Source organism: Thiobacillus denitrificans DSM 12475 (genome assembly GCF_000376425.1).
Taxonomy (GTDB): Bacteria; Pseudomonadota; Gammaproteobacteria; order Burkholderiales; family Thiobacillaceae; genus Thiobacillus; species Thiobacillus denitrificans.
This window is the reverse complement of record NZ_AQWL01000008.1, coordinates 1-57,208: the sequence shown is the minus strand read 5'-3', so window position 1 is coordinate 57,208 and position 57,208 is coordinate 1. Positions and strand designations below refer to the sequence as shown.

Sequence of the window (57,208 nt, the reverse complement as noted above, 5' to 3'; positions counted from 1 at the left end):
TGTATTTGGCGGGGGTGACCCCGTTTCACGCAGTTAAGTCGAAAGGAGACGTATTATGGGTGGCTTCAGCATTTGGCATTGGCTAATCGTTCTGGTTGTGGTGCTGCTGATTTTCGGTACGAAGAAGCTGCGTAACATCGGCAGCGATCTCGGGGGGGCGGTCAAGGGCTTCAAGGAAGGCATGAAAGAAGAGGCGCCCAAGCTCAGTGACGGCGCCGAACAAAGCGGCACCACGATCGACGCGGAAGTCAAGGACAAGCACCACTCTTGAGGATGCGGAACCGGGTGGGGGCGGGTGCAAATTCGCCAGGCGGGATTCCCACTATCGCCTTATTCCTGGTTGGACCTAAATGTTCGATATCGGCTTTACTGAACTCATCGTCATCGGCGTGATTGCGCTGATCGTCATCGGCCCTGAGCGTCTGCCCAAGGTCGCGCGTACGGCGGGGCATCTGTATGGCCGCATGCAACGCTATGTGTCGTCCGTAAAATCGGACATCAGCCATGAGATGCAGCTGGATGAAATTCGCCGTGTCGGCGTGGAGATCAAGAATTCGGCCGAGTTGGCGGCGCTGGACGCCAAGCAGCAAGTCAGTGTGGTTGACGATTACCTGCGCGACGAGGCAAGCAGCATCAACAAGGCGTTGACGGCGACGGCAGCCGCTGCAACCGCGGGTGAGTCCCCTGTCAACGAACCCGCGCAAGAGACCCCGGAGCCGGTCGTGCAGCAAAGCCTGCCACTGGACGAGCCGGATCAGAACCTTGCCGCTGACGCGCCGCCTGCGGTGACTGAGCCGGCAGACGGCGAAACTACAGGAAAATCTGCATGAGCGACGGGCAGGAAACCTTTATCTCGCATTTGATCGAAATGCGCGATCGCCTGCTGCGCGCAGTAGCGATGGTGGTGGTGATTTTCATCTGCCTGTTCCCCTGGGCGCAGGATTTGTATGCGCTGCTGGCCAAGCCGTTGCTGGCGGCGTTGCCCAAGGGCGGGCAGATGATTGCCACCGAGGTCACGACACCGTTCTTCGTGCCGGTCAAGGTCACCATGATGGCCGCCTTCCTGCTGGCACTGCCATGGGTATTCTTCCAGGTCTGGGCGTTTGTCGCGCCGGGGCTGTACCAGCATGAAAAGCGTCTTGGCATACCGCTGGTGGTCGCCAGTGTCATCCTGTTCCTGCTGGGGATGGCGTTCGCCTATTTCCTGGTATTCCCGGTAGTGTTCGGCTTCATCGTCGGCGTTGCACCCGAAGGGGTGGCGGTGATGACCGACATTGGCAAATACCTCGACTTTGTGATGACCTTGTTCATGGCCTTCGGGATTACCTTCGAGGTTCCCGTCGCGGTGGTGCTGCTGGTCAAAATGGGCATGGTGTCGGTGGCCAAGCTGCGCGAAATCCGGCCGTATGTCATCGTCGGTGCCTTTATCATCGGCGCGGTATTCACCCCGCCCGACGTGATCTCGCAATTCATGCTGGCGGTGCCCCTGTGGGTACTGTACGAACTGGGTATCATCGTTGCCGCACTGATCACCAAACCCAGGCCTGAATCCGAGGCAAGCGAATCCGAAACGGATTACACGCCGATGTCCCCATCCGACATGGATGCCGAGCTGGACCGTATCGAAGCCAGTCTGATCGATCGCCCCCCAGCCTTGCCCGAGCAAGCCGAACCCGGCTCGCCCAAGAGTAGCTAGTGCACCGTGGCGGTGCGCAATGCACCGCTACGCACCAATACAGTGCCATTGCACCATCCCTTATAGACGCCTTTCGTTTTAAATCCGTGACTTAAGCAGCGGGAATGCCGTTTGCTTATACCCGCCAGCAATCAATAGGAACCGGGGCATGGAAGCGCTGAAATCGGGCAGTGACGTTTTGTTCGTATTGCTGGGCGGCATCATGGTGCTGGCCATGCATGCGGGGTTTGCCTTTCTTGAGCTGGGCACGGTGCGCAAGAAAAACCAGGTCAATGCCCTGGTCAAGATTCTCACCGATTTTTCAGTTTCCACGGTTGCCTATTTTTTTATCGGCTACAGCGTCGCCTATGGAATCGACTTCTTTTCCAGCGCCGAGATGCTATCGGCGAAAAATGGCTATGACCTGGTCAAGTTCTTTTTTCTGCTGACGTTTGCGGCGGCCATTCCGGCTATTGTGTCGGGAGGCATCGCCGAACGCGCACGCTTCAATCCGCAATTGGCGGCCACATTCGCATTGGTGGGGCTGGTTTACCCGTTTTTTGAAGGGATCGTCTGGAACGGCAATTATGGCCTTCAGGACTGGCTGGCCGCTGCCGTGGGAGCGCAATTCCATGACTTTGCCGGGTCGGTGGTGGTACATGCCATGGGCGGCTGGATTGCTTTGCCTGCCGTGCTGTTGCTCGGTGCGCGGCGCGGGCGCTATACCAGGGACGGCATGATCTCGGCACATCCGCCGTCCAATATCCCGTTTCTGGCACTCGGCGCATGGATTCTGACGGTGGGCTGGTTCGGTTTCAACGTGATGTCGGCCCAGCTGATCGAAGCCGTATCGGGGCTGGTGGCGGTGAATTCGCTGATGGCGATGGTGGGCGGTACGCTTGCGGCGCTGATGATCGGCCGCAACGACCCCGGCTTCATCCACAACGGTCCGCTCGCCGGCCTGGTGGCCGTGTGCGCAGGTTCCGACCTGATGCATCCGCTGGGTGCCTTGGCGACCGGCGCGATCGCCGGTGCGCTGTTCGTGTGGATGTTCATGGTGACGCAGAACAAATGGAAGATCGACGATGTGCTCGGAGTGTGGCCGTTACACGGCCTGTGCGGCGCATGGGGCGGGATTGCGGCGGGAGTTTTCGGTACCAGGGCACTGGGGGGAATGGGCGGTGTCAGTCTGGTGGCCCAGCTGATCGGCACACTGGGCGGCGTGGCCGTTGCTGTACTTGGTGGTCTGGTGGTGTATGGCATCCTGAAGCGGGCTGTGGGTTTGAGGCTGGACGCCGAGGCGGAGTTCAACGGCGCCGACCTCAGCATACACAAGGTGTCGGCGACAGCCGAACGCGAAACCAACTGGTAGCCCGGCTAGTCTTTTTTTAATTGCCGCAGGTGTCTGCGGCGCTCGATTTGCAACTGTTCGAGCTGCCGGTCCACTTGCACCACGTCGGGATGCTGCTCGGTGTATTCCAGCCGCAGTTCGGCGCGCTTGATGCGCAACTCGACCTGTTTCTTGTCAAGGCCGGCAAGGTAAGGGTCTGTCTGGACGGTGGCTGCCGGTGGACGCTCCGGCCGGGGCGGCCTAGATGCAGGCCGGTTGTCCGCCTCCATCCCCGCATCCGGGGCCGCAACGGGTTGCGATGTGGCATCCTGGGAGGAGCTGGCGTACGGTGGCGTGGGAGGAGGCAGGATCGGGCGGGCGGGGCCGATGAAATGCTCGATGACGATGATGCCCAGACCGATCAACAAGAACACGCCGAGGGGAGCGCCGAATGCCAGTACCCGCAGCAGACGTGGCACCTGCTTGGAAGGCGGCTGTGCTGACGCCGGTGCTGACGGTGCCAGCATCTGCAAGGCGCTGACCAGGCTGCGCGCGTCCGGCCGGGCTTCCGGGTTTTTGTGCAGCATGCGCGCCAGCAACCTGGCCAGATCAGGGGACAACTGGGGGCGCAGGGTCATTGCATGAACAGGCGTTTCATTGACCACACGGTAAACAATGGCCGGCAGGCTGTCGCCATCGAAGGCATACCGCCCGGTGAGCATTTCGTACAGCACGGCACCCAACGAAAAAATATCCGAGCGTCCATTGACCTCATGCCCCATCGCCTGTTCCGGCGACATGTAGCGTGGCGAGCCGAGCATTTGCCCGACCTGGATATGGTCGCTGTTGACGAAATGGGCGATCCCGAAATCGGTCAGCTTGATGCGTCCGCGCCGGCCGGTGACGACGACGTTGGCGGGCTTGACGTCGCGGTGGATGACGTCGTGCTCGTGCGCGAACGCCAGCGCCTCGGCCATCTGCGTGGCGGTATCGAGCACCAGATCCAGCGGCATCGGGCCTTTGTTCATGAGATCACGCAAGGTCGCGCCGGGAAGGTATTCCATGGCGATGTAGGCCAGTCCATCGGACTCGCCGACGTCATAGATCGTCACGATATTGGGATGCGACAGCCGACCGGCACTCTGCGCTTCGCGCAGAAAACGGGATTCCGCATCAGTGCCTTCTCGTCGCAATTGTGCGATGGGCACGGTCTTGATGGCGACGGTGCGTTCGATCAGTGGATCGCGCGCCCGATAAACCGTACCCATCGCACCCTGGCCGATTTCATCGAGAATTTCATAGCGGCCGATTTTCATGACGGGGTGAGCGTCAGGCCTGGCATTCCACGATCTGGCCGCGCACGCTGCGGCTGTCCATTCCCATCAGATACAGATACCAGGGCATCAGGTCGTCGACGCCGGGAATCGTCTCGGGCGCAAGCCCGGGATGGGTGCGCGAACGCAAGGTGGTCGCCACCTGGCCGGGAATCAGAGTGTTGATCCGCAGGTTTTCATCCGCGCTGAGCTCGTCGGCCCAGATCCGGGTGAGCGTTTCCAGGCCCGATTTTGCTACGGCATAGCCGCCCCAGTAGGCACTGGGTTGATGGCCGTGGGTTTCACCGGTAAACACGACTGACGCGTCCGGCGCCTGTCGCAGCAGCGGCAAACAGGCGCGGGTGAGCGCGAACGGTGCGATCAGATTGACCCGCATCAGGGTCTGCCACTGCTCGATCGTCTGCAGGTGGAGGGGTGTCAGGCTGTAAAACTGGTGTGCGCTGTGCAGCAATCCGTCGAGCCGTTTCAGATGATGCGCGAGGGTGCCGGCGAGGGTTTCCAGGCTGCGGTCGTCGGCGGCGGCCAGGTCATACGGAAACATGGCGGGTTCGGGACCGCCAGCGGCCAGGATGGCATCGTAGACCGCTTCGAGTTTGGCTTCGTCGCGTGCGAGCAGGGCGACAGTGGCACCGTGGCGCGCAAATGCCAGGCTGGCGGCACGCCCGAGGCCCGAACTGGCGCCGGTGACGAGAACGACACGGCCTGCGAGCAGGTCAGGACGGGGAAGATAATTTTTCATAGCTGTTCAAATAAAGCGCGGGCCGATTGTACTCCGCTCAGGGTTGCGCTTTCGAGTGTGGCGGGATAAGGCCCGCTAGTGTAATCACCCGCCAGGAACATGCGCCGGTGCGGGGTGCGGACGGCAGGACGTTTCAGGTTGGGGATGCAGGCGTAGCCCGCCTGTTTTTCGACGATGCTTTTGCGCCACTGTGCCGGGCCGGGTTGGGCGATTCGCAATAACTGGGCTTCGGCCTGATCCAGCCAGTTCGCGGGCAGATCCGTGGCGGTGCTGGCAACAAACGCCAGCAGCCCGGCCTGGCCGTGGCTCTGGCCGCGGTCGAACACAAACTGTGCGGGTCCCTCCGCCAGGGCAAACAGCGGCTTGGCCAGCCGAAAAGCCGGATCGTACTGAACGTAGCCGGTGGCAATCGGTTGATAGCGATAGGCCGACACGTCGCGCACGACCGATTCGAGCGCGGGAATCGCGCCAGCCAAACCCGCCAGATGTTGCGGCGCGACGGCGAGGATGACGTGGCTGTAGGCGGTCGCTCCGTCGCGCGTGTTCAAAGTGACGGCATCCGCTGTGGCATCGAGCGCGGTTACCCGGCAGGCCAGGCGCACCTGGCCGCCGCGTTCGACCAGGCGCGCAGCAGCGGGTGCAGGGAACAGGGCGGTCAGGTCGCGGCGCGGCAACAGCAGGTCGCTGGCATGATTGCGCCCGCCGAAAGCGGCGCGAATGACGTCGCGGAAAACCCTGGCGCTGGCCATTTCCGGCGGCGTGTTGAGAGCCGATACGCACAGCGGATGCCATAGCAGGCGGCGCAGTGTTTCGGGCTGGGAACGGGTGAGCTGGCTGACGCTTAGCTGGTCCGGCTCGGCCGTGTCGCGCAACAGCGCGTAGACCCAGCGTGCGGCGGCCAGCTTGTCGCGCCAGCCCAGCCCCTGTGCGCCGAGCAAGCCTGCCAGCAGATGCAGCGGCGCGGGCAGGCGCGGACAGGCGAGACCGAAATCCGGCGGCTGGCTAAGGGCCAGCGGCAGGCGCCATAAGCCGTCGTGCGTGGCGGCGGGGCGCAGGCGCTCGATCAGATGAAGGGTCTGCGCATACGCACCGAGCAGGATGTGTTGACCGTTGTCGAGCGGCCGGCCTGCGAGTTCGACCGCGCGCGCGCGGCCGCCCAGGGTGCGGCTGGCTTCGAACAGGGTGACGTCGACTCCTGCTTCGGCCAGCGTCAGTGCGGCGGCGCAGCCCGCCCAGCCGCCGCCGATCACCGCGACACGGACGGTCATGGAAATAGCCAGGTCTTGCTGGCCAGCCACAGCTTGCGCATTGGCGTGAGCGAGACCCGCGCGCGCAACACGGGGAATTCGGCGCGCCGGATTTCATTCAGTAAGGTGCGATAAATCGCCGCCATCACCAGCCCCGGGCGCTGCGCGTGGCGTGCACTGGCGGGGAGCGCGGCGAACGCGCGCTCGTAGCAGGCGGCGGCGCGTTCGAACTGGAACTGCATCAGCGCCTGAAATGCGGGGGTGACCACGCCATGCAGGATGTCGGCTTCGCGCGCGCCGAAACGTGCGAGTTCATCCTGCGGCAGATAAATCCGTCCGCGTCGCGCGTCCTCGCCGACGTCGCGAATGATGTTGGTGAGCTGGAACGCGAGCCCCAGTTCGTGCGCATAACGGCGAACCGCGCGATCGTCCGCGTTGCGCGCCCCGCCAAAAATCGCTGCCGCGACTTCACCCACCACACCGGCCACGCGATAGCAGTACAGGTTGAGGGATTTGAAATCGGGGTAGCGTAAATGCTCCAGATCCATCGCCATGCCGTCGACGATTTCCAGCAGCAGGGCAGCGGGCGCATTGCGGCCTTGCGCGGTATCGAGGAGGGCGCGGGTGGCCGGATGCTCTGGCGCGCCGGCTGCAAACCGCATGATTTCCTCGCGCCACCAGTCGAGCTTGGCCAGGGCGAGCTGGCTTTCGTGGCATTCATCCACCACGTCGTCGAGTTCGCGGCACAGGGCGTAAAACGCGGTGATCGCACGCCGCGTGTCCTGCGGCAGGAAGACGAAACTGTAATAGAAACTGGAGCCGCTGGCGGCAGCCCGTTCCTGGCAATACTGATGGACATCCATAGTCAGAAAAATCCGCGCCAGAGCATGATGCCCCAGTCTTTTTTGGTGAGCACCGGACGATCGTGGAATACGCAGCCGGGGTCGGCATGCAGTTTGCGCAGAATGGTTTCGCCGCCGAGAATGGTCACGCGCAGCTCCAGCCCGATGCGTCCCTTGAGCGACCGGCCGAGCGGCGCGCCAGCCTGCAGCAGCCTGCGCGCGCGTTCAATCTGCTTGTGCATCATCATGTGCCACAAACCGCGCGTGTCGCCCCGCGCGATCTGCATCTCGCTGATGCGGTGCGCGGCGAGCTCATCCTGCGGCAGATAAATGCGGTCTTTCCGGTAATCGACCGCAATGTCCTGCAAAAAATTGATCAGTTGCAGGCTGCTGCAGATGGCATCGGAATAAGCCAGATGGCGCGGGTCATGGTCGCCGTATAAATGCAGCATCAGGCGTCCTACCGGGTTGGCCGAGCGGCGGCAGTAGTCCATGACTTCGCCGAAGTTGGCGTAGCGTTTTTTTTCCACGTCCTGCGCAAACGCCGACAGCAGGTCGCGAAACGGTGCCATCGGAATGGCGTGATCGCGAATTGCGGCAGCCAGCGGCGCAAAAACCGGATGGATTGAGGTCTCGCCGCGTTCGATGTGATCCAGTTCGGCGTGGTATGCCGCCAGTTGCTCAAGGCGCGTTGCTGCGGAGGCGTCGCCTTCGTCGGCAATATCGTCCGCCGTACGGGCAAACCGATAGATGGCTTCGACCGGTTTGCGCAGCGGTTTGGGCAGCAACCAGGACGCAACAGGGAAGTTTTCGTAGTGATCGACCGGCACCGGTAACAAAAAAACGGAATGGGAATAATGACTTAGCAGGATGCCCGGTCGGCTTGGGTGACAGCATCGCTTTGATTATATTACACTTATTGGTCGATAGCTTTGCGGTCAGGCCGCGAGAGTGGCGGAATTGGTAGACGCACTGGATTTAGGTTCCAGCGCCGCAAGGCGTGGGGGTTCGAGTCCCCCCTTTCGCACCATGCTTTATGCTGTTCACCCTTACATTACATTTCAATTCAGCCAGGAAGTATTTTGATGCAAGCAAATCTTGAAGTCCTCGAAGGTCTGGCCCGGCGCCTGGATATAAGCGTGCCCATGGATCAGCTGGAAACCGAAGTACAGAGCCGTCTGAAGCGTTTGGCACGCAACGTCAAGATGGATGGTTTCCGTCCTGGCAAGGCGCCGCTGAGCGCAGTGACGCGCCAGCACGGCGTCGGCGTGCGCCAGGAAGTGCTGGGTGAAACCCTGCAATCCCGTTTTGGCGAGGCCGTGCAGGCCCACCAGTTGAAAATCGCGGGTTATCCGCGCTTCGAGCCGAAGGCGGGGCAGACGGCGGCGGCGGAAATGACTTTCAGCGCCAGTTTTGAGGTCTATCCTGAAGTGAAGATCGACGTGTTGAACACCGGCAAACTCAGCCGCCCCGTTGTGAGCCTGGGCGAGGCCGATATCGCAAAGACACTGGAAGTGCTGCAGAAGCAGCGCCGCAGCTTCGAGACGACCGAGCGGGGCGCAATGGAGGGCGACCTAGTCAAATTCGACTATCAGGGTACGGTCGACGGCGCAGCATTCGAAGGAGGCAAGGGTGAAGACTTCGCCGCGGTAATCGGCGAAGGCCGTTTGCTGAAGGATTTCGAACACAGCCTGGTCGGGCTCAAGGCGGGCGACAGCAAGGGATTTGATCTGACTTTCCCGGCTGAGTATGCCGCCAGGGAACTCGCCGGCAAAGCCGCGCATTTCGAGGTGCAGGTCAGGGATGTTCAGGCCCCTGTGCTGCCGCCGGTAAATGCGGAATTTGCCAAGGCGCTGGGAGTCGAGGACGGCGACGTCGAGAAACTCAAGGCCGAGGTCAAGACCAACCTGGAGCGCGAAGTGAAACGCCGCGTGCAGGCGAAACTTAAAGAACAGGCGATGGAGTTGCTGCTGCAGAAAAGCACGCTGGATCTGCCGCAGAGTCTGGTGGCGATGGAGACCGACCGTCTGCAGAAGATGACTGAGGCCGATATGCAGTCGCGCGGGGTTCAGACCATGAAACTGTCTGCCGATATGTTTACTGGACAGGCCGAGCGACGTGTCCGTTTGGGCTTGATCCTGGCCGAGATCGTGCAGGCGAACAAGTTGGTGGCACAGCCGGAGCAAATCCGCGCCTTGATTCAGGAGCAGGCGCAAAGCTACGAGGAGCCGGAACAGGTGGTGCAGTGGTACTACCAGAGCCCTGAGCGGATGCGGGAGATCGAGTCCCTGGCGCTGGAAGAGAATGTGGTAGCATGGGTTGCAGGTCAGGCCCAAGTGGAAGACGTGACAACCTCCTTTGAAGATTTGATGGGACGTGCCTGATGCGCATTGATTTCGAACACGGTATTTCCAATTCACAGCCCTTCGAGCCACAGGGGCTGGGGCTGGTCCCCATGGTCGTCGAACAGAGCGGCCGCGGCGAGCGTGCCTACGATATTTACTCGCGCCTCCTCAAGGAACGGGTGATTTTCCTGGTCGGTCCGGTGAACGACGCGACGGCCAACCTGGTGGTCGCGCAGATGCTATTCCTGGAGTCGGAAAATCCCGACAAGGATATCTATTTCTACATCAACTCGCCGGGTGGCTCGGTTTCGGCCGGACTGGCGATCTACGACACCATGCAGTTCATCAAGCCGGATGTGTCCACGCTCTGCATCGGTCAGGCGGCCAGCATGGGCGCGTTCCTGCTGACCGCAGGCGCCAAGGGCAAGCGCTACTGCCTGCCGAACTCGCGCGTGATGATCCATCAGCCACTGGGCGGTTTCCAGGGGCAGGCGTCGGACATCGAAATCCACGCCAAGGAAATCCTGTATCTGAAAGCGCGCCTCAACGATATGCTGGCCAAGCATACCGGACAGAGTCTGGAAGCAATCGATCGCGACACCGATCGCGACAACTTCATGAGTGCGGAAGATTCGGTGAAATATGGGCTGGTCGACAAGGTGCTGACCAGCCGCATTGAGGCATCAGGTAATTAAGCAAGGAACTGGCATGGCAGACAAAGGCTCGGGTGACAAACTTCTTTACTGCTCCTTCTGCGGCAAAAGCCAGCACGAAGTGCGCAAGCTGATTGCTGGGCCATCGGTGTTCATCTGCGATGAATGCGTCGAGCTATGCAACGACATCATCCGCGAGGAAATCCAGCAGGCCGACAGCCAGAAGGGGGCAGGCTCCGACCTGCCGACACCGCATGAAATCAGCAGCATTCTCGACCAGTATGTGATCGGCCAGGGACAGGCCAAGAAGGCGCTTGCCGTCGCGGTCTACAATCACTACAAACGCCTGCGCAGCAATTCCGGCAGCGGCGAAGTCGAGTTGGCCAAGAGCAATATCCTCCTGATCGGCCCTACCGGGTCGGGCAAGACCCTGCTGGCGCAGACGCTGGCGCGCCTGTTGAACGTGCCCTTCGTGATCGCCGATGCCACCACGCTGACCGAAGCCGGCTACGTCGGCGAGGACGTCGAGAACATCATCCAGAAGCTGCTGCAGAAGTGCGATTACGATGTCGACAAGGCCAAGCAGGGTATCGTTTATATCGACGAAATCGACAAGATTTCGCGCAAGGCCGACAACCCCTCGATTACCCGCGATGTGTCGGGCGAAGGCGTGCAGCAGGCACTGCTGAAACTGATCGAGGGCACCACTGCCTCGATTCCGCCACAGGGCGGGCGCAAGCATCCGAATCAGGAATTCGTTCAGGTCGACACCAGCAATATCCTGTTCATCTGCGGCGGCGCGTTCAGTGGGCTGGAAAAGGTCATCCGCGGCCGCACCGAGAAAGGCGGCATCGGCTTTGGCGCGCAGGTGAAGAATGTCGATGAAACCAAGCGTGACGCCGAGTTGCTGCACCAGGTTGAACCCGAAGATCTCATCAAATACGGCCTGATCCCGGAATTTGTCGGGCGTTTGCCGGTGGTGGCGACGCTGGATGAACTCGATGAAGCGGCGCTGGTACAGATTCTGACCGAGCCGAAGAATGCGCTGACCAAGCAGTTCGCCAAGCTCTTCAAGATGGAAGGCGTCGAGCTCGAATTCCGCGACGATGCACTCAACGCCATTGCCAAGCGTGCGCTGAATCGCCGTACCGGCGCACGTGGCCTGCGTTCGATCATCGAGCATGCCCTGCTCGATACCATGTACGACCTGCCCTCACTCAAAGGGGTCAGCAAGGTGGTGGTGGACAACAGTCTGATCAACGGCGAGGGCAAACCCTTGCTGATTTACTCCGAACAGGACGACCAGCCGCTGGCAGCCGGAGCCTGAATTGATGGCTGACGGGGAACCTGTCAGCCATCTTGAATTCCAACCTATGCCCCCCAATTATGGATGAGCGTGGTTGTTGCCGATTTATCGGCTTTACAAACACGGTCTGCCTTTTACGGGTAGAGCGTGGTTGAATGCCGCGCATCCTTTCCTCAACCCTTACCAGGAAATCATGATGAGCGACAACGTATCCAAGGAACAGGTCGATCTGCCGCTGTTGCCGCTTAGGGATGTGGTGGTCTTCCCACACATGGTCATCCCGCTGTTCGTCGGCCGCCCCAAGTCGATCAAGGCACTGGAAACCTCGATGGAATCCGGCAAGAGCATTCTTCTGGTTGCCCAAAAAACGGCAGCCCAGGACGACCCCACGCCGGAGGATCTCTACGATACCGGCAGCGTGGCCACCGTACTGCAAATGCTGAAGCTGCCCGATGGTACCGTCAAGGTACTGGTAGAGGGTAATCAGCGTGCCCGCGTCCTGGAGGTGACCGACAGCGGCACCCATCTCGCGGCGCGCGCCGAAATTCTGCCCGCCGAGGGTGAGGAACTGGTTGAAGTCGAGGCCATGCGCCGCGCCTTGCTGACGCAGTTCGACCAGTACGTCAAACTGAACAAGAAAATTCCGCCGGAAATCCTTACCTCGCTGGCGGGAATCGACGAAGGCGGCCGTCTGGCCGACACCATCGTCGCGCATCTGCCGCTAAAGCTGGAGCAGAAGCAGGAAGTGCTGGAAATGATCGGCGTCAACAAGCGCCTGGAGCATCTGCTCGGCCTGCTGGAAGGCGAACTCGACATCCTGCAGGTTGAAAAGCGCATCCGTGGCCGTGTCAAGCGGCAGATGGAGAAAAGCCAGCGCGAGTACTACCTGAATGAACAGGTCAAGGCGATCCAGAAGGAGCTGGGCGACATCGAAGAAGGCGCCGAGCTGGAAGAACTGGAAAAGCGCATCAAGGATGCCAGCATGTCCAGGGAGGCCGAAACCAAAGCCATGGGCGAACTGAAAAAGCTGCGCATGATGTCGCCGATGTCGGCCGAAGCCACCGTGATTCGCAGCTATATCGAAGCCATGGTCGGCCTGCCGTGGAAAAAGAAAACCAGGATCAGCAAGGATCTGCTCAAGGCCGAGAAAGTGCTCGACCAGGACCACTACGGACTCGACAAGGTCAAGGAGCGCATCCTGGAATACCTCGCGGTGCAGCAGCGCGTCGACAAGGTGAAGGCGCCGATTCTCTGTCTGGTGGGACCGCCTGGCGTAGGCAAGACCTCGCTCGGCCAGTCCATTGCTCGCGCGACCAATCGCAAGTTCGTTCGCATGGCGCTGGGCGGCGTGCGCGACGAATCCGAGATTCGCGGACACCGCCGCACCTACATCGGCTCGATGCCGGGCAAGATCCTGCAAAGCCTGACCAAGGTCGGGGTGAGGAATCCGTTGTTCCTGCTCGATGAAGTCGACAAGATGGGGCAGGATTTTCGCGGCGATCCGTCGTCGGCGTTGCTGGAAGTGCTTGATCCCGAGCAGAATCATACCTTTCAGGATCATTACATCGAGGTCGAGTACGATCTTTCCGACGTGATGTTCGTCGCCACGGCCAACTCACTCAATCTGCCGGCACCGTTACTCGACCGGATGGAAGTGATCCGCCTGTCGGGCTACACCGAGGACGAGAAAATCAACATTGCCGAGCGCTATCTGGTACCCAAACAACTCAAGGTCAATGGCATCAAGGAAGGCGAGCTCGCCATTGCCGAGTCGGCGTTGCGCGACATCGTGCGCTACTACACGCGTGAGGCCGGTGTGCGCAGTCTGGAACGCGAGGTTTCAAAAATCTGCCGCAAAGCAGTCAAGGCCCTGTTGTTGAAGAAACAGAGCACCAAGATCCAAGTCACGTCGCGCAATCTGGAGAAATACCTTGGCGTGCGGCGTTTCAGCTTCGGCATCGCGGAACAGAACAACCAGGTGGGGCAGGTGACGGGGCTGGCCTGGACCGAGGTCGGCGGCGAATTGCTGACCATCGAGGCGGTCTCCCTGCCCGGACGCGGCAAGATGACGACCACCGGCAAGCTCGGCGAGGTGATGCAGGAATCCATCCAGGCCGCGCTATCCGTGGTGCGCTCGCGTGCGCGCAAGTTGGGTATCCAGGAGGACTTTTACCAGAAACACGATATCCATATTCACCTGCCGGAAGGTGCGACGCCGAAAGACGGGCCATCTGCGGGTATCGCCATCTGCACGTCGATGGTGTCGATCCTCACCGGGATTCCGGTACGCGCGGACGTTGCGATGACCGGCGAGATTACGCTGCGGGGTGAGGTGCTGCCGATCGGCGGTCTGAAGGAAAAGCTGCTGGCCGCGCATCGTGGCGGAATCAAGACGGTGCTGATCCCGCAGGAAAACGTCAAGGATCTGACCGAGATTCCTGACAACATCAAGAACAAACTCGATATTCATCCGGTCAAGTGGATCGATCAGGTTCTTGAATTGGCGTTGGAGCACACGCCCGAGCCCCTGCAGGACGAACCGGAAGCAGAAACCCCGGCGATTGCCGTTCCGGAAGAGGGAGGGACCGCTGCCGCGGCGCTCAAACACTGAGTATTTTCCAACCGCTCGTCGGAATCCCGCGCCAGCCGCGGGATTTTTTGTCAATAGCCCGGAAAACCGCTTGACACAAGGTTTTGCGGGTTGCTATAAAAGCGCCCACAGGGTTTTCCTGTGCCACTTGAGTGAAGGGGACAACACGTGAACAAATCCGAATTGATCGATGCCATTGCCGACTCGGCCGACATTTCCAAGGCAGCTGCCGGTCGTGCACTGGATGCAACGGTTGAAGCTGTCAAGAAAGCGCTGAAGAAGGGTGACATGGTGACGCTGGTGGGTTTTGGCAGCTTCTATGTCGGCAAGCGCGCCGCGCGTACGGGCCGCAATCCGCGCACCGGCGTAACCATCAAGATCAAGGCTGCCAAAGTGCCGAAGTTCCGTGCCGGCAAAGGCCTGAAAGACGCCATCAATTAATAAAAATTACGATATGCATTTGGCAAGACTGGGAAATCTGTTGTAGAATTTTGGTCTTTGTCGGGTGCTTAGCTCAGCTGGTAGAGCGTCGCCCTTACAAGGCGAATGTCGGGGGTTCGAACCCCTCAGCACCCACCAGCAGGGTAAAAAATAAGCGGTCAAGTTTTAGGCAGTATAGTTTTTGTAGCATCAGGGAGTGGTAGTTCAGTTGGTTAGAATACCGGCCTGTCACGCCGGGGGTCGCGGGTTCGAGTCCCGTCCACTCCGCCAACACCAAAAAGGCGAACGCGAGTTCGCCTTTTTTATTTTCAGCGCCTTTTATCGCATCGATTGAAATTATCCGTGCGCAACTTTTAATATCGCGCCGGGCGAGACGCGAGACGCAAAGTGCGCGAGAATTCGCGCTGGCGTTTTTTCTGGAGTTAATGACCGTGCTCGAAGCAATCCGCAAGCATGCAAAGGGCTGGCTGGCCAAAGTCATACTGGCCTTGATCGCAATCACCTTCGCCTTGTTCGGTATGGATTCCTACATGAACGGCGACACCCGTGGCGGTGTGGTTGCCGAGGTCGGCGACGTGGGGATTTCGCGTGAAGAACTGACCCGGGAGATCCAGGCACAGAGTGATCGCATGCGCGAGGCGCTCGGCCCTGCATTTGATCCTGCCGTTACCGAAACGGCAAATTTCCGCAAACAGGTTCTCGACAGCCTGGTCGAGCGTAAGGCCTTGCTGCAGAATGCGCAAAAGCTCAAATTCCTGGCACCCGATGCCTATATTGCGTCGGTGCTGGCGCAGATCCCGGCTTTCCAGCAGGACGGCAAGTTTTCGCAGCAGCGGTACGAGGCGGTGCTACGCCAGAATGGCCGCACGCCCGCCCAGTTTGAAAATGAATTGCGTCAGGCGTTCATGCTGGAGGCCATTACCAGTCCGGTTTCGCTTGCGGCGTTCCCGTCCGGCACATCGCTGGCTCAAATTGCCCGCCTGGTGGCGCAACAGCGTGAGGTTGCCTGGGTCGATCTGCCGGTTTCAGCGGTGGCGTCGCAGATCCAGGTGACGCCTGCCGACGTTGAGCGTTACTACACGGCAAACAAAGATGAATTCACCGAACCCGAGCAGATCCGCGCCGAATATCTGGTACTGGATATGGCAAGCGTAGCGGCGGGTATTGCGGTGAGCGAGCAGGCCGTGACAGATTACTACGCTTCCCATGCCGCCCAGTTCGGGCAGCCGGAACAGCGCAGTGCGAGCCACATCCTGATTGCCGCAGATAAAAATGCGGATGCGGCTTCGCGTGCCAAAGCCAAGGCAAAAGCGGCCGAACTGGCGCAAACCCTGCAGAAAAACCCGCAGCGTTTTGCCGAGTTGGCGCGCACTCAGTCGCAGGATCCGGGGTCGGCCGCGCAGGATGGCAGCCTGGGCAGCTTTGGTCGCGGCATGATGGTCAAATCCTTCGAAGATGCCGTGTTCAGCATGAAACCCAATGAAATCCGTGGACCAGTGGAAAGCGATTTCGGTTATCACATCATCCGGCTGGATGGCATTCAGGCGGCCCAGACTGCACCGCTAGCCGAGGTGCGTGCAGCGGTTGTGAGCGAGTTGCGCAAGCAGCAGGCACAAAAAGCCTTTGCCGACCTGGCCGACAGTTTCAGCAATCTGGTGTACGAGAATGCTCAGTCGTTGCAGCCCGCCGCCGCCGCAGCCAAGCTGACGGTTCAGCAAAGCGGCTGGATGGCGGCCAAGACTGCGCCGCCGCCTTTCAATCATGCTGCCTTGTCGGCCGCGCTGTTCAGTCCGGAATCGGTCAAATCCAGGCAGAACACCGAAGCCATTGAAGTGCAGCCTGGCACCCTGGTTGCTGCGCGGGTGGCGGAATATCGCCCGGCCCGGTTGCGTCCGCTGACCGAGGTGTCGCAGGCGATCGAGACCAGGCTGCGCACCGAGCAGAGCATGCGTTTGCTGGAGCAAAAAGCTGAAGCCACCCTCAAGGCGCTGGCAAAGGGCGACGAAGCGGGACTGAACTGGTCGGCTTTCCAGATCGTGGGGCGTCAACCTTCCGCCGTGCTGGATGCGGCCGGTGCCAAAGCGGTCTTTCGCGTCAGCACGGAAAAACTGCCTGCCTACACCGGTTTCGCCCGTCCCGACGGCTCGTATCGCATCGTACGCGTGAGCCGTGTGCTGGATGCGCCGGCGCTGGATCCGATGTTGCTGTCGTCGATCGAAGCCGGCGTCACGCAGGCGCAGCAGCGTGCGGATATGAAAGCGATGGCTGCGCTGATTACCGCCGGCCAGAAAGTAAAAATCCAGCCTAACGCGATCGAGGGCAGATAAGCCATCGCAGCCGCAATAAAAAACGCGCCTTGAAGGCGCGTTTTTTATTGCGGGAAAGTTCAGATCAGCTCTCGGCGCCAGCGGTGGAATTGAAGCCGGCGTCGACATAGGTGATTTCGCCGGTAATGCCGGACGCCAGATCGGAAAGCAGGAAAGCGGCAGCGTTACCCACTTCATCGATGGTCACATTACGGCGTAGCGGCGCGTTCTTGGCCACGACATCAAGCTTCTCGCCGAAATTGGCGATGCCGCTGGCGGCCAGCGTCTTGATCGGCCCGGCCGATACCGCATTGACACGGATGCCCTTGGGACCGAGGCTCTGCGCCATGTAGTACACGCTGGATTCGAGGCTGGCCTTGGCCAGGCCCATGACGTTGTAATTGGGGACGGAGCGGACGGCGCCGAGATACGACAGCGTCAGCAGCGCCGCCTGGCGGCCTTCCATCATCGGCAACGCAGCCTTGGCCAGCGCGGCGAAGCTGTAGGCACTGATGTCGTGGGCGATGCGGAAGTTTTCCCGGGTGACTGCGGAGAGATAATCACCGGCCAGGGCTTCCTTCGGTGCAAAGGCGATCGAGTGAACCAGCCCGTCGAGTCCGTCCCAATGCTTGCCGAGTTCGTCAAACAGTGCGTCGATCTGCTCGTCGCTGCCGACATCACATGGGAACACCAGCTGGGAACCGAACTCCTGGGCGAACTCCGTGACCCGTTCCTTGATGCGCTCGCCCTGATAGGTGAAAGCCAGCTCGGCGCCTTCGCGCCTGCATGCAGCGGCGATACCGTAGGCGATCGAACGGCTGGATATCACGCCGGTGATCAGCAAGCGTTTTCCTGCAAGAAATCCCATGATGGTCTCGAAAAGTTGGGGTGCCCCGGATTATAACGGCTGACGTTGGCTGCGTGCTTGGGTACACTTGCGGCATGGGGCGCATCGGGACGATTTTATTGGGGACGGGCCTGCTGGGGCTAGGCTTGATGGCAGGATGCTCCGACAGCTGGAACGACCCCTATCCCGGCAGCGATACGAGCGCGAGTGTGCTTTACAGCGCATTTTCCGAGCGTCCCAAGCATCTCGATCCGGCCCGCTCCTATAGCTCGAACGAAGTGGAATTCACTGGCCAGATCTACGAACCGCCGCTGCAGTACCATTTCCTCAAACGTCCCTACACCCTGATCCCCCTGACCGCCGAGACGGTGCCTAAGCCGCGCTACGTCGATGCGTCGGGCAATGCCTTGCCTGACGACGCACCGTCTGCAGCCATTGCCGAAAGCGTGTACGAAATCCGCATCCGCCCCGGCATCCGCTATCAGCCGCATCCTGCATTCGCACGCGATGCGACGGGGCGCTATCGCTACCATGCGCTCACGGCCGCGGACGCCGCAAAAAAAACCCGGATCCAGGATTTTGAGCACAGCGGCACGCGCGAACTGGTGGCTGCCGATTATGTGTACCAGATCAAACGCCTGGCCAACCCGCGGCTCAGTTCACCGATTTTTGGCCTGATGGCCGAACACATCGTCGGGCTGAAGGCGCTGGGGGCGGCGCTGGAAAAAGCAGCTCAATCCCGCCCCGGTGCAGCGCTGAACCTCGACGACTTCGTCCTTGAAGGGGCACAGGTCGTCGACCGCTACACCTACCGCATCCGTGTCAAAGGCAAATACCCGCAGTTCATCTACTGGCTGGCAATGCCGTTTTTTGCGCCGATTCCCTGGGAGGCCGACGCCTTCTATGCCCAGCCCGGCCTGGCCGAGGGCAATCTCACAATCGACTGGCAGCCGGTCGGGACCGGGCCGTATTACCTGGCGGAAAACGATCCCAATCGCCGCATGGTACTGAAAAGGAACCCGTACTACCACGGCGAAACCTATCCGGTGGAAGGCAGCGATGAAGACAGACAGGCCGGGCTGCTGGCCGACGCCGGCAAACGCCTGCCGCTGGTGGACGAAGCCGTGTTCAGCCTGGAAAAGGAAACCATCCCCTACTGGAGCAAGTTTCTGCAGGGTTATTACGACAGCTCCGGCATCAGCTCCGACAGCTTCGATCAGGCCGTGAAGTTCTCCGCCGGCGGCGACCCGCAGCTCACCGATTCCATGCGCGCCAAGGGCATCGGCCTCGTTACCACCGTGGCGGCGTCCCTGTGGTATGTCGGTTTCAATATGCTCGATCCGGTGGTGGGCGGCCTCGGCGAGGACCGCCGCAAATTACGCCAGGCACTGTCCATTGCATTCGACTATGACGAGTTCATTTCCATTTTCCTCAATGGCCGCGGCATACCCGCGCAGGGGCCGATCCCGCCGGGATTGTTCGGCTATGTCGAAGGCGTGGCGGGACTGAATCCCTATGTCTACGAAGCGCGCGACGGCAAGATCGCACGCCGCCCGATCGAGGCCGCACGCCGTCTGCTGGCCGAGGCGGGCTATCCGAACGGCCGCAACGCGAAGACGGGTGAACCGCTGGTACTGTATTTCGATACCATGGCATCCGGTCCCGATGCCAAGTCGCGGCTCGACTGGATGAAGAAGCAGCTCGACAAGCTCAATGTGCAGCTGGTGGTGCGCGGCACCGACTACAACCGTTTTCAGGACAAGATCCGCAAGGGCAATGCCCAGCTGTTCGAATGGGGCTGGAACGCCGACTACCCCGATCCGGAAAATTTCTTCTTCCTGCTCTACGGCCCGCACAAGAAAGTTGGCAGCGGTGGCGAGAATGCCGCCAACTATGACAATCCCGAGTTCGACCGCCTGTTCGAACGGATGAAGGACATGGACAACGGTCCTGCGCGCCAGCAGGTGATCGATGCCATGCTCGACGTCGTGCGCCGCGATGCGCCGTGGATCTTCGCCTACCATCCCAAGGCCTTCGGCCTGCGTCACGGCTGGGTGCATAACGTCAAGCCCAACCTGATGGCGAACAACACCCTCAAATACCGCCGTATCGACGCTGCCGCGCGCGAAGCCCGGCGCGCCGAATGGAACCGCCCGGTGCTGTGGCCGCTCTTCCTGCTGGCCGCCGCGCTGGCGGCCGTGATTGCGCCGGCGCTGATCGCGTGGCGGCGGCATGAACGAAAGACCGCCTGATGTTCGCATATATCCTGCGCCGCCTGCTGTATGCGATCCCGATCCTCATCGGGGTCAACCTGCTGACCTTCGCGCTGTTTTTCGTCGTCAACACGCCGGACGACATGGCGCGGCTGCAACTCGGCGTCAAGCACGTGACGCCGGAGGCGATCGAACGCTGGAAGACCGAGCACGGCTACGACAAGCCGCTGCTGCTGAATGTGGAGGCAACGGGCAGCGCGCAGTTCACCGACACGATTTTTTTCCAGCACTCGGCGGCGATGTTCGTCTTCGAGTTCGGTAAAAGCGACGACGGCCGTGACATCGGCAACGAAATCCGCACCCGCATGGGACCGAGCCTGGCGATCGCGCTGCCGGTGTTCGCCATCGGCCTGCTGGCCAACATCACCTTCGCCCTGCTGATGGTGTTTTTCCGTGCCACCTACCTCGACCTGTGGGGCGTGGTGCTGTGCGTGGTGCTGATGTCGATATCGAGCCTGTTCTACATCATTGCCGGGCAGTATTTCATCGCCAAATTGTGGAACCTGCTGCCGATTTCGGGCTTTGCCGGAGGCATCGACGGACTCAGGTTCGTCCTGCTGCCGGTACTGGTCAGCGTGATGGCAGGAATCGGCAGCGGAGCGCGCTGGTACCGCACGATTTTCCTCGAGGAAATCGGCAAGGACTATGTGCGCACCGCGCGCGCCAAGGGCTTGTCCGAAATCCGGGTACTGTTTCGCCACGTGCTGAAGAATGGCATGATCCCGATCCTCACCGGTGCAGTGGTGGTGCTGCCGCTGCTGTTCATGGGAAGCCTGATCACCGAATCCTTCTTCGGCATCCCGGGGCTGGGCAGCTACACCATCGACGCGATCCAGGCACAGGATTTTGCGGTAGTGCGTGCGATGGTGTTTCTGGGCTCCTTCCTCTATATCGTCGGCCTCATCCTTACCGACATTTCCTATTCGTGGGCCGATCCGCGAGTGAGGCTGCAATGAGTTTCATGCCCGTGATCCTGTGGACCGACGCGCTGATTTTTGCACTGTTGGCGGGGGTGCTGGCGCTGATCTGGTTCATCCGTCGCCACGATCATCTGCGCGCTCCGTGGGTGGTCGTGGCGCAGCGCCCGATGGCGATGGGGGCGGCTCTGGTGCTGGGCGCATTCGCCGTCACCGGCCTGCTCGATTCGCTGCATTATCGGGAACGGCTGCCCGACAGCCAGGCCGGCAAGCCGCAGTATTCAGTCGAGGTGATGAGCGTGTTCGACGCGCTGGTGAGTGGCCTGCGCACCCGGCAGGAAAAAACCTATTCGGGGCCGCTGGCGATACAGTTGTATGCCATGGAATTCGTCGAGCGGAATGGCGTGGCCGTACGCGATTATCCGCGTCTGCAATATGGCGGCGCGCATCTGCAGCACGCCGAGGAGCGGAGGGCCGACATCGCGCGGCGTACCCTTGCCGGCGCCGCGCAGGGCGCCCTCGCCAGCCTGCTGCTGTTTGCCGGACTGGTTGCGTGGCAGGCGCGCCGGCTCAAGCTGCCCGTCGGTACCTGGCTTGCAAGGTGGCGACAGGGCAGTTTGAACTGGCCCGCCCGCACGCTCGTCGGCATGATGGCGCTGATGCTTATGCTGGGCGGCGCAATGGCGCAGCTGGCGTCTGGCTACCACGTGCTCGGCACCGACAAGGTGGGGCAGGATGTGCTCTACATCAGCCTCAAGAGCATCCGCACCGGCCTGGTGATCGGTACGCTGACCACGCTGGTCACACTGCCGCTGGCGATCGGTCTGGGCATCGTGGCGGGCTATTTCCGCGGCTGGGTGGACGACGTGATCCAGTACATCTACACCGTGCTCAATTCGATCCCGGGCGTGCTGCTGATTGCGGCTGCCGTGCTGATCGTGCAGGTCTATATCGAGTCCAACCCCGAACGGTTCGACACCGCCGCCGCGCGCGCCGACATTCGCTTGCTGGCGCTGTGCCTGATCATGGGCATGACCAGCTGGACCGGACTGGCACGGCTGCTGCGCGGCGAATCGCTCAAATTGCGCACCCTCGATTACGTCGAGGCAGCACGCGCTTTCGGCGTATCGAATGCACGCATCATCAGCCGTCACATTTTCCCCAATGTCTTCCATCTGGTGCTGATTGCGGTCGTTATGGATTTTTCCGGGCTGGTGCTGGCCGAAGCGGTGCTGTCCTACGTCGGTGTCGGCGTCGATCCTTCCATGTACAGCTGGGGCAACATGATCAACGGCGCGCGCCTCGAACTTGCGCGTGAGCCGGCGGTATGGTGGCAGCTCGGTGCGGCGTTCGCCTTCATGTTCGCGCTGGTGCTTGCTGCCAACCTGTTTGCCGACGGTGTGCGCGATGCCTTCGACCCACGTCTGGGAGGCCGTCGGTGAAGCCCTTGCTGCGGGTCGAGGGCCTTGTCACCGAAATCGGCCACGATGCAGCTGCCCTGCGCGTGGTCGATGGCGTGTCCTTTCATGTCGCCGCTGGCGAAACCTATGCGCTGCTCGGCGAGTCCGGCTGCGGCAAATCGATGACCGCACTGTCGCTGATGCGGCTGCTGCCGGATGGCGGCCGCATTGCTGCAGGTACGGTGCACCTGGACGGGCAGGATGTGCTGGCACTGCCCGAGCGCGACATGCGGCGCGTGCGTGGCGGCGGCATGGCGATGATTTTCCAGGAGCCGATGCTGGCGCTGAATCCGGTCGTCAAGGTGGGCCATCAGATTGTCGAAGCGTTGGTCCTGCATCAGGGCCTGAGCGGGCGGGTGGCGTCGGAGGCGGCATGCGGGCTGCTCGATTCGGTGGGGGTGCCGGACGCGCTGCGACGGCTCGACAGTTATCCGTTCGAGCTGTCCGGCGGCCTGCGCCAGAGGGCGATGATCGCGATGGCGCTGGCCGGCCAGCCCAGGCTTCTGATCGCCGACGAGCCGACCACCGCGCTCGACGTGACCATCCAGGCGCAGGTGCTCGACGTGCTGCGGCACCTGCGCACCGAACGACGGATGGGCATGCTGCTGATCACGCACGATCTCGGGGTGGTGGCCGAGAACGCCGACCGCGTGGGGGTGATGTATGCCGGCGAATTGCTGGAAGAGGGTGCGCGCGATGCGTTTTTCGCGGCCCCGCAGCACCCGTATAGCCGCATGCTGTTCGCGGCGCTGCCGCATGGGCTTCTACCCTCGCGGGCACAAGAGCCCGTGGCGGACGGGAGTCCTCTGGGGCGTCCCGGCGATGGCGCGCGGCTGACCACGATTCCCGGCCAGGTGCCGAAGCCCGGTGACCGGATACGTGGCTGCCGCTTTGCGCCGCGCTGTCCGTTTGCGATTGCGCGCTGCCGCGACCAATCGCCCGACTGGCAAGTGATCAACGATCAGCGGGTGCGCTGCCATCTGGCGGGCATGTTGCCGCCGCTCAATGCGCGCGGGGTGACGACACCGGCGCATTCAATCCAGGCGGCGCAAGCTCTGCTGCAGGTGGACGGCCTGAAAGTGCATTTTCCGATCAGGCGCGGCTTCATCCAGCGTAGCGTGGGCTACGTACGTGCAGTGGACGATGTGACGCTGTCGATCCAGCAGGGCCGCACGCTGGCACTGGTGGGCGAGTCCGGCTGCGGCAAGACCACCGTGGGCAAGGCGCTGCTGCGGCTGATCGAGCCGACGGCAGGCAGCATCGTGCTGGGCGGCGAGAGCATCACCGCGCGCAATGCGTCCACCCTGCGGCGACAGGCGCAGATGGTGTTCCAGGATCCGTTCAGTTCGCTCAATCCGCGCATGCGGGTGGCGGACATCCTGCTCGAAGGCATGGACGCCCTAGGAGTGGGGGCGGCAAATCAACGCCGTGATGCGGTTGCGCTGTTGCTGCGCCAGGTGGGGCTGCCCGACGATGCGGGCGGGCGCTATCCGCATGCGTTTTCCGGGGGCCAGCGGCAGCGCATTGCGATTGCGCGGGCGCTGGCGGTGTCGCCCCGGCTGGTGATTTGCGACGAACCGACCAGCGCGCTCGATGTCTCGGTGCAGGCGCAGATACTGAATCTGCTGAAAGACCTGCAGGACAGCCTGGGTCTGGCCTATCTGTTTATCACCCACAACCTCGCCGTGGTCGATTATCTGGCGCACGAGGTGGCGGTGATGTATCTCGGGCGCATCGTCGAACAGGGCCCGGCGACGGCAGTGCTGCGCGCTCCGCGCCATCCTTATACCCAGGCGCTGGTGAATGCCGTGCCGCGCATCGAACCGCCGGCCGGGCAGCGCATCGTTCGTCTGGCCGGCGACCAGCCGTCACCGCTCAATCCGCCCAATGGCTGTCATTTCCATCCGCGTTGCCCGCATGCAAACGAAACGTGCCGGCAAATCTATCCCGATCAAACCGTGGTGGGCAGCGGGCACTGGGCGCGTTGCCACTGGGTGGCCGCGCAGGGGCAAGCACTTCCCGTACGGAGTCCCAATTGAATACCGGCAAACGCAGTCGCAATTTCTGGATTGGCAACCTGGTTTTGGGCGTGGCCATGCTGACGCTGTTTTTCATGGGGCCGCTGTCGGATGCGCTGGGTATCTGGGCGGCGGTGCTGTGGATGGTGCTGGCCGCCGTCGGCATGGTACTGGTGATGTCGGACAAGTCGGACGAGCCGCCCGCACCCGACTAGGGTGGTTTAGGCTGAGGCGGCTGAGCCAACGGCGGGCTTCAGGGGTGTTTGACCACGATCCGCTGGCCCGCGCGGATGCCGCCATCATTCCCGAAAACCGGATTCCAGGTTTTGAGATCGGCCAGACTGACGTCGAAACGCTGCGCGATGGCGTGCAGGCTGTCGCCGCGCTTGACGGTGTAATGAACCGGCTGGGCAGGTTTTTCGGGAAGGGGGTTGTAGGCGACGTGCCGGAAGGCCTCGGGCTGCCGGGCAGCCTGTTCGTTCGGGGGGACGCGCAGGGTCTGCCCGGCTTTGAGACCGCCATCGAGGCCGGGGTTGGCCTGGGTCAGCTGGGCGACGGTCAGGCCGTAACGGCGTGCCACGCCGAACAGCGTATCGCCGCGCTCGACCTGGTGCTGGCCTGCGTTGTTCATCGTGGTTGCCGGGGCGGCGCTTTGCGCCGCGGCCACGCCACGGCCCCTGACGGGGACGAGTATGGTCTGCGCGCGCGCCAGTTTGCCGCGTTTCAATTGAAACTGGTTGTGTTCTTCGAGGCGGGCAAGGCTGACATCGAAACGCTTGGCGATGGCTTCGGGACGTTCGCCTTTCTGAGCCGCATAGGGCTGCCAGGAGTCCCAGCTGGCGCTCTCCAGGTTGCGCTGGAATTTGTCGGCTTTGTCGACCGGGATCAGCAGGTTGACCGGCGTGTCGGAACGGATGAGCTTGCGCGGAAAGGCGGCGTTGAGCGCGATGAACTCGTCGCTGCTCATGCCCGCCAGCCGTGCGGCGGAATGGATGTCCATGCTGGCATGGACGGTGACCTGGTCGAAATAGGGCTGGTTGGGCAGCGCGTCGATGGCGATGCCGTATTGTTCGGGATTGCGGATCAGGTTCTTGATGGCGAGAAGTTTGGGGACATAATGGCGGGTCTCGCTGGGCAGGGACAGACTGGCGTAATCGGTGGGCAGTCCCTGCTGGACGTTCTTCTGGATGGCGCGCGCGACGCAGCCTTCGCCGCAATTGTAGGCCGCCAGCGCCAGCTGCCAGTCGCCGAAATCGAGATACAGCTTGCCCAGGTAATCGAGTGCCGCCCGGGTGGCGGCGGTGAAGTCGCGCCGGCCGTCGTACCAGTTGTCCTGCTTGAGGCCATAGAGGCGGCCGGTGGAGGGAATGAACTGCCAGATGCCCGAGGCGGCGGCCGGCGACAGCGCGGTGGGGTTGAATGCGCTCTCGATCATCGGCAGCAATGCGATTTCCATCGGCATCGCACGGCGGTCGACTTCCTCGACGATATGGAACAGGTAACGGCGCGCGCGGTCGACCATGCGCCGCACGGATTCCGGCCGCGCCGCGTACCAGGATTCGTGCACGGCAACGAGCGGGTTGGATGCGACGTCTTCGATCCTGAAGCCGTTGCGGATGCGCTGCCAGACATCGTCCTGGCTGGCGCTGGCGGGGGAAACGTCGGCGGCTGCGCTGTCGGCGTCAGCGCCCCATTCCAGGGCCTGGATGGCGGCGAGGGATTCCGTTGCAGCAGCGGGGTAGCTGAAGAGCAGTGCAAGCACGGCCAGGCTGAATCGGTTTAATCTGATGCTGGCCGGTCGGGGACGGGCCAATTTGATTCCGGGCAAGTCGGTCTCCCGTACTCAACAAGCGCCCATCCTAAGGGGTCGGACGGGGGCGGTCAACCATCCCAGGCATCCTTGGCGGCGCGGATGGCGCCGAACACCTCGGCCGGATCGGGATGCGGCCGATTCAGATAACGGGCGGCAAAGGCCGTCATGTCGGGATCATGGAAGCGCAGAAATGGATTGGTGGCTTTTTCCAGGGCTAGGGTGGACGGCAGGGTGGGCTGATTGCGCGAACGCCGCGCGCGATCCTGCCGTTCGCGTTCCAGCAGGGCAGGATTGCCGCCGTCCAGGGTTTTGGCAAAGTCGATATTACTTAAGGTGTATTCATGCGCGCAGCAGACTCGGGTAGCATCGGGCAGGGCCAGAATGGCATCGAGACTGGCAGCCATCATTGCCGCGCTGCCCTCGAACAGCTTGCCGCAGCCGCAGCCGAATACGGTGTCGCCGCAAAACAGGAAACCGTGGCCGGCGTAGCTGAGGTGGTCGAGCGTGTGACCGGGAGTGGCAAGAACCTCGAAACGCACCTCCGGCTGGGCCAGTGCCACCGAATCGCCGCCATGAAGGGGATGGCTGACGGCGGGAATGGAGGGATTCTCCGGCGCGTAGATGGCACAGCCGTAGCGTTGATGCAGCAGGGTGTTGCCGCCGGTATGGTCGCGGTGATGGTGGGTGATCAGCAGCGCCGTCAGCGCGAGCCGATTCGCATCGAGAAAGGCAATCAGCGGCGCCGGATCGCCGGGATCCACGGCGATGGCGTGGCGGCCGTCGTGCAGCACCCAGATGTAGTTGTCGGTGAACGCGGGCAGGGGGATGAGGGTCAACATGGATAGGGTGCCGGACAGGAGGAATGACTATGTTATCCAAGCTGGATGAAGGATGGTTCGATACGCCGCTGGGAAAGCATCTGCTGTTCCGCGAGCGACGCTATTTCGACCGTGCAGTGTCGGATGTGTTCGGTTTCAACGCCGTGCAGCTGGGGCTGCCGCAGATCGATTTCCTGCGCAACAGCCGTATTCCGCTGCGGGTGACGTGCGCGGTGGAAGCGCCCGCCCAGGTCCTGGCCGACGCCATGTTCCTGCCGTTCGAGAGCCAGTCGCTCGATCTGCTGTTGCTGCCCCACGTGCTGGAGTTCAGCGCCAACCCGCATCAGGTGCTGCGCGAGGCCGAACGCGTGCTGCGTCCGGAAGGCCGCCTGGTGCTGGCCGGATTCAATCCACGCAGCCTGTGGGGGCTGGCACGCAGGCTGCAGGGCGGCGAATGCGGTTATCCGTGGAACGGCAGCTTCCTGAATATTTCGCGGGTGAAAGACTGGATGGCGTTGCTGGGCCTCGAGGTGGCGGCCGGCAGCATGTGCTGCTACCGTCCGCCGATCAACCGCGCAAACTGGCTGCGGCGGCTGCGTTTCATGGAACCTGCCGGCGATCGCTGGTGGGCGATGGGTGGCGGCGTGTATTTTCTGCAGGCGGTGAAGCGCGTGCAGGGCATGAACATCATCCTGCCGCAGTGGAAAACGCCGGTGACACAGCGTTTTCTGTCGCCTGCGGCCAAGGTGATCAATCTCAAACAGTATCGGGTCCATCGTGAACGCTGACACCATTTACATATACAGCGATGGTGCCTGCAAGGGCAATCCCGGCATCGGCGGCTGGGGTGCCCTGCTGGTGACGGACGGCCACCGCAAGGAAATCTACGGCGGAGAGGCCGCCACCACCAACAACCGCATGGAAATGACCGCGGTGATCCGTGCGCTGGAATTGCTGAAGCGTCCCTCCATGGTCGAAGTCCATACCGATTCGCAGTATGTGCAAAAAGGCATCAGCGAATGGCTGCCCGGCTGGAAGCGGCGCAACTGGCGCGCCGCCGACGGCAAGCCGGTGAAGAACCAGGATCTGTGGCAGCGGCTCGATGCCTTGAACCAGCAGCACCGCATCGAGTGGAAATGGGTGCGGGGTCATGCCGGCCACCCCGAAAACGAACGTGCCGATGCGCTGGCCAACCAGGGCGTCCTGCAGGCGCAACAACACTGAAGCTGACACTATGCGGCAAATCATTCTGGATACCGAAACCACCGGCCTCGATCCCAGCCAGGGGCATCGCATCATCGAAGTGGCGGCGGTGGAAATGGTCAACCGGCGGCTCACCGGCAACCACCTGCACCGTTATGTGAACCCGGACCGCGACATCGACGCCGGGGCGATGCAGGTGCACGGCATCACCCCCGAATTCCTGCAGGACAAGCCGCGCTTCGCCGATATTGCCCGGGAATTCGTCGACTTCATCCAGGGCGCCGAACTCATCATTCACAATGCGCCATTCGATGTGGGCTTTCTCAACATGGAGTTGCGCCTGCTGGAAATGACGCCGCTGGCGGCCTGGTGCGACGGCGTGACCGACACCCTGGCGCTGGCCAAGACCCTGCACCCGGGCCAGCGCAACAACCTGGATGCGCTGTGCAAACGCTATGGCGTGGACAACACGGCACGCACGCTGCATGGCGCCTTGCTCGACTGCGAGCTGCTGGCGGCGGTGTACCTGGCGCTGACGCGCGGCCAGGAAAGCCTGTCGATCGGGCTGGAAATGCGCAGCGAACAGGCTGCCCGGGATGCCGCGCACGCACGTCCCAGGCCCATCCTGCTGGCGGCGTCGAATGTCGAGCTGGAGGCACATGCAAGCCTGCTGGAGGCGATTGCCAAGGAAAGCAAGGGCACCTGCCTGTGGGGCATGGAGCAGGGGGCGACTTGACGGCTTGGGTGCCGCGCAGGCGGGGTGCATTATGCCGCATCGCGCGCCTGGGGCTGGCGCTTGCCTGTCTGCTCCTCGCCTCGCCGCCGGCCCTCGCCGCGCGGGTGGCGGTGGTGCTGAGCGACGATTCGGCTCCCTACCAGGAGGTCTATCAGGTCATCCGCGCGTATCTGGACGGCACCCGTCACGAGGTCAGCCGGCTGGATGCCGATGGCTTGGCCGCGCCCTCGTTGAATGAGGTCCGGTTGACCGTTGCGGTGGGGGTGCGCGCAGCCGAAGTGGTGGCGACGCTCCCGGCGCGGCCGCCGGTGCTGGCGGTGCTGGTGCCACGAGCGTGGTACCTCAAAACCGGGCGCACTCGTCTGAATGACGGTGGTCGCCGCAGCGCGTCGGCAATCTATCTGGATCAACCGTTCGAGCGGCAGGCACAGCTGATCCGTCTGGCTTTTCCCGAAGCACGGCGTGTGGGCGTGCTGTCGAGCAGGGAACAGGGCGGGCTGCTGGCGGAACTGGACGAGGCCTTGCGTTTGCAGCAACTCAGCCTGGTGCACGCCACCCTAGCCGAGGATGCACGGCTGATCCCGCAGCTTGAAAACGTGTTGTCCGAGGCCGATTTATTGCTAGCCTTTCCCGATCCGCAGGTGTTCAACCGCAATACGGCGCAAAGCATTCTGCTCACATCCTACCGCTACCGCGACCCGGTGCTGGGCTATTCGCGCTCGCTGACGCGAGCGGGGGCATTGTTGTCGCTGCATTCCAGCCCGGCACAGATCGGCCGCCAGGCTGCCGAATGGGTGGGCAGTGCCTTGCAGGGCAGCGTGGCGCGTCTGCCGTTGCCGGCCCCGCCTGCCTATTTCAGCATTTCGATCAATGAACAGGTGGCGCGTTCGCTCGGCTTTACGTTGCCGCCGGCAGCCGAACTGGAAAAGCGTTTGGGGGGGGTGCGCTGATGGCGGCTTCATTGGGGATACGGGGACGCGTCATGGTTCTGGCCATGGTGCCGGTGGCGATTGTCGGAGTCTTGCTGCTGTTTCAGCTCATCACCGGAAAAATTGACGATCTGGATCAATCGTTGCGCACCCGTGCCGTGGCGATTGCGCGCCAGTTGGCGCCAGCGGCCGAATACGGCGTGGCTTCGGGGAATATCGGGGTGCTGCAGACCCTGCTCGAAAAAGCGGCGATCGAGCCCGATATCCGCGGAGTGGCGGTATTCACCGATAGCGGCCAGAGGCTGGCGCAGGTCGGTCTCGGGGTATGGACCTACCCTGGGCAGGGTGAACTGCCCGTGGATCGCATCCAGCAGATCGAATACGAAGACCGGCTGGTGTATTACGCGCCGGTCACGCGTACCGAGGTGGGTGTGGATGATTTCAATGCGACCGACGAACGGGCGGCGCCGCAGGGTGCCCGGACCCGGCTGCTGGGCTGGGTCGGGCTGGACGTGTCGCGCAGCGCCACCATCAAGAGCCAGCGCGATGCCATCCTGCGCAGCCTGGTCATCCTGCTGGCGGGGCTGGGCGTCAGCCTCTATCTGGCGTGGCGTATCGGACGCCAGATCACGCGGCCGATTCTGGCCTTGACGCATACGGTCAGCCGCATTGGCGAGGGGCACCTGGATGAGCGGGTGGAACTGAGCGGGCAAGCCGAACTGGGCATGCTGCAACGCGGCATCAATCACATGGCAGCACATTTGCAGACGATGCAGGATCAGATGCAGGAGAGAATCGATCGGGCCACGGCACGCCTGGTCTATCAGGCCAGCCACGATGCCTTGACGGGGCTGATCAACCGCCGCGAATTCGAACAGCGGCTGGAGCGCACCCTGCTGTCGGCCTTGCAGCAAGATCGGGAACACGCGCTGTGCTACATGGATCTCGATCAATTCAAGGTGATCAACGATTCCTGCGGCCATGCGGCAGGCGATGAACTGTTGCGCCAGCTGACCCTGCTGCTGAAAGGCAAGCTGCGCGAACGCGATACGCTGGCCCGCCTGGGAGGCGACGAGTTTGCGCTGCTGCTGGAAAATTGCAGCATCCCGGATGCGCTGGAGGTGGCGGACAGTTTCCGTGCCGAGGTGCAGCGCTTCCGCTTCAAATGGGGGGATCGCATTTTCTCGGTCGGCATGAGCGTAGGCATGGTGGCGATCAACCGCGACAGCGGCACCGCGGCGGGCCTGCTGTCAGCGGCGGATGCCGCGTGTTATGTGGCAAAAGACCGTGGCCGCAACCAGATTCACGTGTATGAAAGCCGCGATTCCGAACTGGTGCGCCACCGCGGGGAAATGCAATGGGTGACGCGGATTCAGCGGGCGCTGGAGGAGCAGCGCCTGCGCTTGTCATGGCAGGAAATCCGCCGCACCGACGGCGCAGCGGAGTCCACCCGCCACGTCGAGCTGCTGTTGCGGATGGTGGACGACGACGGCAGCGAAATTCTGCCGATGGCTTTCATTCCGGCAGCCGAGCGTTATTCCATCATGCCCGCACTCGACAGCTGGGTGATCGAGGAAACGCTGCGTCTGTGCCGGCAGTATCTGGCGACAGATTGCGTGTTGCGTTACCTGTTTGCGATCAACCTGTCGGGGGCGTCGCTCAAGGACCCGGCTTTTCGCCGCATGCTGCTGGCGCGGCTGCAGGAAAACCCCGTCCTGGGACCACACCTGTGCTTTGAAATCACCGAGACGGCAGCCATCGGCAACCTCGCCGTGGTCAACGATTTCATTGAGGCCATGCGCGGTTTCGGGTGCAGTTTCGCACTGGACGATTTTGGCAGCGGCTTGTCGTCCTTCACCTATCTGAAGAATCTGAAAGTGGATTACCTCAAGATCGACGGCGCATTCGTGCGCGATATCGTGAACAATCGGATCGATCGTTCAATGGTCGAAGCCATACACCGCATCGGCCACCAGATGGGGCTGAGAACGGTGGCCGAGTACGTCGAGTCGGATCAGATCCTGGCGCTGTTGAGACAGATCGGGGTGGACTATGTGCAGGGGAGCGGCATACACCGCCCGGAGCCCCTGGAAAAGCTGTGTGATCAAGCCTGAGCGCAGGCCCGGTGTTTCAGGCGGCTACGCCAAAACCGGCATTGACGACGGCCTGTTCCAGGGCGGCGCGGTCGATCCGGGCGGGATCGTATGCCACGCGCGCCTGAGCGGGCGTGAGCGTGACCTCGACGCTGCGCACACCGGGTAATGCGGCCAATACCTTCTGCACGCTGTTGACGCAGCCGCCGCAGGTCATGCCGGTCACGGATAAAACGATTTCGTTCATGCTGTCCCCCGAAGGAAGTTTCAGGGCACGATTTTATTCCAGCTGAAAAACAAAAGCCCGCGGATTGTGTCCGCGGGCTCGCGATCCAGGTGGAAATCACTTCTTGCGCGGGCGTTTGCGCAGGGTTTCCTTGGTATGGTCGATCAGACGGTCGGCCACCACCTCGGCGTCGACCGCGAAGGTCCCGTTGGCCAGCGCGGCCTTGACCGATTCGACCTTGCCCGCATCGGCGACATCGACCGACGCCAGCTGGGATTCGAGCGAACGGATACGGGTGCTGGACTCGGTCAATGTCAGCGAATCGCCACTGCCTGCGGTGGGAGCAGCGGTTTTGCCGGCACCTTTGCCCTTGGCGGAAGAGACTTTGCCGGCGGCGGGCGGGGTGATGCGCTTGTCGATTTTCACGAGCTGGATTCCTGTGGGCCTGTTTTCCGGAATGGATACAACTTACCTTTGTATACGGCATGGTTCCGGAAAACCTTAAGGTGAATTTACCCTAAAACATGCGAGGCCAGGCCGTCCGCCAGTTTGGGCTCGAACCAGGTGGATTTGGGCGGCATCACTTCATTGGCATCGGCCACCGCCATCAGATCTTCCATGCGGGTGGGATGGAGCGCGAGCGCCAGCGCCATTTCGCCGCTGTCGACCCGTTTTTCGAGCTCGGCCAGGCCGCGGATACCGCCGACGAAGTCGATGCGCTTGTCGCGCCGCGGGTCGGTGATGCCGAGGACGGGCGCGATCAGGTTGTTCTGCAGCAGGCTGACGTCCAGGCGCCCCACCGGATCGGCCGGGATGAGGTCGGGGCGGATAGTCAGGCGGTACCAGCGGCCGGCCAGATAGAGGCCGAAGCTGCCCGGCTGCTCCGGCTTGACCGCGCTGGCGGCGGGTTCGACGCTGAAGGCGGCGCCAGCGCGCTCCAGGAAGGCTTCCGCGGAAAGTCCGTTGAGGTCGGCGATGACCCGGTTGTAATCCAGGATGCGCATCTCGTGCGCGGGAAAAATCACCGACAGGAAGAAGTTGTAGGGCTCGGCACCGGTGTGCGCCGGGTTGGCGGCCCGCCGCGTGGCGGCGATGCGCGACGCCGAGGCGGAGCGGTGGTGGCCGTCGGCGATATAAAGCGCGGACATGGCGTTGAATGCGGCGGTGATGCGCGCCAGAATCGCGGGATCCCGGATCGCCCAGAGGGTGTGCCGCACGCCGTCGAGTTCGGCGTCGGAATCGGGCGCCCCACTGGACGCAGCAGCCAGGATGGTGTCGATCTCGGGCGCGGCGGGATAGGCCAGCAGCACCGGACCGGTCTGCGCGTCGAGCGCGTCGATCTGTCGCACGCGGTCGTCCTCCTTGTCGGGCCGGGTGAATTCGTGCTTGCGGATGCGGTTGGTATCGTAGTCCGCCACCGAGGCGGCGGCCACGATGCCGGTCTGGCTGTGGCTGCCCATTACGATGCGATAGGCGTAGTAGCAGGGCGCCGGGTCGCGCACCAGCACGCCGGCTTTGATCATGGCCTGCAGATTCTCGGCGCCCTTGGCATAGACCTCGGGGGCGTAGGGACTAGTCTCCGCCGGCAGGTCGATTTCCGGCTTGGAAATGTGCAGGAAGCTCCATGGACGGCCGCCCGCTCGCTCGCGAGCTTCTTCCGTCGACAGCACGTCATAGGGTGGGGCGACGACATCGTTGGCGCGTCCCGATGCGGGGCGGAGGGCGGCGAAAGGCTGGATCAGGTTCATAGACGGTTATTTTGCGGGTGAAATGGGGTCGCCCAGTGCGGCGAGGAATGCGGTCACTGCGCCGACACGCCGGGCGACGTCGGGCAGGGGAGTGGCTAGCTTCAGCCGGTCGGGGCCGGCGAGCCGGTAGCCGGCCCTGCCCTGGATCAACTCGATGATTTTACCCGGATCGACGGGCGGGTTGGGAACGAATTGCACGCTCATACCCTCGCCGGACACGTCCAGCCGGGCAATGCCGTAGGGGCGAGTGGACATGCGCAGACGGTGCACGGCCAGCAGGGCGCGTGTCGTATCGGGCAGTTCGCCAAAGCGATCGACCAGTTCCTCCTGCATCACCGCCAGATCGTCAGGGGTTTGGCAACTCGCCAGCCGCTTGTACAGCACCAGCCGTTCGTGCACGTCGGGGCAGTAGTCTTCCGGCAGCAGCGCGGGCAGGTGCAGGTTGATCTCGGACACTACGCCGAGCGGCTGGCTCATGTCCGGCTCCTTGCCGGCCTTCAGGCTCGCCACCGCGCCGGCCAGCATGTCGTTGTAGAGCGAAAAGCCGACTTCGAGGATCTCGCCGCTCTGTTTGTCGCCCAGCACTTCGCCGGCGCCGCGGATTTCCAGATCCTGCATGGCGAGATGAAAGCCGGAGCCCAGTTCTTCCATCAACTGGATGGCTTCCAGGCGTTTTTTTGCCTGCGGCGTCAGGCTGCGGTCCTCGTCCACCAGCAGGTAGGCGAACGCCTGGTGGTGCGAGCGTCCGACGCGGCCCCTCAGTTGATGCAGCTGGGCGAGCCCGAACTTGTCGGCGCGGTTGATCAGGATGGTGTTGGCGGTGGGAATGTCGATGCCGGTTTCGATGATGGTGGTGCACAAGAGGATGTCATAGCGCTGCTGATAGAAATCGCGAACCACCTGTTCCAGCTCGCGTTCTCCCATCTGCCCGTGGCCGACACGGATGCGCGCCTCCGGCAGCAGCTTTTCCAGCCGTTCGCGCATGGCCTCGATGGTGCTGACTTCGTTGTGCAGGAAATAGACCTGGCCGCCGCGCTTCAGCTCGCGCAGCACCGCCTCGCGGATCAGTCCGGCGGAAAACGGCTGCACGAAGGTTTTCACCGCCAGCCGTTTCTGCGGGGCGGTGGCGATGACCGAGAAATCGCGGATGCCTTCGAGCGACATCGCCAGCGTGCGCGGGATCGGCGTGGCGGTCAGCGTCAGCACGTCGACCTCGGCGCGCAAAGCCTTCAGCTGCTCCTTCTGGCGTACGCCGAAGCGGTGTTCCTCGTCGAGGATGACCAGCCCCAGGCGGGCGAACTTGACGTCCTTCTGGATCAGCCGGTGGGTGCCGATGACGATGTCGATCCTGCCTTCTTTCAGCGCGGTGAGCGCCTCGGCCTGCTCCCTGGCGGTGCGGAAGCGCGACAGTTCGGCGAGCTTCACCGGCCAGGCCGAAAAACGGTCGGAGAAATTCTGGAAATGCTGTTCGACCAGCAAGGTGGTGGGCACCAGTACCGCCACCTGGTAGCCGCCCATCACCGCCATGAAGGCGGCGCGCAGCGCGACCTCGGTCTTGCCGAAGCCGACGTCGCCGCACACCAGCCGGTCCATCGGCTTGCCCGACTGCATGTCGGCCATCACCGCGGCGATGGCGGCGGCCTGGTCGGGGGTCTCCTCGTAGCCGAAGCCTTCGGCGAAGGCCTCGTAATCGTGCGGCGAAAACTGGAACGCGTGGCCCTCGCGCGCCGCACGCAGCGCATACAGATTCAGCAGCTCGGCGGCGGTGTCGCGTGCCGCCTGCATGGCGCGGCGGCGCGCCTTCTCCCACTGGTCGGTGCCGAGCCTGTGCAGCGGCGCCGCGCCTTCGCCGGCGCCGCTGTAGCGCGAGATCAGGTGCAGGTTGGCAACCGGCACGTAGAGCTTGTCGCCCTTGGCATATTCGAGCTGCAGAAACTCGGTGTCGCCGTCGCCGAGGTCCATGTTGATCAGGCCGAGGTACTGGCCGACACCGTACTGCGCGTGCACCACCGGATCGCCGGGCTTGAGCTCGGAGAGGTCGCGCAGCAGGTTGTCGATCTGGGTGGCGCGGGCTTCGCGCGCGCGCCGGGTCTTCGGCGGAATGGCGTAGAGCTCGGTCTCGGTGATGACGGCGATCTGGCCATCGCTGCTGACGAAGCCTTCAGCGAGCGGGCCGTGGGTGAGCAGAATGCGGCTGGCGTGCTGTCGGCAATCGGCCCAGTTTCCGCACAGCGTGGCGTGGAGGCCGTGTTCGGACAAATATTCGTGCAGGGTTTCGCGTCGTCCGGCCGACGGCGCGACGATCAGGGTTTTCCCCTTGAAGCCGTCGATGAAGTCCAGCAGCCGGGCGACCGGGCGGGCTTCGCGGCGGTCGACCGAAATGGGCGGGACAAGGCGGGCGAGGCCGTCACCGGTTTGTTCGATATCCAGTCGATCATGGGCCCTGGCCAGACTGAAAAAGGTGTCGGTCGGCAGGAACAGGTCGGCCGGCGGCAGCAGCGGGCGGTCCTTGTCGCCCGACAACAGGCGGTAACGGCCTTGTGCGTCGGCCCAGAACGCCTGGCCGGCGGGGTCGAGCGCACCGTGGAACACCAGCCGCGTGGCAGCGGGAAGGTAATCGAACAGCGTCGCCGTTTCCTCGAAAAACAGCGGCAGATAGTACTCGATGCCGGCCGGCGCGAGGCCGTTGCTGACATCCTTGTACAGCTTGGATTTGGACGGGTCGCCCTCGAAGCGTTCGCGGAAATTCTGCCGGAAACGGGTGATTCCGGCCTCGTCGAATGGGAATTCGCGCGCGGGCAGCAGGCGGATTTCCTCCACCGGATAGATGCTGCGCTGAGTGTCGATATCGAATGCGCGCAGCGTCTCGATTTCGTTGTCGAACAGGTCGATGCGGTAAGGCAGCGCGCTGCCCATGGGGAAAAGATCGATCAGTCCCCCGCGGACGCTGAATTCGCCTGGTGCGAATACCTGATTGACGTGGGTATAGCCGCCCAGCGCCATCTGCGCGCGGAAGGCGGCTTCGTCGAGGGTGTCCTTCTGCTTGAGGAAAAACGTGTGGGCGGCGAGGAAGGCAGGCGACGCCAGCCGGTACAGCGCGGTGGAGAGCGCGACCACGGCGATATCGAATTCTCCGCGCGAAATCTGGTACAGCGTCGCCAGCCGCTCGGAAATCAGGTCCGGGTGCGGCGAAAACGTGTCGTAGGGCAGGGTTTCCCAGTCGGGAAAAGCGCATACCCGCAACTCAGGGTCGAACCAGCGCAGCTCCTCGGCCAGCCGGTTGGCGTCCCACGCGCTGGCGCACACCACGGCCAGCGGCGCGGCATGGCGCGCCAGTTCGGCCAGATAAAGCGCATCGGCGGCGCCGGCGAGGCCGGACTGGCTGCGCAGGGGGCCGGAAGGCCGGGAAGCAGGGGAGAAGAACGTCATGCAAATAACGGGATTATCCTAGAAACGGCAGCCGGGCGCATCCGCAGTGCAGAGGCGAGTCGAGGGCAGGTATAATGCCCGCCTTTCCCGCTCAGCCCCTGATATTCCATGAGTCTCAACCACGTCAGTTCCGGCCGTAACCTGCCGGATGACTTCAATGTCATCATCGAAATTCCCGCCCACGGCGAACCGATCAAGTACGAAGTCGACAAGGAATCCGGCGCCATGTTCGTCGACCGTTTCATGTCGACTGCCATGCACTACCCCTGCAACTATGGCTACATCCCGCACACGCTGTCGGAAGACGGCGACCCGGTCGACGTGCTGGTGGTGACGCCGATCCCGCTGATCACCGGCGTGGTGGTGCGCTGCCGCCCCATCGGCATGCTGAAGATGACCGACGAGGCCGGCGTCGACGCCAAGCTGCTGGCGGTGCCGGTCGACAAGCTGTGCGGTCTCTATAAAGGCGTCAACAAGCCGGAAGATTTGCAAGCCCTGCTGCTGGCGCAGATCGCCCACTTCTTCGAGCATTACAAGGATCTCGAGAATGGCAAGTGGGTCAAGATCGAAGGCTGGGCCGGCGTCGACGATGCCCGTGCCGAAATCCTCGCCGGCGTCGAACGCTATCGCAACGCCGCGGACAAGCCGGCGTTCTGAGGTGCAAGGTGCGCTGCAACGGCTTCTTGAACCTTGAGTCTTGCAACTTGAATCTGCCAAGCCAATGAAAGTCTGCATCCTCTCCGACTCCCACGACAACCGACGCCTGCTGGGTGCGGCGGTCGAGCACGCCAAGACACACGGGGCGGAAGCGGTGCTGCACTGCGGCGACGTGGTCGCGCCGACCACGCTGCGCGTGCTGCAGAAATACGAACTGCCGGTGCACGTTATCCACGGCAACAATACCGGCGATCTCTACAACATGAGCCGGCTCGCCGCCGAGCCCAACAGCGTAATCCGCTACCACGGCCAGGACGCCGCTTTCACGCTAGCCGATCGCGCGCTGTTCCTGGTGCATTACCCGCATTATGCCCACGCGCTCGCCTGCACCGGCGACTACGATCTGGTGTGCTGCGGCCACGATCACAAGTCCAGTATCTCGCAAGTGGCCACCGTCAAAGGCGGACATGCCTGGCTGATCAATCCGGGCACCGTCGGCGGCGTCGGCGCACCCCCCACCTACATCATGGCCGACCTCGCCGCAATGCAGTTCGAGATTGTCGCCGTCGAGGCGGCGCCGGCCTCGGTGCTGCCGCCCGTCACGCCGCACGTCTAGGGTGGTGTCGACACGCCTCCGCGCAGCGTGGCCTGGAATGCACGCGGCAGAGGGAATAAAAAACGGGGCATGACGCCCCGTTTTTTATGCTGCTGGCCGTGCGCTCTTATTTCGCGGGCTTGACCGTGGTCAGCCCCAGCACTTCCCAGTCCTGCATGCCGCCCCGGTACCATTTGATTTTATTCGCTGGGTAGCCGATTTTCAGCAGGCCTTTGATGTTGGTGGGCGACTGGCCGCACCAGGGACCGTTGCAAAACATGACGACGGTTTTGGCATTGTCGAACGTGTAGAAGCCATCCTGGTTCTTGACGCCGAGATGCTTTTCAAGGATTTCCTGCACGGTAATGGGATCCGACTTGCCGATGTTGAGTTTGTCCCACGGAATATTGACCGAACCGGGGATCGTGCCTTTTTCAACCCAGTCAGGCGTACGCGAATCCACCACGATGATGGACTTGTCGCCGTCGCTCATGTTCTTCAGGTAATGAATGATCTCAAGTTCACCGATGGTATCGACGCCAGTTGCCAGTTCGCCTGGCTGAATGCAGAAAGGCGGGCATTTGCGCGAGGTCTTGGCGAAATCGGGATTGATGGTGTTTTTCTGATCCTGATTGCGCATGATCGCGATTTTCTGGCCGTCATGCATCACCTCGACCGAAGGCAGATCGGCGGTGAGGTTGACCTCCAGTGCACTGGCCGCCATGGGCATGGCGAGAACAGTAAACAGAGTGGATGCGGCGAATAGGGTGCGAAGCTTCATTATTGTCTCCTGGACTGTGGGCGAGCAAGGGGGTCTGATTTAATTGCAAGCCGGTTCTTCTTTGGTTTCGGTCGTATTGCTTTGCGATGAGTTGGTGCTGGCGGCGTTCTCCTTGGGTTTGGCTGGGTTTTCAGAAGTGCTGGCGACAGTCGGTCCGGCCTGCTGCGTTTCGGTATCGTCTGCTGCATGGACGATGCCGGCGGCCAGACACAGCACGGCTGCCATCATGCAAGATAAATTGGATAGTTTCGTCATCCTGTTTCCTCAGGGTATTCAATAGCGGTGATTTCCACGTAGCTGATCGGGTGAGCATTTTTCCCCTGTCCCTTTTAAGCATCTTGTGTGCCAATGCCTTATTTGCTTGATTGAAAATGGATTCAGATTTTTCCGCAGAAAAAAGATGACAAAATAGTCAGGCAAAGAGTCAGGTTGTCATGACACCTGCTGCGGGGGCGACCGAACCGGATCGCGCAACCCTGAGTAACGGCGGAACGGGCTTGCGCGAATGGGGCGCTCCCCATCGGCGGATGGACTGCCCGGCTTCACGAAAAACAAAGGCGTGCGACAGATCGTTTTCGTCGCCCCCGCTTTCACGCAGACCGTGTGGCGCAGCCATAAGCACTTCCCCTTATTCGCGCATAGAAAACTTCGATTGAAATTGCGCGCTTGCCCGTGGCGGCGGGCATGGCCTTGGGGGTACTATTTCGGATGTCGAATTCGGGTTTGAAACCCGCTATCCGGGATAGATGTCCCGGATGATTATTCAAAAATTTTGCATCCATCTGTTGGAGAAAACAATGACGGAACATGTTGCAACCAACGAGACCATACTCGTGGTCGGCGGCGGGATTTCCGGCATGACCGCCGCGCTCGAAGCGGCCGAAACCGGCAAGAACGTCGTTCTGGTTGAGAAGAACCCTGCACTGGGCGGACGCACCTCCCAGCTGTATCGCTACTTTCCCAAGCTGTGCCACCCCGTATGCGGGCTGGAAATCAACCTGCGCCGCCTTAAGAACAATCCCCGCGTGCGGGTGCTGACGCTGGCCGAAGTGGGCGGCATCGAAGGCGACGCCGGCAATTACACCGTCACCGTCAAGGTCAAGCCGCGCTACGTGAACGAAAACTGCACCGCCTGCGGCGACTGCGGACGCGCGGTCGAAACGATGGTGGACGACCCGTTCAACTACAACCTTGGCCAGCACAAGGCCGCCTACCTGCCGAACGCGATGGCTTATCCGCAGCGCTACGTGCTGGACCCGGCGATCATCGGCAGCGCCGACGCCGACCGGGCAAAAGCCGCGTGCAAGTACGGCGCGATCGACCTCGATATGCAGGAGGAGACGATCCAGATCAAGGCCGGTGCAGTGGTCTGGGCGACCGGCTGGCAGCCCTACGACGCGGCGAAGATCCAGCCCTACGGCTACGGTCGCTTCAAGAACGTCATCACCAGCGTCGAGTTCGAGCGTCTGGCCGACATCCACGGCCCCACCGGCGGCAAGATCTTGCGTCCGTCCGACGGCAAGGAAGCGAAGAACATCGCCTTCATCCAGTGCGCCGGCTCGCGCGACGAGAACCATCTGCGCCATTGCTCGCGCTTCTGCTGCATGGCCTCGCTGAAGCAGACGCATTACGTGCGCGAGAAGTATCCGGAAGACGGCAGGTCGACCATCTACTACATCGATATCCGCGCCATCGACCGTTTCGAGGACTTCTACCAGAAAGTCCAGGCCGATTCCTCGGTCACCTTCATCAAGTCCAAGGTGGCGAAGATCACCGAAGACGAGCACGGCAACGCGGTGTGCCATGGCGTCAACACCGAGGGTTACAAGCGCTACACCACGCCGCACGATCTGGTGGTGCTGGCGGTCGGCATGGAGCCCTCGGTCAAGGGCATCAACATTCCCGGCCACATCGTGGCGGATTCGAGCGGCTTCATCGAAGCCGACCCGGCCAATGGCGCCGTATTCGGCGCCGGCTGCGCGACGAATGCGCTGGACGTGAACCGTGCCGTGCAATCGGCTACCGCGGCGGCATTGCGCGCCATCCAGGTGGTCAACAAAGTAGCAAAGGCGGAGGCTTAAACAATGGCTGACATCAAAGTCGCAGCGTATATCTGCAAGGGCTGTGGACTGGGCGAGCGTCTGGATACGGACGCGCTGGTCAAGGTTGCCCAGAAGGACGGCAAGGTGCCGCTGGCGAAGTCGCACGATTTCCTGTGCAATGCCGACGGCGTGGCGATGATCAGGAACGACATCGCCAACGAGGGCGTCACCCATGTCATGATCGGCGCTTGCTCGCGCCGTGCCAAGACCGAGGCATTTTTCTTTCCGGAAAACGCGGTGGCGCGCGCCAACCTGCGTGAGGGCGTGATCTGGATCCGCCCCGACACCGACGAGGCGCGCGAGACCACCCAGGAAATGGCGGAAGACTACATCCGCATGGGCTGCGCCGAAGTGAAGGCGATGACCGCGCCTGGCGGCAACGCCAACACCGGCAGCAGCAAGACCCTGATGGTGGTGGGCGGCGGCGTCACCGGCATGACCACCGCAATCGAAGCGTCGAAGACCGGCTACCCGGTGGTGCTGGTGGAAAAGTCCGGCGCACTCGGCGGCTGGGCCGGCAAGCTCTACAAGCGCGTGCCGGTGCACGAGCCGTACAAATCCCCGATGGATACCGGCGTGGCCGATCTGGCTTCGCAGGTGCTGGGCGACAGTAACATCAAGGTCTACCTCAACGCCACCGTCGCCAAGACCGACGGCGCGCCGGGACGTTTCGTGGTCGACATCGCCACCGAATCGGGTGCGACCCACACCGAGGACATCGGCGCCATCGTGCAGGCGACCGGTTTCACCCTGTACGACATGAACAAGCTGCCGGAACTCGGTGGCGGCCAGTCGCCCAACGTGGTCGACCAGGCCGGGCTGGAAGCACTGGCGACCGCCGCAGCGGCGGGTGATGGCGTGATCCGGCGTCCGTCGGACGGCCAACCGGTGAAATCGGTGGTGTTCGTGCAGTGCGCCGGCCAGCGCGACACCAGCGGCCAGCACCTGTCGTACTGCTCGGGCTTCTGCTGCAACGCCAGCATCAAGCAGGCGATGTACTTCAAGGACGCCAACCCGGCGGTGGACACCACCATCATCTACACCGACCTGCGCACTCCGGGCAACGGCGAGGATTTCTACCGCAGCGCGCAGGAAAAAGGCGTCGTCTTCACCAAGGGCAAGGTTGCCCAGGTGCTGCCCAACGGCGCCACCAGCACGGTGAAGTTCCACGACCTGATCCTCGACGACGCCGACGCCGCGATGGTAGACGTCGACCTGGTGGTGCTGGCCACCGGCCAGGTGGCGAACTCGGGCGTCAACATCGAAGCACTGACCAAGCCGCAGGTCGAAGGCCAGGAAGGCGAGCCGCAAGCCGCAGGCACGGTGGAAGTGAAGCCGATCTCCATCCTCAACCTGACCTACCGCCAGGGTCCGGACGTGCCGCAACTGAAGCAGGGCTTCACCGATTCGCACTTCATCTGTTTCCCCTACGAAACCCGCCGCACCGGCATCTACACTGCCGGCCCGGTGCGCCGCCCGATGGACATCGTGCAGGCGCGCGAGGATGCCACCGGCGCCGCGCTGAAGGCGATCCAGGCGCTGGAAAACGCCGAACTCGGCCGCGCCGCGCACCCGCGCTCGGGCGACCTGTCGTTCCCGAAAGTGCGGCTGGAAGGCTGCACCCAGTGCAAGCGCTGCACGGTGGAGTGCCCGTTCGGCGCCATCGACGAGGACGAGAAGCGCTTCCCGGTGTTCAACGAATCGCGCTGCCGCCGCTGCGGCACCTGCATGGGCGCCTGCCCGGTGCGGGTGATTTCGTTCGAGAACTACTCGGTCAACACCGTCGGCGCGCAGATCAAGGCAGTCGACATTCCCGACGAGTTCTCGGAAAAGCCGCGCATCCTGATCCTGGCCTGCGAGAACGACGCCTACCCGGCGCTCGACATGGCGGGGATGAGCCGCAACGAGTATTCGGCCTTCGTGCGCATCATTCCGATCCGCTGCCTCGGCTCGGTCAACACCATCTGGATCACCGATGCGCTGAACGCGGGTTACGACGGCGTGATGCTGATGGGCTGCAAATCCGGCGACGAATACCAGTGCCACTTCGTCAAGGGTTCCGAACTGGGCCGCGTGCGGATGTCCAAGATCGACGACACGCTGAAGACGCTGAACCTGGAATCGGAGCGGGTGCGCGATCTCGAAGTCGCCATCACCGACATCCAGCGGGTGCCCGAGATGATCGACAAGTATGCCGCCGAGCTGGTCGCCGTCGGCCCCAGCCCGTTCAAGGGATTCTAGTCATGCATCGGCCATTTTTGACGATGCATCATTCAGCAGGCAAGGACACGACATGAGCGCAAACACCGCAGTGGCGGACAAGTACCGCAACAATTTCCTGAAGGAAATCGAAGAACAGGTCGAGATGGGCGACTGGGTCAAGATGTGCATGCAATGCGGCGTCTGCTCCGGCTCCTGTCCGACCAATTTCCAGAGCGCATGGGAACATCCGCCGCAGGAAATCTTCATGATGATCCGCGCCGGCAAGCGCGAGGAAGTGCTGACCACCACCTCGATGTGGAACTGCACCTCGTGCTACAACTGCATCGTGCGCTGTCCGCGCAAGCTGCCGATCACCCACATCATGCACGGCATCGCCGAATACGCGCACCGCATCGGCATGGCGCCGAAGATGCAGCCAACGCGCTTTTTCAGCGGCCTGTTCTGGAAAAACTGCACCCATACCGGACGTGTCAACGAACTCAAGCTGTCGATGGGCCTGTACTTCAAGGATGGCTTCGTTCAGGGCATCAAGAACGGCATGGCGATGCAGGCGGTTGCGCTGGGCCTGGTCAAGGCCAGGCGGCTGAACGTGATGGAACTGTTCGGTGGCCACAAGTGCAAGGATCAGAAGGGCATCCAGTCGATGCTGAAGAAGGCCTACGAAATCGAGCGCAGCCGCAAGGCCGCCAGGATGGCAGGCTGAGGAGAGAAATATGGCCAAACATGAATACGCGTTTTACCCCGGCTGCTCGTCGCAGAAGGGGGCTTCCGCTTCCAACTACCTGACCTCGGTCGAATCGATGTGCAAGACGCTCGACGTCAAGCTCACCGAAATCCCCGACTGGAACTGCTGCGGCGCTTCCATCGGCTATGCCGAAGCCGGCGAACTGCCACGCCACGTGCTGAATGCGCGCAACTTCGCGCTGTCTGAGAAAAACCTGCCCGGCCAGGAAATCGTCGCCACCTGCGCCGCCTGCTGGCTGGGCGCGCGCGAAACCCGCGAACGTCTGACGCATTCCGACACGCTGATGGCCGACACCCGCGAAGCGCTGAAGGAAGCCGGCCTCACGATCAACGAGATGCCGGAAATCCGCCACATGGTCGAGGTGCTGATCGAGGACCTCGGCTTCGACGAGATGGCGAAGCACGTCGTGCGCCCGCTTGAAGGCGTCAAGATCGCCGGCTACGTCGGCTGCCAGACCAACCGCCCCTTCGGCGTGGCGGGCGAGTCGTTCGAGAATCCGGTGTATCTCGACAAGATGGTCGAAATGGTCGGCGCCGAGTCGATCCCGGAATACGAGCAGAAAGTCACCTGCTGCGGCGGCGCGCTGGCGTTCTCCGAGCCGGAAAAAGCGCAGGCGCAGATCAAGGACATCGTCGAATCGGCCTACGACCACGGCGCCGAAATGATCGTCACGCCGTGCCCGCTGTGTCAGGCCAACGTCGAGATCTACCAGGGCCAGATCAACAAGCGCTACGGTACCAAGTTCGACATCCCGGTGATGTACTACAGCCAGCTGATGGTGGTGGCCTACGGCGGCAGCGCCAAGGATGCCGCATTGAACGGCCAGGTGATCAAGGCGCGCCGGCTGGAGGAAATCGCCGCCAAGCCGGTCAAGCGCTGAGTTCTTTCAGCCGCACACCAGACAGGGGCCGCGCGCCCCTGTTTTTTTGGCCCGATCAAGGAGCAAACAAGGGTCGCCTGCGATCCCGGGCCCGGTAGCGCGCCCCGGCCTTGACGGTGCCCGCAGCCTGCCATTGGCTTATTCCCGCAGTCATCTAATGTAAATACGCGGGGGCGCGGAGTATCCCGCTTCCCCTGCTTTTTTCGCAGGAGATTCTCGTGGACAAGCTCTTATTCGGCGCATGCCTTCTCGCGGGGCTTCCTCTTGTGGCATCGCAGCGTTTGCGCTCGCCGCGGTGTCCGCGGCGGAGACAAGGCTGGATGCGGCATCCGCCGTCAGCGTGGCGGGCGAACAGCGCATGCTCTCGCAGCGGATGGTGAAGGCGTATCTCATGCTCGGACAGGGAATCGGCACTGATGATGCCCGGGCCATCCTGCAGGGGTCGGTCAGGCAGTTCGAGTCCCATCTCGCGGCGCTGAAGGCGTTCCAGCCGACGCCGAAAGTGCGGACCGCGGTCGCCGCTCTGGAGCGCGCCTGGGAGCAGTGCAGGGCGCTATTGAGCGTGGCGCCGAGCAAGCGGGGCGCAATCGCGCTTTACGACGCCAACGAGGCGCTGCAGCAAGCGGCGCACAGCGCGGGGCTGGCCTACAAGGATGCCGCGGGCGCGACGGCCGACCGCTCGACCAGCGTCGCAGGACGCCAGCACATGCTGTTGCAGCGCATGGCCAAATTCTACTTCTACCGGACGTGGGAACTCTACGACGCCACGGCCGACATGGAACTGCACCTCAGCCGGGCGCATTTCACCGCCGTGCTGAACCAGATCGAGCGTTCGCCCCTTGCGTCGGCGCAGGTCAAGGCGAGGGCGCCAAGCTCGTGGCCCGCGAGGTACCGCAGTCCGTCGACATGTCCGCTTTTTCCGACAGGATGCTCAAGTAGGCGCGCCGGGTCCAGCGGCTTGCGCAGGCGTCCGGGAGGGGATATCGGCAATGTCCCAACGCGATCGGCAATACGGCCGTCTTGCCCGCCGGCAGGCATGGCGCCGGCCCTCATTCCGCCACCTCCACCCGGCGCGAGGATACGCCGAACACCCAACTCAGCGCGATTCCCGCCGAGACGGCGTCCTTCGTTTCGACCAGCGGACTGTTCTCGTAGACAGCGCCGGATAGCACGTCGTAGCGCAGGTATCCGCCCACCCAGTAGCGCGGGAAACGCCGGGTCAGCGTGACCATGAGCTGCGATCCGGAATAGCCGCCCGCTGCGTCGTAAGCCGGGCGGATCGCCGTCGCCTCGGCCGGTCTCACCGAATAGAAATAGCCGTTGTATTCGCGGTCGTTGAAATAGGGGCCGCCCTGCAGGCTGAAGTTCCAGCCGGGCAAGCCGGGCGGATCCCGCATTTCCAGGATGAGATTGGGCGAGAACAGCCAACCGATCTGCCTTGGGTTGCGCTCGACCGCGATCGCGGTGCGTACCGGCAGCCTCAGGTCCAGCCGCATCCTGCGGTCGGCCGAGCGCCACAGGTGGAAGTCGGCGGTCGGCCCGACCTCGGCCGTGGGCCGAAGCTCGTCCATTCCCTGTCGCGCCGGGTTGTCGTCGTCGAGCGCCGGCAGGGTGCCGTTGAGGCTGATGTTGACCTCGAGCCGTTCGCTTTCGAACAGCAGGCCGCGCAACCCGCCCTGGTCCGCCTTCAGGAATTCCCCGCGATAGACGAGATAGGGGACCGGCAGCAGGTGGACGTTGGTGATGTCCGAACCGCGGTAGTCGGGCATCGAGAGCACCGAGAAGCCGGCGCCGATTTCCCACAACGGTCGGGGCTCCGCATGGCACAAGGGCGGGGCCAGCAATCCGGCGAATGCCAGGGCGGCGGCGGGCAGTCGGGCAAGGGATTTCAGCATGCGTGTGTGTCCAGTTCCATCGCTACGAGCATAGAAGATGACGGGATGATCGCGCTGCGGCGCTATTTCTTGCCTTCCCGTCGCAGCAGGTCCGCCTTGCGCGCGCTCCCCCAGCGGTATCCGGCAAGCGTCCCATCGGCACGGACGGCACGGTGACAGGGAATTGCCACCGCCACAGGATTGCCGGCGCAGGCGCGGCCCACCGCCCGCGCCGCCCCGGGCTGCCCGATGCGCCCGGCAATCTCGGCGTAGCTCGCGGTCTCGCCCGCGGGAATCGCCTGCAGCGCCTGCCAGACGCGGCGCTGAAAAACCGTTCCCTGCACATCCAGTGGCAGCTCCAGCCTGCCTTGCGGCTGCTCGATATAAGCGATCACCCGAGCGATCCAGCGCTTGAATTCGGCGTCGGCCGGTTCGAACCGGGCCTGCGGGAAGCGCGTCCGCAAGCGCTCGGCCAGTTCCTGCGCATCATCGCCGAACTCGATGGCGCATACGCCCTTGCGCGTGGCGGCGACCAGGACCCAGCCCAGCGCGCAGGGCGCGACGGCATGGCGGATGGATTCGCCGGTACCGCCCTTGCGATAGCTGGCGGGCGCCATGCCGAGCATGGCAGATGCATCGGCGTAAAAGCGCCCGGCCGAGGTGAACCCGGCGTCGTAGATGGCGGCGGTCACCGACTGCGCCGTCTGTAGCGAGGCCGCCACCCGCCTGGCCAGGACGGCCTTGTGGAAAGCCTTGGGGGTGAGTCCGGTGGCGGCCCTGAAGATGCGGTGGAAATGATGCGGGCTCATCCCGGCCTGCTGCGCCAACTGCGCAAGCGACAGCGCCGATGCACTGTGCTCGATGGCCTGGCAGGCCTGCAGCACCAGTGCGTTGCGCCTTTGCTGTTGCGAAGGCGCATCCGGCCGGCAGCGTTTGCAGGGGCGATAGCCCGCCGCGACGGCAAGGGCGGGCGAGCCGAAAAATGCCACGTTCTCCCGTCTGGCGGCGCGCGACGGGCACGAAGGCCAGCAGTAAACGCCCGTGGTTCTGACCGCGTAGACGAATTCGCCGTCAGCCTGCGGATCGCGGCGGGCGACAGCCTGCCAGCGCCACTCGGCAAGACGTGCGGCCTCCGTCGGGACCGCGTTCGGCAAGGCGGCAGGTTCGGTATCCATGGCGGCATTCGGCTGGAATGTGAAGGTCACAGTGTCGGCCGGTTTGGCGTGGCCCGCAATCCGGAACTTGCGCCCGAATCCCATGCCTGTCGCACCGCCCGCCAAGCGGCGGTATGCTTACGTTTTGTCTAAAAAGCATACGAACATGAAAAAAGCTCAAAACCTCAACCAGCTGATCGATCTGGTGCACGAAGCCGTATACGAAGTCGACGAACTACGCGCCTGCCTGGAACACGACGACGACGAGGCGTCCACCTACACGCCATTTCTGGATGATCTCGACAGGATGCTGCGCGAGCTGCACGAATCAATGGTGTCCGGGAACTATGCGGGCGTGGGGAAAGGCGAGGATCTGGCCTTTATCCCGCTATTCAAGAAGCACGAGCGCAGCATTCCCTTCCGCGAACTGCTGCGCACCATCAATGCCACCCACCGCGAGGGCTACGAGCCCTGAAGGGAAGCCGCCAGGAAGCGCGGCTGCGCTTTTCTTCTGCTTTCCACTAATGCATGCACGAGCGTACTGCCGAGTAGAAGCATGAGGCGACTTGGCCAGGCGACTGGGGAAAAGATAATGCTGCGGCCTCAAGTTCGCCATCCCATTCAGATCAATGTCGATGCCGATGGTGTATGTCCGGAACATGTGGATGTTTGTGCGTCAAAGGCTCATGTTGATGTAGATGGCTGTGGGGTTCGCGGTCATCCCACTCGAAATCGTGGGCGTGCTGGTGATGGGCATCGTGAACGTGACGGTGCGTGTGCTCCACCGGTTCGTGGGTATGAAGGTGCTCGTGTCGTTCGGTCAAGTGTAGCCACACGCCCAAGCCCATCAGACCGGCGGAGATCCAGAACTGGGTGGGTGCAGGTTCCTTCAACAGAAGGATAGCGACAGCCGCACCGATGAACGGGGCGGTGGAAAAATAGGCACCAGTGCGCGCGGTACCGAGCCCGCGAAGGGCGTGCACAAAAAGCACGAGGCTCAGTCCGTAGCCCGCGAGGCCAAGCAGCATGGTGGTACCTGCCGTCGCCAAGGTGGGCAAGGACGTGCCCACGAGCATGCCGAGGCTCGTGTTGACCAGCCCGGCCGTCCAGCCCTTCGTGCCGGCAATAAACCGCGCGTCCGAGCCGGACACGCGGCGCGTCAGGTTGTTGTCGATTCCCCAACACAGGCAGGCGGCGGTGATGGCCAGCAGGCCGATCACGTCCTGCGGCGGACTCGCCGCTGTGGGCCACGCAAGCACAACTCCGCCTGCGACGATCAGCAGCATGCCAATCACGATGCGGCGATCGGCGTATTCCCGAAACACTACCCAGGCAAGTACCGCCGTGAACACCGCTTTGAGATTGAGCGTGAGTGAAGCAGGGCCTGCATCGATACGGGCCAGTCCGAACACCAGCAGCACCGGCCCCAGCAGGCCGCCGAAAACGATGGCGCCGGCCAGCAGCTTGACCAGCGGCGTGCTGACGCCAAATAGCGCGGCGGCGGCCAGCGCCAGCCAGATGGCCGTGCGCGGGTGATCCACGGCGGACGCCCTCGATGCCACGGGCTTACTTCAGGTTGAAGGTGGCCTTGGCCGGGGTCTTGCCGGGCAGACTCACTGTGAGCACCGCCCGGACACCGACGCCAACCTGGAAAGCGCCCTTGGCGACCATGCGGTTTTCGCCGGCCGGCTCCAGCTTGACCGAGGTCTTCCCGCTGCCGGCGTAGATCACGGCTTCCGCCGTCGCCCCCTGGGTCGGGATGGCCTTGCCATGGCCGCTGACATACAACGTCAGCCCATCCGGTTTCGCGACCAGTTCGTAGGCGATGTTGTGGAGTTCCCGCACCACGCCGCCGTATTTCGGCCCGTGATCATGCCCGGCGCCGGCGAAGGCGGGGGTAGTGTTGAGTGTCGCGGCAAGCGTGGCGGCGGCGAGCAGGGAGAGAGGGAAGGTTTTCATGGGTAACGCCTTTCGAGCTTGGATATTCATACAGGGTTGATGCCTTCGATGGCGTGGTGACGAGAGGTGCCGGCATCTTTCAGCAGTTTATGGATGGCACCGAAGCGCAGGTAGAGTGCGGGCACGACGACCATGTTGAGCACGGTCGAACTCAGGAGGCCGCACAGGATGACGACCGCCATCGGCGCCTGGATCTCGCTGCCCGGCTGGCCGGCGGCGAGCACCAGCGGCACCAGGGCGAGGCCGGCGGCGAGCGCGGTCATCAGGATCGGTATAAGCCGCTCCTCGGCGCCGCGCTTCACCGCTTCGGCCGCGTCCTTCATGCCTTCGTGCTCCACCAGGTGGTGGATGTGCGAAATCATCATCACGCCGTTGCGTGTGGCGATGCCGAACAGGGTGATGAAGCCGATGATCGACGCCACCGACAGCACGCCGCCGCTGGCGAACACTCCCGCCACGCCACCAATCATGGCAAGCGGCAGGTTGAGCATGACGAGGAAGGCGTCGCGCGCAGTGCCGAAGGCGATGAAGAGCAGAAGAAAGATACCCACCATCACCGCCGTACCCAGCAGCAGCAGGGTGCGCGAGGCCGCTTCCGCGCTTTCGAACTGACCGCCGTACTCGATGTGGTAACCGGCCGGCACCGTGACCCCTGCAGCCACTGTCTTGCGGATGTCGGCCACCACGCTGGCGAGATCGCGCCCGGCCACGTTGGCCATCACCACCATCTTGCGCTGCACGTTTTCGCGGCTGATCGAATAGGGCGCGCGGTCGTTGCGGATGTCGGCCAGCGCCGACAGCGGCAGCCGTGCACCATCGGCGGTGGTGACGAGGGTGGCGCGCACCGCGTCGATACTGGCACGCGTCGACGGATCGAAACGCAGAACCAGATCGAAACTTGCCTGCCCCTGCTGCACGCGATCGACCGGCATACCGGAGAACGCGACTTCGATCGCCTCCGATACCTCGCGCATGGAGAGGCCGTGCTGTGCCAGCGCCGCGCGGTCGAAGCGCACGGTGAGGAAAGGAATGTCGGTCTGCTGCTCGTCGGTGACGTCGACCGCGCCGGGAATTTCCTGCACGATGGATTTCACGCTTGCGGTCAGCCGGCGCAATTCGCCGAGGTCGGGGCCGAAGATCTTCACCGCAATATTGGAGCGGCTGCCCGACAGCATGTGGTCGATGCGATGCGAAATCGGCTGGCCGACGACGATCTGGGTGCCGGGCACACTGGCGAGATCCTCGCGCAGGGCGGCAAGAAAAGCCTCCTTGCTGCGCCCGCCCATCTTCAGTGTGACTTCCATTTCAGAGGCCGACACATCCATGGCGTGCGGGTCGCCTTCGGCGCGGCCGGTGCGGCGTGCGGTGGCGACCACCTCAGGGTGCGACAGCAGGATGTTCTCCGCCATGCGTCCGAGGCGGTCAGACTCTTCCAGCGAGGTGCCGGGCAGCGTGGCCATGCCGACGGTCAGCGTGCCTTCGTTGAAGTCGGGCAGGAAGGCACGGCCGGCGAAGCCGAGCGCAAGCAATGCGGCAAGCAGCGCGGCAATGCTGACTCCCGTCACCGCCTGCCAGCGCGTCAGCGTCGCGTCGAGCACGCGCCGGTAGCCGGCCTTGAGGCCGTAGATGAAGCGCGGCTCGACCGATTTGCGCACCGTCTTCGAGTTCGGCAGCAGGAGCGCGGCCAGCACCGGCGTCACCGTGATCGCCACCGCGAGCGAGGCGGCGAGCGACACCACGTAGGCGAGGCCCAGCGGCGCCATCAGCCGGCCTTCGACCCCGGAGAGGAAGAACAGCGGCAGGAACACTAGCATGATGATGAGCGTGGCGAACACGATCGAGCCCTGGATCTCGCGCGTCGCCCCGTACACCAGATGCAGCAGGCTGGCCTGCTGCCCGGCAGGCTTGGCGTGGTTCTCCCTGAGGCGGCGCACGATGTTCTCGATCACGATGATCGCGTCGTCGACCAGCGCGCCGAGCGCGATGGCCATGCCGCCCAGCGTCATGGTGTTGATGGTCGCGCCGAGCGCCTTCATGGCGAGGATCGCCGCCACCAGCGACAACGGAATCGCCACCAGGCTGATCGCGGTCGCGCGCGCCGACAGCAGGAAGGCGAACACGATGGCGATGACCAGCACCACGCCCTCGATCAGCGCCTTGTTGAGGTTGTCGATGGAGACGCGGATGAAGTCGGCCTGGCGGAAGATGTGGCGCTCGATCTTCATGTCCTGGGGCAGCCCGGATTGAATCTCCTCCAGCGTGGCGTCGAGGCGGTCGGTGAGCTCCAGCGTGTTGGCGCCAGGCTGCTTCTGGATGCCCAGCACCACCGCTGGCTTGCCGTTGTGCGAGCCGACGCCACGCGTTGGCGCCGGGCCGATGGCCACTTCGGCGACGTGTCGCACCAGCACTGGCTGGCCGCCACGTTTGGTGATCACCGTCTCGCTGATATCAGCGAGCGTCGCGATGCGTCCCAGGCCTTGGATCAGGTACTCCTGTCCGCCCTCGACCATGAAACCGGCCGAGGTATTCTGGTTGGCGCTGCGCAGCACTGCGACAACCTGGTCGACGGTCAGACCATAGGCCGCCAGCCGCTCGGGATGAAGTGTCACCTGGAACTGCTGGGTGTCGCCGCCGATCGGCAGTACCTCGGCGACGCCGGGCACTGCGAGCAGGCGCCGCTTGAGGATCTGCTCGGCGGTGTTCTTGAGTTCCATGCCGGAATGGCGGTCGGAGGCGAGCGCGATGAACAGGATCTCGCCCATGATCGACGCCGCCGGGGCCATCGCCGGCGCCGGAATGTCGGCCGGCAGCGTGGCGCGCGCGAGCTGCAGGCGCTCGGCGACGATCTGCCGGGCTTGATAGAGGTCGGTACCCCACTCGAACTCGACCGTCACCACGGACAGGCCGATCTTGGTCGACGAGCGCACCCGCCGCACATTGGGCGCGCCGTTCAGCGCGGTCTCGATGGGAAAGGTGACGAGGTTCTCGACGTCGGTCGGCGCCATGCCGTGCGCCTCGGTGACCACGGTCACGCTCGGTGCGGTGAGGTCGGGGAAGACGTCGACCGGTGTTTTGGCCGCCTGCCAGCCACCCCAGGCGAGCAGCAGCATGCCGGCCAGTACGACGAAAAGCTTGTTGCGCAGTGACCACGCAATGATGTGTCCGATCATGTTCGCGTCCTCGGATTAGTGCGCATGGCCGTGGCCGATCTGCGCGGTGCCGGTGGCAGCGAGCTTGACCAGATAGGCGCCGCGCGAGACCACGCGGCTGCCGAGCGTCAAGCCGTCGAGCACCTCGACCCAATCGCCGTCGCGGGCACCGAGGCGTACCTGGCGCCGCTCGAACAATTCGCCGCCGATCATTACAAACACCATGCTCATGCCGCCTTCGTCGAGCACGCTCGACGCGGGAATTGCGACCGCCGGGCGTGTACCGCCGACGAACACCTGGGCTTGCACCGCCATGCCGATGGGAAACTGGGCAGCAGGCGCGGAAAACTCGAACACCACCGGTACCGTGCGCGTCACGGCATCTACCGCGCCACCGACGGCGACGAGCTTGCCGTTTTTGCCGGAAACGATTTCGACCCCCTGTGCGTCGCCTGGCATGCGGAAGGCAGCGCCGCTGACGTCATTAAGGCGCGCCGCCTCCGATTCGGGCACGCGCAGTTCTAGCCACAGTTGGTTGCGGTCGGCGATGTGGAACAGCAGCGTACTTTCCTGCGCGAACGCGCCGGCTGAGACACGCACGTCGACCAATGTTCCACTCACAGGCGCGCGTAAAGGAATACCCCCACTCGCGCCGCTGTACTGGCCCAGACGCTGCTGGGCAGCGGCAAGGTCGGCACGTGCGGCCGCTGACGCGGCACGCGCGGTTTGCACGCGTTTTTCCGGCACCGCCTCGTCCTTGAACAGGCTTTCCATACGCGTCAGTTCCTGGCTGGCGAGCTGGTGCTCAACCTGCGCCTTGTCGGCTGCCGCGCGCAGGCTGGCGAGATCGGTTTCGCCACCCAAGCGTGGCACCAGATAGCCGAGCAGCTGGCCCTTCTTCACTGCCTGACCCAGACGTGGGAACGTGCCTGCGGGCTGAACCTGCCCAGGCGCTACTGCAGTAAGTAACGCCTCGCTATCGGGGCGTGCGCGCACCACGCCGGTCGCAGCAACCGTCGCGCGGATCGGACGTTCCACCACCTCGACAGTGGCGAAGTCGACCTTCCACTGCTGCTCCTTGGTGAAACCGATACCCTCGTCCTCATACACTGGCGTGGCCGCTTCGGCGGCCTTGCGGTCGGAATGGACCGTCACCGGGCCGAGTTCGTGGGTCACGCTGAATTCGGGCGTGAAAACTTCAATGGTGAGCTCGCGTTCACCGGCGTACTTGGGCGTTGCTTCGGGGCGGAAGATGCCAGGCTGGCTGGGGCCATCGATACTGAAGACTTCGTCTGGCTGGCTGCCGCCGGTCAGATGCACGGTGACTTTGCCCGCAGTCACCGCCTTGAAGTCCGACAGATGGGTGAGATGGGCGGCGAACGCCGACTTCTCTCCGACCACCAGCGGCGGGAACTCGACGAAGATCTCGGTGCGCTCGGTGAAATGGGTGAGCTTCTCGGTGCCAGCGCCGTGGTCGTGGCCTGCCTCGACTTCCGCAGCAGCAGGATGGCTGCCGTCCTCGGCGTGCTCGTGGTCGTTCTCGCCGCATGCGGCTAGAAGCGCAGCAGCGCATAGCGCTGCGATCAGGATCTTGTTCATTCGGAGCTCCCGGTCAGAAGGTCGTATGCGATGCGTGCTTCACGGGCACGCTGTTCCAGTTCAAGGGCGGTGGTTTCCGCTTCAAGTGCGCCGCGGTAGGCATCGAGCAATTCCAGCAGGCTGGATTCGCCGCCTTGGTAGGCGGCTTCGGCGATGCGCAGCAAGTCGGCTGAGGCAGCGACCGCTCGTGCGCGATAGTCGGCGGCGGCAACGCGCAGGCCATCGGCCTGACGATGCAGGCCACGCAACTCGCCTTCCGCACGGCTGCGAGCCAGCGAGTGTTCAGCGCGCGCCTGCAACGCTTCGGCGGCGGCACGCTGCAGGCCTGCCTGCTGTCGGTCGAACACGGGTAGCGGCACGGCAAGTGTCAGTGCGATGCCGCTTTCATTGCTCGCACCGTTGTCCACCCGCTTGGGGCCGACGCCCACGGTGATCTTGGGTATGGCGCCACGCTTGGCTGCGCGGCCTTCCATATCCGCGGCCTCGGCGCGGCGCCCCAGTGCCTGCAGGTCCGGGTGCTCATCGAGGCGGGCGAGCGCCCCGTCGAGCGGCGGCAGTGATGGAGGCAGGAGTTCGCCACGCAGGATCGGCGCATACGTCAGCCCGGTAAGCGCGACGAGGCGCGCAAGCGCGCGCGCCTGTTCGGCACGCTCGGCCGCGAGGCGGGCATCCGTAGACCGGCGCTCGCGTTCGAGGCGGCGCCGGTCATAACCGGAAGCTTCACCGGCGCGCGCCAGCTTGGTGACCAGCCCTTCGACGCGGACGAACCGCTGCGTCCAGGTCTCGGTGGCACGGATGATTTCCTGCTGCAACAAGGTTTCGTAGAAACTGCGGCGGATGTCGGCGGCCAGATCGAGTCGGCGTCCAGCGTTACCGGCCGATACTGCTGCAACGCGGCGATCGGCCGCCTCGCGATACAAGCCGCGGCGGCCGGACACGTCGAAAGTCTGGCTCAGCATCCAGGTTTGTTCGGTCGTGTCGGACGAACCGTTCAGACTGTCCCGGTTGTAACTAAGCACAGGGTTGGGCAACAGGCCGGCGGCGATGGCGTCGGCTGCGGCCGCCTGCAGCGCACCGCGCTCCAGATCAGCCAGTTCAGTGCGCGCCAGGCCCAGCCGGACGGCTTCGGCTTCGGTCAGCGACGCTTGCGCCCACGCCGCCAGCGGCAGCGCGAGCAGACATACGGATAGCGTGAATCGCATGGTCTTCCTCGTGACAAAACGGATAAACGAAGAACACCGGCACGCGATGCGAGTGGCGGCCGAGGCCGCGAATGACAGGCGCGCCGGTCAGGCGCGTACTAGGGGGGGACGGTCGAGGAGCGGTGGCGTTCGCGACTGAAAACCGGTTGGGGGCGGCATGATGAGTCCATCCGGGGCAGCTTCAATAAACGACAGGCTGAATTGGGCCAGCAGCGAGGAAAAGACGGGATGCACGTGGCTATGATGGCCGTCTTCGCCGTGTTCCTGGGTCTGTGAATTGCCAAGCACATCGTGATCGTGGTGCGCATCGCCCTGATGGTCGTGGCCGACGACGTGGCTGTGAAAGCCCAAGGGAGAACGGTCCTGCCCTGCATGCCCATAAATGCCAACGGCCGCTGCCCAGGCGAACTGGAGCGGCACGATAAACATGATGATCACGGCAACAAGGCGGCGCATAGGACGAGATTCTACAGATTCTGGTGTACCCACCAAGGGTTCGATCGTACCCACTCTTGTTGGAGGGCCTGGATCGGCAAATACAATCCGACCAAATGACCAGTCATGCGGACACAGCGGGCGCAGCAATGCAAACGGCAGGTGTCGCCTTCGGCCGACAACTGGTAGAGCAGTTAACCTGACAGTCCGAATCGGGTCGAGAGTACGCGTTCTCGACTAGGAAGCTGATATTCGGCGGCCGCTCAGGGTTGGCGGATTCAACCGGTGGATGCAACACACTAGAGACTGCGTAAGCAGAAGGAGTGTTGCAGATGAAACGAAGACCTCGGATCTATTACACGGAAAGCCAGAAAGCCTTGATGTGGGAACGTTGGAGGAAAGGGGAGTCCCTTCAACAGATCGCCCAGTTGTTTGATCGAAACCACTCATCCATACAACGCATACTGGCTGAGACCGGCGGGATAAGCCCGGCGCCACGACACCGATCGAGCTTGACGCTGACATTAGCTGAACG

General features: G+C 62.9%; 50 protein-coding genes, 3 tRNA genes and 2 pseudogenes (1 of these 55 cut by a window edge). 33 read left to right on the top strand and 22 right to left on the bottom strand.

All coding sequences use genetic code 11. The features are described from left to right. From B059_RS0113140 to B059_RS0113120, 5 genes are all read left to right on the top strand, one after another. Positions 1 to 37 carry the 3' portion of a histidine triad nucleotide-binding protein gene (locus B059_RS0113140; RefSeq protein WP_018078717.1) on the top strand. The gene continues 302 nt to the left of window position 1, outside the view, so only the last 37 of its 339 coding nucleotides appear in the window; the start codon falls outside the window, past its left edge; it ends in the stop codon at positions 35 to 37. Between the two features lie 18 nt (positions 38 to 55). Further along, positions 56 to 271 carry a Sec-independent protein translocase subunit TatA gene (tatA, locus tag B059_RS0113135; protein ID WP_018078716.1) on the top strand — a complete coding sequence of 72 codons (216 nt, stop codon included), beginning with the start codon at positions 56 to 58 and terminating at the stop codon, positions 269 to 271. 79 nt (positions 272 to 350) lie between these two features. Beyond that, positions 351 to 830 carry a Sec-independent protein translocase protein TatB gene (tatB, locus tag B059_RS0113130; RefSeq protein ID WP_018078715.1) on the top strand — a complete coding sequence of 160 codons (480 nt, stop codon included), beginning with the start codon at positions 351 to 353 and terminating at the stop codon, positions 828 to 830. Continuing rightward, positions 827 to 1,696, top strand: a complete 870-nt coding sequence (tatC, locus tag B059_RS0113125; protein WP_018078714.1) for a twin-arginine translocase subunit TatC — start codon at positions 827 to 829, stop codon at positions 1,694 to 1,696. The genes tatB and tatC overlap by 4 nt, the downstream gene beginning before the upstream one ends. Positions 1,697 to 1,844: 148 nt before the next feature. After that, positions 1,845 to 3,047, top strand: coding sequence for an ammonium transporter (locus B059_RS0113120; protein ID WP_018078713.1), 1,203 nt, complete (start codon positions 1,845 to 1,847; stop codon positions 3,045 to 3,047). A gap of 5 nt (positions 3,048 to 3,052) precedes the next feature. On the opposite strand, the gene B059_RS0113115 is transcribed toward B059_RS0113120, so the two are convergent. The 5 genes from B059_RS0113115 to hpnC are packed head-to-tail and all read right to left on the bottom strand — an operon-like array spanning position 3,053 to position 7,955. Beyond that, positions 3,053 to 4,321 (bottom strand): serine/threonine-protein kinase, encoded by a 1,269-nt coding sequence (locus B059_RS0113115; RefSeq protein WP_018078712.1) that lies wholly within the window; start codon positions 4,319 to 4,321, stop codon positions 3,053 to 3,055. Between the two features lie 13 nt (positions 4,322 to 4,334). Next, a complete protein-coding gene (locus B059_RS0113110) occupies positions 4,335 to 5,078 on the bottom strand; it encodes an SDR family NAD(P)-dependent oxidoreductase (protein WP_018078711.1) in 744 nt (247 codons plus the stop codon). After that, positions 5,075 to 6,346, bottom strand: coding sequence for a hydroxysqualene dehydroxylase HpnE (gene hpnE / locus B059_RS0113105; RefSeq protein ID WP_018078710.1), 1,272 nt, complete (start codon positions 6,344 to 6,346; stop codon positions 5,075 to 5,077). Before hpnE ends, B059_RS0113110 begins: the two co-directional genes overlap by 4 nt. Beyond that, complete coding sequence (gene hpnD, locus B059_RS0113100; protein WP_018078709.1) at positions 6,343 to 7,188, bottom strand: presqualene diphosphate synthase HpnD; 846 nt, start codon at positions 7,186 to 7,188, stop codon at positions 6,343 to 6,345. The genes hpnE and hpnD overlap by 4 nt, the downstream gene beginning before the upstream one ends. Before the next feature lie 2 nt (positions 7,189 to 7,190). Next, positions 7,191 to 7,955, bottom strand: a complete 765-nt coding sequence (hpnC, locus tag B059_RS0113095; protein WP_245538800.1) for a squalene synthase HpnC — start codon at positions 7,953 to 7,955, stop codon at positions 7,191 to 7,193. Positions 7,956 to 8,112: 157 nt separating this feature from the next. Here hpnC and B059_RS0113090 point away from each other — a divergent pair. The 9 genes from B059_RS0113090 to B059_RS0113050 all read left to right on the top strand — a co-directional run bounded on the left by B059_RS0113090 (position 8,113) and on the right by B059_RS0113050 (position 16,829). Further along, positions 8,113 to 8,197: transfer RNA gene (locus B059_RS0113090), tRNA-Leu, on the top strand. 55 nt (positions 8,198 to 8,252) lie between these two features. Next, positions 8,253 to 9,551 carry a trigger factor gene (gene tig, locus B059_RS0113085; RefSeq protein ID WP_018078708.1) on the top strand — a complete coding sequence of 433 codons (1,299 nt, stop codon included), beginning with the start codon at positions 8,253 to 8,255 and terminating at the stop codon, positions 9,549 to 9,551. Beyond that, positions 9,551 to 10,207 (top strand): ATP-dependent Clp endopeptidase proteolytic subunit ClpP, encoded by a 657-nt coding sequence (gene clpP / locus B059_RS0113080; protein WP_018078707.1) that lies wholly within the window; start codon positions 9,551 to 9,553, stop codon positions 10,205 to 10,207. The genes tig and clpP overlap by 1 nt, the downstream gene beginning before the upstream one ends. 13 nt (positions 10,208 to 10,220) lie before the next feature. After that, entirely contained in the window at positions 10,221 to 11,492 is a 1,272-nt protein-coding gene (gene clpX / locus B059_RS0113075; protein ID WP_018078706.1) for an ATP-dependent Clp protease ATP-binding subunit ClpX, read from the top strand. A 172-nt stretch (positions 11,493 to 11,664) separates the two neighbouring features. Beyond that, positions 11,665 to 14,082, top strand: a complete 2,418-nt coding sequence (lon, locus tag B059_RS0113070; protein ID WP_018078705.1) for an endopeptidase La — start codon at positions 11,665 to 11,667, stop codon at positions 14,080 to 14,082. Positions 14,083 to 14,229: 147 nt separating this feature from the next. Beyond that, positions 14,230 to 14,502, top strand: a complete 273-nt coding sequence (locus B059_RS0113065; protein WP_018078704.1) for an HU family DNA-binding protein — start codon at positions 14,230 to 14,232, stop codon at positions 14,500 to 14,502. Between the two features lie 62 nt (positions 14,503 to 14,564). Beyond that, positions 14,565 to 14,640: transfer RNA gene (locus B059_RS0113060), tRNA-Val, on the top strand. Between the two features lie 55 nt (positions 14,641 to 14,695). Continuing rightward, positions 14,696 to 14,772: transfer RNA gene (locus B059_RS0113055), tRNA-Asp, on the top strand. Positions 14,773 to 14,927: 155 nt separating this feature from the next. Beyond that, the gene (locus B059_RS0113050) at positions 14,928 to 16,829 is read left to right on the top strand and encodes a SurA N-terminal domain-containing protein (protein WP_018078703.1); all 1,902 of its coding nucleotides are present in this window, start codon (positions 14,928 to 14,930) and stop codon (positions 16,827 to 16,829) included. A gap of 64 nt (positions 16,830 to 16,893) precedes the next feature. Here B059_RS0113050 and fabI read toward each other — a convergent pair whose 3' ends face one another. Continuing rightward, positions 16,894 to 17,676, bottom strand: a complete 783-nt coding sequence (fabI, locus tag B059_RS0113045; protein WP_026177518.1) for an enoyl-ACP reductase FabI — start codon at positions 17,674 to 17,676, stop codon at positions 16,894 to 16,896. Positions 17,677 to 17,750: 74 nt separating this feature from the next. On the opposite strand from fabI, the gene B059_RS0113040 reads away from it, so the two are divergent. The 5 genes from B059_RS0113040 to B059_RS0113020 are packed head-to-tail and all read left to right on the top strand — an operon-like array spanning position 17,751 to position 24,538. Further along, positions 17,751 to 19,907, top strand: a complete 2,157-nt coding sequence (locus B059_RS0113040) for an ABC transporter substrate-binding protein (protein WP_018078702.1) — start codon at positions 17,751 to 17,753, stop codon at positions 19,905 to 19,907. Then, positions 19,907 to 20,884, top strand: a complete 978-nt coding sequence (locus B059_RS0113035) for an ABC transporter permease (protein WP_018078701.1) — start codon at positions 19,907 to 19,909, stop codon at positions 20,882 to 20,884. Before B059_RS0113040 ends, B059_RS0113035 begins: the two co-directional genes overlap by 1 nt. Further along, positions 20,881 to 22,287 carry an ABC transporter permease gene (locus tag B059_RS0113030; protein WP_018078700.1) on the top strand — a complete coding sequence of 469 codons (1,407 nt, stop codon included), beginning with the start codon at positions 20,881 to 20,883 and terminating at the stop codon, positions 22,285 to 22,287. Before B059_RS0113035 ends, B059_RS0113030 begins: the two co-directional genes overlap by 4 nt. Continuing rightward, positions 22,284 to 24,344, top strand: coding sequence for an ABC transporter ATP-binding protein (locus B059_RS0113025; RefSeq protein WP_018078699.1), 2,061 nt, complete (start codon positions 22,284 to 22,286; stop codon positions 24,342 to 24,344). The genes B059_RS0113030 and B059_RS0113025 overlap by 4 nt, the downstream gene beginning before the upstream one ends. Further along, a complete protein-coding gene (locus B059_RS0113020) occupies positions 24,341 to 24,538 on the top strand; it encodes a hypothetical protein (protein ID WP_018078698.1) in 198 nt (65 codons plus the stop codon). Before B059_RS0113025 ends, B059_RS0113020 begins: the two co-directional genes overlap by 4 nt. A 38-nt stretch (positions 24,539 to 24,576) precedes the next feature. Here B059_RS0113020 and B059_RS0113015 read toward each other — a convergent pair whose 3' ends face one another. Beyond that, entirely contained in the window at positions 24,577 to 26,085 is a 1,509-nt protein-coding gene (locus B059_RS0113015) for a LysM peptidoglycan-binding domain-containing protein (RefSeq protein ID WP_018078697.1), read from the bottom strand. Between the two features lie 119 nt (positions 26,086 to 26,204). Next, on the bottom strand, positions 26,205 to 26,975 hold the full coding sequence (gene gloB, locus B059_RS0113010) for a hydroxyacylglutathione hydrolase (RefSeq protein WP_018078696.1): 771 nt from the start codon (positions 26,973 to 26,975) through the stop codon (positions 26,205 to 26,207). Positions 26,976 to 26,998: 23 nt separating this feature from the next. Between gloB and B059_RS0113005 the strand changes: the two genes are divergently transcribed. From B059_RS0113005 to B059_RS0112985, 5 genes are read left to right on the top strand one after another with little or no spacing between them, the layout of a single operon-like run. Then, on the top strand, positions 26,999 to 27,742 hold the full coding sequence (locus B059_RS0113005) for a class I SAM-dependent methyltransferase (RefSeq protein WP_245538798.1): 744 nt from the start codon (positions 26,999 to 27,001) through the stop codon (positions 27,740 to 27,742). Next, entirely contained in the window at positions 27,732 to 28,178 is a 447-nt protein-coding gene (rnhA, locus tag B059_RS0113000; protein WP_018078694.1) for a ribonuclease HI, read from the top strand. Before B059_RS0113005 ends, rnhA begins: the two co-directional genes overlap by 11 nt. A gap of 10 nt (positions 28,179 to 28,188) precedes the next feature. Further along, a complete protein-coding gene (gene dnaQ, locus B059_RS0112995; protein ID WP_018078693.1) occupies positions 28,189 to 28,893 on the top strand; it encodes a DNA polymerase III subunit epsilon in 705 nt (234 codons plus the stop codon). After that, positions 28,890 to 29,843 (top strand): ABC transporter substrate-binding protein, encoded by a 954-nt coding sequence (locus B059_RS0112990; RefSeq protein ID WP_157273696.1) that lies wholly within the window; start codon positions 28,890 to 28,892, stop codon positions 29,841 to 29,843. The genes dnaQ and B059_RS0112990 overlap by 4 nt, the downstream gene beginning before the upstream one ends. 32 nt (positions 29,844 to 29,875) lie before the next feature. After that, positions 29,876 to 31,936: an EAL domain-containing protein gene (locus B059_RS0112985; protein ID WP_018078691.1), complete on the top strand. Its 2,061-nt coding sequence runs from the start codon at positions 29,876 to 29,878 to the stop codon at positions 31,934 to 31,936. 16 nt (positions 31,937 to 31,952) lie between these two features. Here the strand turns inward: B059_RS0112985 and B059_RS0112980 are convergent, their stop codons facing one another. From B059_RS0112980 to mfd, 4 genes are all read right to left on the bottom strand, one after another. Beyond that, on the bottom strand, positions 31,953 to 32,162 hold the full coding sequence (locus B059_RS0112980) for a heavy-metal-associated domain-containing protein (RefSeq protein WP_018078690.1): 210 nt from the start codon (positions 32,160 to 32,162) through the stop codon (positions 31,953 to 31,955). Between the two features lie 96 nt (positions 32,163 to 32,258). Beyond that, entirely contained in the window at positions 32,259 to 32,567 is a 309-nt protein-coding gene (flgM, locus tag B059_RS0112975; RefSeq protein WP_018078689.1) for a flagellar biosynthesis anti-sigma factor FlgM, read from the bottom strand. An 86-nt stretch (positions 32,568 to 32,653) separates the two neighbouring features. Further along, complete coding sequence (locus B059_RS0112970) at positions 32,654 to 33,889, bottom strand: DUF1015 domain-containing protein (protein WP_018078688.1); 1,236 nt, start codon at positions 33,887 to 33,889, stop codon at positions 32,654 to 32,656. 6 nt (positions 33,890 to 33,895) lie between these two features. After that, positions 33,896 to 37,318 (bottom strand): transcription-repair coupling factor, encoded by a 3,423-nt coding sequence (gene mfd / locus B059_RS19085; protein ID WP_018078687.1) that lies wholly within the window; start codon positions 37,316 to 37,318, stop codon positions 33,896 to 33,898. Between the two features lie 108 nt (positions 37,319 to 37,426). On the opposite strand from mfd, the gene ppa reads away from it, so the two are divergent. Together ppa and B059_RS0112955 are read left to right on the top strand one after the other, a co-directional pair. Then, positions 37,427 to 37,975: an inorganic diphosphatase gene (gene ppa / locus B059_RS0112960; RefSeq protein ID WP_018078686.1), complete on the top strand. Its 549-nt coding sequence runs from the start codon at positions 37,427 to 37,429 to the stop codon at positions 37,973 to 37,975. A gap of 40 nt (positions 37,976 to 38,015) precedes the next feature. Further along, on the top strand, positions 38,016 to 38,591 hold the full coding sequence (locus B059_RS0112955) for a metallophosphoesterase family protein (protein ID WP_245538797.1): 576 nt from the start codon (positions 38,016 to 38,018) through the stop codon (positions 38,589 to 38,591). Positions 38,592 to 38,697: 106 nt separating this feature from the next. Here the strand turns inward: B059_RS0112955 and B059_RS0112950 are convergent, their stop codons facing one another. Beyond that, the gene (locus B059_RS0112950) at positions 38,698 to 39,351 is read right to left on the bottom strand and encodes a rhodanese-like domain-containing protein (RefSeq protein ID WP_018078684.1); all 654 of its coding nucleotides are present in this window, start codon (positions 39,349 to 39,351) and stop codon (positions 38,698 to 38,700) included. Between the two features lie 39 nt (positions 39,352 to 39,390). Beyond that, positions 39,391 to 39,606 (bottom strand): hypothetical protein, encoded by a 216-nt coding sequence (locus tag B059_RS0112945; RefSeq protein ID WP_157273695.1) that lies wholly within the window; start codon positions 39,604 to 39,606, stop codon positions 39,391 to 39,393. Positions 39,607 to 40,148: 542 nt separating this feature from the next. Here B059_RS0112945 and B059_RS0112940 point away from each other — a divergent pair. The 5 genes and pseudogenes from B059_RS0112940 to B059_RS21770 form a co-directional block, all read left to right on the top strand. Beyond that, complete coding sequence (locus tag B059_RS0112940) at positions 40,149 to 41,432, top strand: CoB--CoM heterodisulfide reductase iron-sulfur subunit A family protein (RefSeq protein ID WP_018078682.1); 1,284 nt, start codon at positions 40,149 to 40,151, stop codon at positions 41,430 to 41,432. Between the two features lie 3 nt (positions 41,433 to 41,435). Continuing rightward, positions 41,436 to 43,694 carry a hydrogenase iron-sulfur subunit gene (locus tag B059_RS0112935; protein WP_018078681.1) on the top strand — a complete coding sequence of 753 codons (2,259 nt, stop codon included), beginning with the start codon at positions 41,436 to 41,438 and terminating at the stop codon, positions 43,692 to 43,694. Positions 43,695 to 43,746: 52 nt separating this feature from the next. Beyond that, positions 43,747 to 44,379, top strand: a complete 633-nt coding sequence (locus B059_RS0112930) for a 4Fe-4S dicluster domain-containing protein (RefSeq protein ID WP_018078680.1) — start codon at positions 43,747 to 43,749, stop codon at positions 44,377 to 44,379. Positions 44,380 to 44,389: 10 nt separating this feature from the next. Continuing rightward, a complete protein-coding gene (locus B059_RS0112925) occupies positions 44,390 to 45,301 on the top strand; it encodes a CoB--CoM heterodisulfide reductase iron-sulfur subunit B family protein (RefSeq protein WP_018078679.1) in 912 nt (303 codons plus the stop codon). 241 nt (positions 45,302 to 45,542) lie between these two features. Further along, positions 45,543 to 45,866, top strand: a pseudogene (locus B059_RS21770) (type IV pili methyl-accepting chemotaxis transducer N-terminal domain-containing protein); the annotation flags it as partial. A gap of 484 nt (positions 45,867 to 46,350) precedes the next feature. Here B059_RS21770 and B059_RS21480 read toward each other — a convergent pair. Together B059_RS21480 and ada are read right to left on the bottom strand one after the other, a co-directional pair. Then, positions 46,351 to 47,196, bottom strand: a complete 846-nt coding sequence (locus B059_RS21480; RefSeq protein WP_018078677.1) for a MipA/OmpV family protein — start codon at positions 47,194 to 47,196, stop codon at positions 46,351 to 46,353. Positions 47,197 to 47,258: 62 nt separating this feature from the next. Beyond that, positions 47,259 to 48,434: a bifunctional DNA-binding transcriptional regulator/O6-methylguanine-DNA methyltransferase Ada gene (gene ada / locus B059_RS0112910; RefSeq protein ID WP_018078676.1), complete on the bottom strand. Its 1,176-nt coding sequence runs from the start codon at positions 48,432 to 48,434 to the stop codon at positions 47,259 to 47,261. Between the two features lie 61 nt (positions 48,435 to 48,495). Here ada and B059_RS0112905 point away from each other — a divergent pair, with 61 nt between their 5' ends. After that, positions 48,496 to 48,804, top strand: coding sequence for a hypothetical protein (locus B059_RS0112905; RefSeq protein WP_018078675.1), 309 nt, complete (start codon positions 48,496 to 48,498; stop codon positions 48,802 to 48,804). A 151-nt stretch (positions 48,805 to 48,955) separates the two neighbouring features. On the opposite strand, the gene B059_RS0112900 is transcribed toward B059_RS0112905, so the two are convergent. From B059_RS0112900 to B059_RS0112875, 6 genes are all read right to left on the bottom strand, one after another. Next, positions 48,956 to 49,870 (bottom strand): DMT family transporter, encoded by a 915-nt coding sequence (locus B059_RS0112900; protein ID WP_018078674.1) that lies wholly within the window; start codon positions 49,868 to 49,870, stop codon positions 48,956 to 48,958. A gap of 25 nt (positions 49,871 to 49,895) precedes the next feature. Next, on the bottom strand, positions 49,896 to 50,288 hold the full coding sequence (locus tag B059_RS0112895; protein ID WP_018078673.1) for a hypothetical protein: 393 nt from the start codon (positions 50,286 to 50,288) through the stop codon (positions 49,896 to 49,898). A gap of 26 nt (positions 50,289 to 50,314) precedes the next feature. Next, the gene (locus B059_RS19080) at positions 50,315 to 53,458 is read right to left on the bottom strand and encodes an efflux RND transporter permease subunit (RefSeq protein WP_018078672.1); all 3,144 of its coding nucleotides are present in this window, start codon (positions 53,456 to 53,458) and stop codon (positions 50,315 to 50,317) included. A 15-nt stretch (positions 53,459 to 53,473) separates the two neighbouring features. Next, on the bottom strand, positions 53,474 to 55,036 hold the full coding sequence (locus B059_RS19075; protein ID WP_018078671.1) for an efflux RND transporter periplasmic adaptor subunit: 1,563 nt from the start codon (positions 55,034 to 55,036) through the stop codon (positions 53,474 to 53,476). Further along, a complete protein-coding gene (locus tag B059_RS19070; RefSeq protein ID WP_018078670.1) occupies positions 55,033 to 56,238 on the bottom strand; it encodes a TolC family protein in 1,206 nt (401 codons plus the stop codon). Before B059_RS19070 ends, B059_RS19075 begins: the two co-directional genes overlap by 4 nt. An 87-nt stretch (positions 56,239 to 56,325) precedes the next feature. Further along, a complete protein-coding gene (locus B059_RS0112875) occupies positions 56,326 to 56,694 on the bottom strand; it encodes a hypothetical protein (RefSeq protein WP_018078669.1) in 369 nt (122 codons plus the stop codon). A 311-nt stretch (positions 56,695 to 57,005) separates the two neighbouring features. Here B059_RS0112875 and B059_RS20375 point away from each other — a divergent pair. Beyond that, positions 57,006 to 57,208, top strand: a pseudogene (locus B059_RS20375) (IS30 family transposase); the annotation flags it as partial.

Excerpts from the sequence above, each read along its gene's own strand:
- tatA (WP_018078716.1), top strand. The coding sequence starts at position 56 with ATGGGTGGCTTCAGCATTTGGCATTGGCTAATCGTTCTGGTTGTGGTG.
- tatB (WP_018078715.1), top strand. The coding sequence starts at position 351 with ATGTTCGATATCGGCTTTACTGAACTCATCGTCATCGGCGTGATTGCG.
- tatC (WP_018078714.1), top strand. The coding sequence starts at position 827 with ATGAGCGACGGGCAGGAAACCTTTATCTCGCATTTGATCGAAATGCGC.
- B059_RS0113120 (WP_018078713.1), top strand. The coding sequence starts at position 1,845 with ATGGAAGCGCTGAAATCGGGCAGTGACGTTTTGTTCGTATTGCTGGGC.
- B059_RS0113115 (WP_018078712.1), bottom strand. The coding sequence starts at position 4,321 with ATGAAAATCGGCCGCTATGAAATTCTCGATGAAATCGGCCAGGGTGCG.
- B059_RS0113110 (WP_018078711.1), bottom strand. The coding sequence starts at position 5,078 with ATGAAAAATTATCTTCCCCGTCCTGACCTGCTCGCAGGCCGTGTCGTT.
- hpnE (WP_018078710.1), bottom strand. The coding sequence starts at position 6,346 with ATGACCGTCCGTGTCGCGGTGATCGGCGGCGGCTGGGCGGGCTGCGCC.
- hpnD (WP_018078709.1), bottom strand. The coding sequence starts at position 7,188 with ATGGATGTCCATCAGTATTGCCAGGAACGGGCTGCCGCCAGCGGCTCC.
- tig (WP_018078708.1), top strand. The coding sequence starts at position 8,253 with ATGCAAGCAAATCTTGAAGTCCTCGAAGGTCTGGCCCGGCGCCTGGAT.
- clpP (WP_018078707.1), top strand. The coding sequence starts at position 9,551 with ATGCGCATTGATTTCGAACACGGTATTTCCAATTCACAGCCCTTCGAG.
- clpX (WP_018078706.1), top strand. The coding sequence starts at position 10,221 with ATGGCAGACAAAGGCTCGGGTGACAAACTTCTTTACTGCTCCTTCTGC.
- lon (WP_018078705.1), top strand. The coding sequence starts at position 11,665 with ATGATGAGCGACAACGTATCCAAGGAACAGGTCGATCTGCCGCTGTTG.
- B059_RS0113050 (WP_018078703.1), top strand. The coding sequence starts at position 14,928 with ATGACCGTGCTCGAAGCAATCCGCAAGCATGCAAAGGGCTGGCTGGCC.
- fabI (WP_026177518.1), bottom strand. The coding sequence starts at position 17,676 with ATGGGATTTCTTGCAGGAAAACGCTTGCTGATCACCGGCGTGATATCC.
- B059_RS0113040 (WP_018078702.1), top strand. The coding sequence starts at position 17,751 with ATGGGGCGCATCGGGACGATTTTATTGGGGACGGGCCTGCTGGGGCTA.
- B059_RS0113035 (WP_018078701.1), top strand. The coding sequence starts at position 19,907 with ATGTTCGCATATATCCTGCGCCGCCTGCTGTATGCGATCCCGATCCTC.
- B059_RS0113030 (WP_018078700.1), top strand. The coding sequence starts at position 20,881 with ATGAGTTTCATGCCCGTGATCCTGTGGACCGACGCGCTGATTTTTGCA.
- gloB (WP_018078696.1), bottom strand. The coding sequence starts at position 26,975 with ATGTTGACCCTCATCCCCCTGCCCGCGTTCACCGACAACTACATCTGG.
- B059_RS0113005 (WP_245538798.1), top strand. The coding sequence starts at position 26,999 with ATGACTATGTTATCCAAGCTGGATGAAGGATGGTTCGATACGCCGCTG.
- dnaQ (WP_018078693.1), top strand. The coding sequence starts at position 28,189 with ATGCGGCAAATCATTCTGGATACCGAAACCACCGGCCTCGATCCCAGC.
- B059_RS0112985 (WP_018078691.1), top strand. The coding sequence starts at position 29,876 with ATGGTTCTGGCCATGGTGCCGGTGGCGATTGTCGGAGTCTTGCTGCTG.
- B059_RS0112980 (WP_018078690.1), bottom strand. The coding sequence starts at position 32,162 with ATGAACGAAATCGTTTTATCCGTGACCGGCATGACCTGCGGCGGCTGC.
- B059_RS0112970 (WP_018078688.1), bottom strand. The coding sequence starts at position 33,889 with ATGAACCTGATCCAGCCTTTCGCCGCCCTCCGCCCCGCATCGGGACGC.
- mfd (WP_018078687.1), bottom strand. The coding sequence starts at position 37,318 with ATGACGTTCTTCTCCCCTGCTTCCCGGCCTTCCGGCCCCCTGCGCAGC.
- ppa (WP_018078686.1), top strand. The coding sequence starts at position 37,427 with ATGAGTCTCAACCACGTCAGTTCCGGCCGTAACCTGCCGGATGACTTC.
- B059_RS0112950 (WP_018078684.1), bottom strand. The coding sequence starts at position 39,351 with ATGAAGCTTCGCACCCTATTCGCCGCATCCACTCTGTTTACTGTTCTC.
- B059_RS0112945 (WP_157273695.1), bottom strand. The coding sequence starts at position 39,606 with ATGACGAAACTATCCAATTTATCTTGCATGATGGCAGCCGTGCTGTGT.
- B059_RS0112940 (WP_018078682.1), top strand. The coding sequence starts at position 40,149 with ATGACGGAACATGTTGCAACCAACGAGACCATACTCGTGGTCGGCGGC.
- B059_RS0112935 (WP_018078681.1), top strand. The coding sequence starts at position 41,436 with ATGGCTGACATCAAAGTCGCAGCGTATATCTGCAAGGGCTGTGGACTG.
- B059_RS0112930 (WP_018078680.1), top strand. The coding sequence starts at position 43,747 with ATGAGCGCAAACACCGCAGTGGCGGACAAGTACCGCAACAATTTCCTG.
- B059_RS0112925 (WP_018078679.1), top strand. The coding sequence starts at position 44,390 with ATGGCCAAACATGAATACGCGTTTTACCCCGGCTGCTCGTCGCAGAAG.
- B059_RS21480 (WP_018078677.1), bottom strand. The coding sequence starts at position 47,196 with ATGCTGAAATCCCTTGCCCGACTGCCCGCCGCCGCCCTGGCATTCGCC.
- ada (WP_018078676.1), bottom strand. The coding sequence starts at position 48,434 with ATGGGATTCGGGCGCAAGTTCCGGATTGCGGGCCACGCCAAACCGGCC.
- B059_RS0112905 (WP_018078675.1), top strand. The coding sequence starts at position 48,496 with ATGAAAAAAGCTCAAAACCTCAACCAGCTGATCGATCTGGTGCACGAA.
- B059_RS0112895 (WP_018078673.1), bottom strand. The coding sequence starts at position 50,288 with ATGAAAACCTTCCCTCTCTCCCTGCTCGCCGCCGCCACGCTTGCCGCG.
- B059_RS19080 (WP_018078672.1), bottom strand. The coding sequence starts at position 53,458 with ATGATCGGACACATCATTGCGTGGTCACTGCGCAACAAGCTTTTCGTC.
- B059_RS19075 (WP_018078671.1), bottom strand. The coding sequence starts at position 55,036 with ATGAACAAGATCCTGATCGCAGCGCTATGCGCTGCTGCGCTTCTAGCC.
- B059_RS19070 (WP_018078670.1), bottom strand. The coding sequence starts at position 56,238 with ATGCGATTCACGCTATCCGTATGTCTGCTCGCGCTGCCGCTGGCGGCG.
- B059_RS0112875 (WP_018078669.1), bottom strand. The coding sequence starts at position 56,694 with ATGCGCCGCCTTGTTGCCGTGATCATCATGTTTATCGTGCCGCTCCAG.